Below are 57,671 nucleotides of genomic sequence, written 5' to 3'. Positions count from 1 at the left end.
GCGTTCTCCCTGACCCAACAGGCAGCCTTCTACCCGGTCAGCACCGGCTTTCATAGAAAGTTCTGCCGCGGCAATCCCCGTCCCCCGGTCATTATGGTTATGTACCGACAAGCATACGTGTTCGCGACGGCTCAGGTTACGGCTCATCCATTCGATTTGATCCGCATAGGAGTCCGGGGTGTAACGCTCTACGGTAGCCGGCAGGTTCAAAATAATTTCGCGGTCCTCATCGGGCTGCCAAATATCCATGACTGCTTCGCAGATTTCCAGGGCAAACTCGGCTTCGGTATCTACGAAAATTTCTGGAGAATATTGCAGCCCGAAAACCGTGGAATCATCTAGCTGCTTTTCTGCTTGCGCGATTACCTCGCGCACGCCGCTTACTGCCAGTTCCACGGTAGCGGCTTTATCGTTATGGAATACTACTTCCCGAAAAGTCGGTGAGGTGGCGTTATAGATATGCACATTGGCGCGTGGCGCTCCCACTAGGGATTCTACGGTGCGTCCGATTAGATCTTCGCGCGCCTGGGTGAGCACTGAAACGCACACGTCCTCGGGAATCGCGTCCTCTTCCACCAGCGAGCGAACAAAATCAAAATCTATCTGCGAAGCCGCCGGAAACCCAATCTCGATTTCTTTCAATCCAATCTGCACCAACAGATCAAACATTTTCCGTTTCCGCAGCGGATCCATGGGGTCAATCAAAGCCTGATTACCGTCCCGCAAATCTGTAGATAGCCAACGGGGAGCCTGGGTAACATGTTTATCTGGCCAGGTACGATCCGGCAGTTTCAGAGAAGTACCCCAAAAATGAGCATATTTTTGAAACGGCATTCCAGAAGGTTGCTGAAGAGGGGCTTTACCAGTAGTTTGCATTCTAAGATTTCTTTCTGCTTTTTAAGTGGCTGGCCGAAGACACCAAAGAATCCCGCGACGAGCCTCGACCAGTTTTACTGGACTTCGTCGCGGCAACCTAGCAGCAGAATAATCATGCGCACGGGACTACTCTAAACTGTTTTTCCACTTTCTGGTAACCACCGGCCCGCATATTGAGCAGACAAGTGTGGTCCTTGGGTGGATTCCCGAGGAATAAAGGCAGCTTCACCGGCTACTAAACGATCCCCAGCTTTCGGCAAATAGGAGGCACCGAAAATCTGTTTCATCAGTACGGTTACCCCCAGGTTGGCGAGTTTATCAACCGGTTGATCAATTACGGTGATCGCCGGAGACATTACTGAAAACCAGGGAATATCATCGATTGCTGCTAATCCCAAGTCGGTACCTAGCTGCATCCCCATACTTTTGGCTATCATCAATACCCCCAGGGCGATCTGGTTGGAGGCGCAGATAATAATATCGGGACGATACAGTGCCAATAGAGCCCGGGCGGCACTAGCCGCAGACACTGCCTCGTGGTGACAATATTCCACTTCTAGCTTCTCGAAACCACAGTTAGCTAAGGCTTCCTGGAGTTTTTCAGTGCGTCTTTGCCCCGATAAAGAAAACTCGGGGCCTGCAAGATAAGCGGGATGGCGATACCCAGCAGCGAGTAGATGCTCTCCCAGGTCTTGCATTGCTCTAGCAGAATCAATCACTACCGAGGGAATCTTGGCTCCCGGAGCTTCTCGATCTAGAGCCACCATTGCCATTGACTCGGGAGGATCTGGATGTTTCCATCCCGGTGACACCCGGGAGGGCGGTACCACTAGCAGCCCATCTACCCCTTGTTTTGCCAGGGCTCGAATCCCGTTTTCGTAGCTTTGCCCATCCTCATGCGCATTAGATAGTACGAGGGAAGCTTCATGGGAATGTACCGCCCGCTCCACGCAATGCGCCAGCATCGCATAGAACGGGTTCATCACGTCTCCAACCACTAACCCGATGGCTCCGGTACGCCCGGTGCGCATCGCCGCTGCTAATCGGTCTTTTTGATAACCTAGTTTCTCGGCAGCTACCAATACTTTCTGCCGGGTATCGCCAGCTAGATGTGGATTCCCATTCAAAGCACGCGAAACGGTAGCAATCGAGACTCCCGCTTCCCTAGCCACATCCCTGATGGTTGCCACGAATAAACGCCTCCTCGCGCTAGAACTTAATGTTAAAGATCCTAACAGGAAAACTTATCTATAGGGAAACGTTTACAATAATTCTTTTGTCCTCTATCAGCGAAGCACAGATAACTACCGGCTGCCTAATAAAGCGAGCTCAAAGCGCCTATCCCCTTGAGGTAGAGAGTTAGAATCCCAGACGCCCGAGCATTTTCGTGTCCGACTGCCAATTCTTTGCCACCCGTACATGCAGGTGCAACTGCACTGGACGCCCCAATAGTTTTTGAATCTGTCGTTTGGATTTTATCCGCACACGGCGAATATGGCTGCCACCTTTACCGATCAAAATTCCTTTTTGGGAATCGCGTTCCACGAACACGTTTACATGCACATCTAAGGGTTTAATTTCCTGCTGAGGGGACGCGGCCTCACCTTGATCCGCTGTATAGGACGGGGATTGGGCATCGCCCGAAGCAACTTCGACTTCTGCACCTTTGGCATTATCTTTATTATTTTCCGAGGCGCGGTGCGTACCGTACCCTAGGCTCGGCCCATTATCTTCCCCCTGGTAGAGAATCTCTTCTACCTGCACTGCAATCGAGTGCGGGAGTTCTTCGCGTACCCCTTCTAGTGCTGCCTCGCGCACAAATTCCGCAATCAGTTTTTCTACTGACTCGTCACTTACTTGGTCGCGTGGATATAGAGGTGGAGAAAATGGCAGGTATTTCGCGATCTGATCCGCCAGTACCGACACTTCGCCTTCTTTGGCACTCACGGGGACAATCTCTTTCCAATCTCCCAGTTCGCCCGCAGCTACCAGTGCTGATACCATCCGCTCTTTCGAAACCAGATCAGCTTTGGTAACCGCCAATATAACCGGAATATTGAGTTCTTTAAGTTCGGCAGCAATATAGCGATCGCCCGGACCAATCTTTTGATCCGCGGGCACGCAAAAAACCACCGCATCCACATCTACTAAGGCTTCGCGCACCATATCGTTTAGGCGTTTACCCAGCAGCGTGCGGGGGCGGTGCAGACCGGGAGTATCGACCAACACGATCTGATAATCCTCCCCCTGGACTACTCCTCGTACGTTATGTCGGGTAGTTTCCGGACGCGAAGAAGTGATTGCCACTTTCTGTCCTACCAGCGCATTCGTTAGGGTTGATTTGCCAACATTTGGGCGACCCACGATGGAAACAAATCCTGCGCGATGCTCGCTAGGCGCTTTTTTGTCTTGCTCACTCATTATTCGTCCGTTTCTGTGTCGAGACGTTTTATCAATAGAGTATCCATTTGCCGGCGCCGGCCAGCAACTTCTTTCACTGTAATCTCCAGTCCCTTTGCCTGGGCATGTGATCCCAGCAGAGGCACTTTTCCTAAAGCTTTGGCAAGCAACCCACCAGCAGTATCCACTTCGTCATCATCTATTTCCAGACGTACTAGTTCAGCGAGGTCATCTAAGCCTAAACGGGCAGGCACCAACCAGCTATTAGCACTGAGCTGCTCCGGTTCTTGCTCAGCGCGGTCATGTTCATCAGTTACCTCGCCGACCAGCTCTTCTAAAATATCTTCGATGGTCACCAGGCCAACGGTTCCTCCCCATTCGTCAACCACTATCGCGATATGGGGAGCGTCAACTTGCATCTGACGCATTAAGTCGTCGGCGAGCATTACTTCGGGGACAAAGAAGGCTTCGCGCATCATTTCAGGAACCGGATGATCCATTAGTTCGGGGCGAGAAAAACAGCGCGAAATCAGATCTTTCAGATAGAGCATACCCCGCACATCATCAGCATCTTCACCGAGCACCGGGATCCGCGAAAAACCAGATTGAATGAAAACTTCAAAAGCTTCTCTGGCTACGGTTGTGGTTTCTACCGCCACCATATCGGTACGAGGAACGATAATTTCGCGAACCAGAGTAGTCCCCAGTTCCAAGGCAGACCGCACGATCTGGCGATCTTCATCCTCAAAAGCTAGATTCTCTTCCTCGGCCATTTCATCAACCATTTCCCGGAAATCTTCCGCGATTTCGGCACGGGAAGCGGCCTCATCTGCCGGACCGAGGGGCGCGATCTTTCGCACAATCCATTCTACCGGGCGAGAAAGAACCGATATTTTTAGCCCGAAATTAACCATTTTGCTCAGCCACAAAGCGGTAGCTTCGGGGCGATAACGCCCTACGCGCATACCAACAAAAGTGGCAAAAATCAGCAGCAGCGCCCCCAATACCAGTAGCGATACTAGAAGCGCCACCCACCAGGTTAGGCCAAAACCTACCATAGCCAAAGTCATACAGGTGGCCGCTAATACCTGCGCAAATAGACGCCATGACTGACAGATAGCCACGGTATGAACCCTATCTTCTAATAGGGAGCGTACTAACGGCGCGTGGCGGCGCCCTGCTTCAACCAGGTCTTGAGCCCGCGCATGGGAAAGAGTTTGGAAGGCTCCCAGAGCCGCTGCCCAGGCGGCATCTACCCCCACTAATGCAATCGTTAAGGCGAGGAGCCCTCCCGCAGGTATCTGGGAGATCAACTTCAGCTCCGCTCCGCTAAGAAGGTCAGCAAGAGTTTGCGTTGCAAAGCAAACATTTCTTTTTCTTCATCCTTTTCGGAGTGGTCATACCCTAAAAGATGTAAGATTCCGTGCACTGTAAGCAGCAACATTTCTTCGGTGGAAGAATGCCCAGCCTTAGCTGCCTGTGCCTTTGCAACCTGGGGGCAAATCACAATATCCCCCAAGATACCTGGCTCGGTCGGGGAATCCGCGTTTCCAGGGCGCAGTTCGTCCATCGGAAAACTCATTACATCGGTCGGGCCTTCTAGGTCTAACCAACGCTCATGCAGGGCAGCAATCGCATCCGGTTCCACGAAAATCAGCGACATTTCAGCTGCTGGAGACACATGCATTGCCTCCAGCACATAGGCGGCAAGCTCTTGGAATTCTTCCCCGTCGATTTGGTATTCAGTTTCGTTTAATACCTCTACGCTCACCGGTATTTCTCCCCCTCATCTAACGTGTTCGCATGTCGTTCATAGGCGTCAATAATCAGCCCCACCAGCTTATCGCGCACCACGTCCTCGCTGGTTAAATAACAAAACTCGATATCTTTAACTCCGGTAAGGACATTGCGCGCATCTTTAAGTCCCGACAGTTTTCCGCGGGGCAAGTCAATTTGGGTAATATCGCCGGTCACTACCATAGTTGACCCCTCCCCTAAGCGGGTGAGGAACATTTTCATCTGTTGGGTGGTAGTGTTTTGGGCTTCATCCAGCACGATAAAGGCATGAGAAATCGTGCGCCCGCGCATATAGGCTAAGGGAGCTACTTCGATAGTTCCCGACTCTAGCAGCTGGGCAAGTTCTGCTGGTTCCAGCATTTCCCGTAAGGCATCATAAAGAGGACGCAGATAGGGATCGATCTTTTCGGTGAGCGTACCGGGCAAAAAACCGAGTGATTCCCCGGCCTCTACCGCGGGACGGGTCAAAACTATCCGGGACACCGCCCCAGATTCTAAAGCTTCCACCGCTTTTGCCATCGCCAGATAGGTTTTTCCGGTCCCGGCTGGCCCTACTCCAAAGACGATCCGATTATTGCTGATCGCTTCGATATAACTTTGTTGACCGGGGGTTTTTGCCCTAACCTGCCGGTGTTTAGTACGTAATACCGGCAAGGTTTCTTGGGATGACATGAGGGTTAGGGCCTGCTGAACTGCCGTGGCAGATAAGGGATTACCGTGACGGGCAGCTGCAATCAACTCGCCTAGCAGATCGGCACCCATCCGCGCCTCGCCCGGGTTTCCTTGAAAAGTTACGATATTGCCGCGCGAATTAATCCGCACCCCCGGCAAGTTATCTTGCATTGCCCGCAGTACCTGGTCTCCCGGGCCAAACACCAGCACCGGATCCAAGTCTTCGGGCATTAGCACCTGGGTTAGCTCATCGGTCATCTCAGAGTGCTTCCTTCCGTCCCCACAAGCCGCTGCAAAGTCCTAACGCCGCCAAGGCAGCCGGTCCCGCACTGGAGGAGCGTAAAACGGTAGGCCCCAGCCGCGCCGTAATCGCGCCAGCAGCACAAAACTTAGCAGTTTCCTCCGGACTCACCCCGCCCTCCGGGCCGACTATCAGGTGTATCATTTTCGCCTCGCTTACCTGCTCCCAGGCTTCGACAAGAGGTAGGGAGGAATCCGGATCCAGCAACACAAACTTTTCTTCGCTACTTCCGGCAGCGATTATTTCTTGCAGCCTCCGCGAATCCGCTAAGGGATCTAGGAGAGGCCAGTTGGCACGGCGGGACTGTTTTGCTGCCGCTTGCAGTAGCGACTCCCACTTCTTCGCGCCTCGCTGCACTTTCGATCCCTTCCACTGCACAATAGAGCGCCCTGCCGCCCAGGGGCGCACTCGGCTGACCCCTAACTCGACTGCCGACTCTACCGCCTGTTCATCACGCCCACCCTTTGAAAGCGCCTGAATCAGCCCAAACTGCGTTTGTGGTAAAGATAGGTGCATTACCTGAAGTACTTCAAACTCTAAAGAGTTTTTATCGGTTGCCAGTATCTGGCAGCGCAGGCGCAACCCTTTACCATCAACCAGGTCGAGGGGGTCACCTACTCCAAGACGTAGCGAACCGCCTGCGTGAGCAGCTTCTGCCCCTTTAAGGGATCCGCGTTCTCCTTCCTGCAGGCTAGAAAGCGGTGGGCAGGATTCGTCACCTAAAAATACCGGAAGAAACATTAGTGACCTGCAAATCGTTCCCGCAGGCGAGAGAACACTCCACTATCCGCTAGCGGTTCTGGTTCTACCCGATCTTCTTGTCTAAGCTGTGCCAATTGCGAGATTAGCTCCCGCTGAGCAGCATCTAGGTTAGTGGGCACCTGAACCATAATATTCACAATCAGGTCACCGCGCCCTTCTCGCTGTAAACGTCCTACCCCCAAGCCGGCAAGCCGAATCTGTTGGCCAGGCTGGGTGCCAGGTGCGATAGTAATCTCTTGAGTCCCATCAAAAGTTTCCAAGTCAACTTTGGTTCCCAAAATAGCGGCCGTCATCGGCACCCGCAAGGTGGTCTCCAGATTATCCCCGTGGCGGGAAAACACCCGATGGGCACTAACTTTGATCTCTAAATACAAATCCCCGCTGGGGCCGCCTCCCGGCCCTACTGCGCCTTTACCACGCAGCTGCACTTTATGTCCGGTTTGCACCCCGGGAGGAATCTCTACCTGCAAAGTGGAAGTGGTACGTACTCGTCCTTCGCCGGAACACTCGGGGCAGGGATCAGGAATAGTGGTACCGTGACCGGCACAGGCGCTACAGGGAACGGTGGATTGCATTTGCCCCAAGAAGGTGCGGGTAGAGCGGGTGACCGAGCCGCGGCCATTACAAACCTGACAGGTACGCGGGGAAGTTCCCGGGGCGCAACAGCTTCCATCACAGGTAGGACACACTACTGCGGTACGCACCTGTACCTGCTTCTTTACCCCAAAAACCGCTTCCTCTAAAGCGATTTCCAGGCGCTGACGCAGATCCTCACCTCTTCTCCCTCTCGGAGTCGGGCCAGCGCCCGTTTCCCCTCCGAAAAAGCTCTCGAAAATATCGGAGAACATGGAAAAGTCGCCCATACCTGAGTTGGCAAAACCAGACTCACCGCCCATATCGTAGCGGCGCCGCTTTTCCGGATCAGACAGGACTTCGTGCGCCATCGAAACCTCTTTGAAAGCCTCTTCTGACTGCGGTCCGGCTACGTCCGGATGTAACTTGCGGGCTTTACGGCGGTACGCACGTCTAATCTCCGCCTCCGTAGCGTCCCGGGAAACCCCTAGAATCTCATAGTAATCAGCCAAGGATCCGTATTCCTCTTTCCTAATCTACCTGGTCATCATCCGCGATAAATACCGCGAAACCGCACGCACGATACTCATTGCGCGCGGATAGTCCATTCTTTGCGGGCCTACTATTCCGACATGGGCGACCCCGCTTTCTTTATCCCCGTAAGCCCCTGCCACAATGGAAGTTTCCGACAGGGAATGCTCTCCTGATTCCGAGCCAATCGTGACCGTAACTGGCGAATCTTGTTGATCAAACTCTGAAAATAGCCGCAGCAAGGTTACTTGCTCTTCCAGGGCATCTAAAATGGAGCCGATCGAACTAGAAAACTCGGGGCTAGAGCGCACCAGATTTCCCGCCCCTACCATCACGATCCTCTCGGTGCGTTCCCCGGTAAGTGCCTCGCGAATAATCGGCAATACCTGAGAGATCACTTCCAGGTGTTCCGGGGCGGCTCCTGCCATTAATACTGGCTCCACCTGGGATATTTGCGATGCTTCCATTCCCTCTAAGGTGGAGTTTAGTAGCAGAGCCAAAGAGTGGGCGCTCGCAGAGTCAACCTCATAACGCGTCTCGATAGTAGCCTGCTGCACCCGGGCGCTATTGGTAATCACGATTACTAACAGTTTGAACTCTGCAACTGGGATTAGCTCGATATGGCGCAGGCCGCTGCGCTCAAAATGCGGGTACTGCACCACCGCTAATTGCCGGGTCAACTGGGCTAAAACCCGAACGGTACGGGCTACTACTTCATCAAAATCAGCGGATCCTAAAACGAAAGTCTCAATTGCGCGCCGTTGAGCACTGGTAATCGGGCTGAGCTCTGATATCCGGTCCACGAAGGCGCGATACCCTTTTTCGGTGGGTACTCGCCCAGCAGAGGTATGGGGCTGATAAAGGTAGCCTTTCTCTTCCAGCACCGACATATCATTGCGAACCGTAGCCGGGGATACCCGCAAATCATGCCGATCTACCAACGCCTTAGAGCCTACGGGTTCACCGGTTTCCACATAATCGGTGACGATGGCGCGCAACACATCGTCCCGCCGGATACTTGCCTGGCTCATATCTCCTCACTGTCCTTAGAAACCGTAGCGCTCAATCTCAGCAAAACCTTTGTCAGCACTCGGCCGCCTCGACTGCTAACTCTACCTTGATTGGCCGCTACTTATTAACCTCTAACCTGTGATTCGCGCAAAGCTAAAGACAAAACCGATTACTTTTCAGCCTCCGTCAAAACTTGCACCATGGCTAACGCTGCCTGTACGGCCTCGTAGCCTTTATCTTCACTAGAGGATTCCAACCCGGCGCGATCCAAGGCTTGCTCTTCGTTATCACAGGTCAGCAAGCCAAAGCCTAGAGGAATCCGGGATTCAACCGACACTTTGGTAAGACCATAGGTCGCGGCATCGCAAACATAGTCAAAATGAGGAGTACCCCCACGAATCACTACTCCCAGACAAACCAGGGCATCCGCTTTCCCGCTTTCGGCATAGGCTTTTGCAGCAAGCGGAAGCTCAAAGGATCCCGGAACCCGCACTACTTCAAAGTCCGCCTTCGCGTCCTGACAGGCGCGTTTAGCTTCTGCTACCAGCCCTTCCATGACCTGCTCATGCCATTGAGTAGCGATAATCACCACTTTCTTGCCCGCTCCGGCAATATGTAAGTCGGGAACTCCTGCTCCAGCCATTTTTCCTCCTCAGTACCAATCGATTATTCCATAGGGCGCTGCGACTATTTCTTAGCCACGAAATCGTCGAGATTGTGGAAGGTATGTCCCAGCCGCTGTTTGGTACGTAAATACTCGATATTGTGAGGATCGATCCCGACTTCTAAGGGTACGGTTTCCTCCACTTCAATCCCATCTTGACTAAGCAGCGCCTTTTGCGGATTGTTTGTCAACAAACGGATCTTAAGTAGCTGCAGATCCCGTAAAATAGCGGCCGCCGCCCCATATTCACGCAGGTCAACTGGCCATCCCAAATCAAGATTAGCCTGCGCGGTGTCCCGTCCTTGATCCTGTAGGGCATAGGCTTTAATTTTTTCACTAAGCCCAATCCCGCGTCCTTCTTGACCGCGCAGATAAACAATCACGCCGCCCTCGTCCGCTACCTGCCTCATCGCTTGCTGTAGTTGCGGCCCGCAATCGCAGCGCAGCGAGCCGAAAGATTCCCCGGTCAGGCATTCGGAATGAATCCGCACCAACGCGGTCGACTCTGCAGTCTTTTCGGAGATCAGAGCCATATGTACTGTCCCCAATTCGGAATCCTGATAAGCACGCACTGTAAAATCCCCAAATTGTGTGGGAAGTTTGGCGCTGGCGATCTCGCTAACTCGGGTGATCTTAGCTGGCTCTACCGGTGTTTTTCCCTGAGATAAGAATTCTTTCAGCTCTGCGACTGTAATTAGTTCCAGGTCAAACTTTTCGGCAATTGCCGGGCAGTGACGGTAACGAACCATAGAACCGTCATCGTGAACCATTTCCCCGATAGCGGCTACCGGAACCAAGTCAGCTAGCTCCATTAAATCAACTGCCGCCTCAGTGTGCCCTGCCCGGGTAAAACCCCCGCCACTGCGCGCCCTCAGCGGCAAAATATGTCCGGGACGCACCAAATCTTCGCTGCTGGAGAGAGGATTGGCTAAAGCCCGTAAAGTAGTACGGCGATCCGAAGCTGAAATCCCGGTGGTCACTCCCCTTGCAGCATCACAGGAAACGGTGTAACAGGTGCGCAGCTGATCCTGATTAGCTGGCCATTGAATCGGCAATCCCAGCAAATCTGCACGTTCAGCTGTCATGGGGGCGCAAATATAACCGGAGGTATAACGCACCATCCACCCCATCCACTCGGGGGTAACTTCTTGAGCACTGACAATCGCGTCTACTTCGTTTTCCCGGTCTTTCGAATCCGCTACCAAAACGGGTTTTCCTGCCCGCAGAGCCACGCTGACCCGCGCGAATAACTTGTCCAAGTCACTCATTAGTTTTTATTCCCCTCAAGTAGACGTTCCACATATTTCGCTATCTGGTCAGTCTCCAAATTGACTAAAGAGCCGACTGAAAGCGTTCCTAAAGTAGTGTTATCTCGGGTGACGGGGATTATTGCGACCCGGAAATAGTCCTCACCCACCGCGGTTACGGTTAAAGATACCCCGTCGATCGCAATCGATCCTTTCTTAGCTATCTGGCGCATTAATGAGGGCGGAGCCGAAATCTGTAGCTCCCGCCAACGCTGCCCTTCCGCTAGGGAAGTTACCGAGCCAGTGCCATCAATATGCCCGGCAACCAGGTGTCCCCCTAAGCGATCCGTCGGGAGGAGGGCGCGCTCCAGGTTAACCCCCTCACCCAGGCTTTTTTGTCCCAGGGTGGTGAGTCTGACGGTTTCCGGCATGGCGTAGGCATAGAAAGTATCGCCTTCTATCCGGGTCACGGTCAGGCAAATCCCGGAGGTAGCCACCGATTCTCCCGAGGATAGCTCGGAGGCAAAAGCGCAAGAAATCCCAATTTCTAGGTCTGCTTCTCGCTTATTTAGCGAGCTAATTGTCCCGACCTCTGCTATTAGTCCGGTAAACATGACGCCCCTTCCTTTATTAACGCCAAGAAAACATCTCCGCCTAACTCTTTAACCTGTTGCAATTGGAAATCCAAGGAACTGGTCAAAGCGCTAATCCCCAAGTCGCCTATTCCTTTGTGCCCCGCGCCCAACAGGCGAGGAGCCAGGTAAATATGCAGTTCATCTACGAGATCCGTCTGCAAAGCCGCAGTTACCAAGGTAGGCCCGCCCTCCAGGAGCGCAAAAATCTCGCCGCGCTGATAGCAGCTTTCTAGTACCGCCTTAAGGTCGTGGGTACGTGCCGGTTCTGCTTTGCCGGCCAGGTAATAATCTGTGGGAATATCGCGCTTGCCCACCACCAGGGGGCGCGGCTGGTGCGGGAGATCACGCCCATCGGCTAGACGCGCCGACAGCTGCGGGTTATCAGCGAGGACGGTACCGGTACCGGCAATAATCACATCCACGCTGGAACGAATCCGGTGCGCATAGGCACGCGAGAGCCGATTGGTAATCCATTGGCTAGATCCGTCCTTAGCGGCGCAATACCCGTCCAGGGTTTGCGCTACTTTTGCGATAGTCCACGGCCGGCCGCGCCGGGTGGCCTGCACCCAGTGGGCACTAACTTCCCGCGCCTTCGCGAGGACGTTTTCGTCAATCCCCGCTTCGCTAGCGGGCATAGCGTTAATCCCCTGGCTTCTTAAATACTCTCCGCCACCACTGGCCCTAGGATTAGGGTCATCGACTGCCCAGATAACATTTTTAATCCCCGCTTCAATCAGAGCGCGGCTACAGGGAGGAGTTTTACCGGTATGGTTACACGGCTCCAGGGTGACTACTGCCGTCAGTGGAGCAGATCCGGTATCCTCTTTCAAGTTGGTTAGCGCATCTACTTCCGCGTGAGCGCTTCCCGCTCCCCGGTGATACCCCATTGACAATATCCTGCCTGCAGGAGAAAGAATAGCGCATCCCACCTGGGGATTTCCTCCAGTTCTAGGGCCTTGGAGAGCAGCTTTGCTGGCGGCAGCGAGACCGTGAGTAAGCGCAGCTTTAGAGGGCATTGAAAGCGCCAATAAAAAAATCCTCCTCGTCAATAGCGTGTTCCGAGGAGGCGTGGGCGCGCGCAGACGCCATGAAGGCATAACTGCCCGTGCTGCCTCTCATCCGGACTATAACCGTCGGTACCGGAATTTCACCGGTTCAGCCGCCCATAGTGAGCGGGTCGCGGACTTTACCGCCGGTTCGGATTTTCACCGACCCCGGAGCACCCGTTTATTATGCCACATTTTCTCTCGGTTTGCTCAGCGCGCGAGGGAGTCTCGCATTTGCGATAATGGAGCTAGCCTCGAGAACAGGAGTTGTCCATGATCCCGAATTATCGTTTTGGTAGCGAAGAGTTACCGGTACAGGCCGGCCGCTACCTGCTAGTTGTTTCTCCTACCTGCCCCTATTGCCGCCGGGTCACGATTGCGCGGCGACTTTTAGGTTTAGAGGCCGCGATCGGGGTACGCTATGCTACCGGATCAGGCCCGGATGGTTTCGAGTTTATTCGGGACGGCTATTCCTATGACCCGGCGCTGATGGTGCGTTCAGCGCGCGAGCTTTATCGCCGCCAACCCAATTTTGAGCCTGATGACCCGCAAACCGTGCCGGTGATACTAGATTCCCAGCGCGATAACCAGATCGTGGCTACCGAGTCCGCCGATATGCTGCTCGATTTTTGCACCGCTTGGAAACCTTTTAGTCATTTTGAAGCCCCTGACCTATATCCGGCAGCTGAGCAGACAAAACTAGATACCCTCGATGCTTGGCTAAATAAGCAGCTGGTGGCACCTTCCTGGGCGGTTTCTCACGGAGAAGCGGATGCCCAAAGCAGTCGGAATTTTTCGCTGGCTTTGGAACGCCTGGAAGAAATGTTGCGGGAAAGTCCATTCCTTACTGGTGAGCAACCCGTCGAAAGCGATATTCGCGCCTTTGTGGTTTTCCAAGTGCTTTCCGTGTCTTCTCCCGAAATCTTGCGTGATTTCGAGGCCATTAGCGAATATCTTTCTCGCTTGAGCAAATTGCCAGCTTGGGTCAGTCCCGAAGAGGCGGCGGCTTTGGATCCTAACTATTCCGGCAGTGGCGAATCTGAAGACTCTGCCGGGGCGATCGCCTGTAGCGCCTAAAGTTTCCCCTATAGTTAGGGCGTGTTCGATCGCTACGGAAAAGACGTCCTCGCTAACGATAATTGGCGCAAGCTCCCTGCTTCCCGCCCGGTTGCTGCTACCCGCGGTCTGGTAGTTGAGGACGTGATGACCGGTTTTGTAGGCGCCGTGTTGCGCTGTTATAAAGCCGGCGGCATGTATCTGGTGGAGCTGGAGGATCGCCGCGGCAAAGTGCGAGCTTTCCCGCTAGGAGCCGGTTTTTGGATTGACGGAAAACCGGTAGAGCTGCGAGCTCCCGCACCTAAAGTCAAAAACGACAACTCTCCTAAGTTGGCAACTGGTCGCGCCGCCACTAATTCGGGTTCTCGTCGCGACCCTTGCCAGGACAAGCAGTGGGCGCGGGTAGCGCGGGCTTCCCGGATTTGGGTAGAAGGACGCCACGACGCGGAGCTAGTAGAACACGTTTGGGGCGATGACCTGCGAGAGCTGGGAGTGGTGGTAGAGATCCTGGACGGGGTGGATCATCTTCAGGAGCGGTTAGCTCAGTTCGCTCCTACCTCGCAGACAAGAATCGGCGCCTTAGTAGATCACCTGGTAGCCGGCTCTAAAGAGTCGCGTATCGCCCAGCACTGTATAGAAACTTTTGGCGAGGACGCAGTCGCGATTGCCGGGCACCCCTTTGTGGATGTGTGGCAGGCAGTAAAGCCTCAACGCTTGGGGTTATCCGCTTGGCCGCAGGTACCGCGCGGCACCGATATTAAAGTGAGCAGCCTGCAGGCGCTAGGCCTGCCAGCAGCAAGCCAGACGGATATTGCTCAAGGTTGGAAACACATTTTGCGCCAAGTGCGCGACTGGCGCGACCTGGAACCCGGGCTGTTAGGGCCGGTAGAATCACTAATCGATTTCGTTACCGCCACCGGCACCCGCTAACTTACCAGCCCAGAAGTTCGCGGGTAACATAGTCAGCCATTAAACGCCCCCGCAAAGTTAATATCGCCTCGCCCCGGCGCGCCGCCGCTTCTTCAAGATATCCCGCCGCCACCAGCGCCGGTAACTGGGATCGTTCTTCTGCCCGCAAACTTTTTACTCCCGCAGCGGTACGCAGCCCCAACATAATCCGTTCCAATTCCCGACTGGCCACCGCGACCACCTCCCCATCTTGAACTGGAAGGTCACCCGCGGCTACGCGACTAGCGTAGCCGCGGGGATGTTTCCAGTTCCACCAACGCACCTGACCGAGATGAGAATGCGCGCCCGGCCCGATCCCCCACCAATTCCAGTCCCGCCAATAAGCCAGGTTGTGCCGCGATACATTCGTTAAATAAGTAGCATCCGGAATCTGCGGGCTAGGAAGTTTTTCGGCCTCTAGCCGCTTTGCCCAGTTGGAGATCTCGTACCATTCGAAACCGGCTGCTTTTAGCAGCGAGTCCGCCATTTCATATTTTTCCGCCTGGCCATCGGGATCAATCGGAGACAGTTGTCCCCGCTCCACCTGGGCATGCATTTTCGTGCCCGGCTCAATCACCAAAGAATAGGCGCTAATATGGTCAACTTCTAAGGCCAAGGCTGCCTGCAGCGAAGCTTCCCAATCAGCTAAAGACTCCCCCGGAGTCCCGTAAATCAAATCCAAAGATACCGCGAGGCCGGCGCCGCGCAGCGCCGCTACTGCCTGGGGAAGATTTTCCGGACGATGAGTCCGCTCCAAAGTGGCCAATACCTGCGGCAGTGCCGATTGCATTCCCAGGGACACGCGAGTAAATCCACTGGCGGCTAGCTCCCGCGCCACCTGGTCAGTTATCGTGTCCGGGTTAGCTTCAATCGAAACCTCGGCGCCCGGAGCTATTCCCCAGGTACTTACCACTTCCTCCAGGATTTCCCGAAGCGCCCGTACGCTTAGCAGGGTGGGGGTACCGCCTCCAAAATAAACCGAGGACGCCGGGGGTGGAACCAGCTTATGCTCGCGCAAAAACTGGGCTGCCAGCGCCAGCTCTTTACGCGCCGAATCATGGTAGCTTGCCCGGTCAGCACCCGCTCCAAAATCTTTCACATAGGTGTTGAAGTCGCAGTACCCGCAGCGCACCCGGCAAAAAGGCACATGTATATAGACCGCGAAGTCGGTCGCCTGCCGCCCCACATCGAGCCGCGTCGCGTTCTCTCTCGCTACTGCAGGGAGCTGTGAGCATCCGCCCTCATAAGCAGCCGAAAAAAGCTCTTTTAGCTTGGAGGTGCCACTCACGAAAGCCGCTGTGCCACCAAGTCGAACACTTCCCGTCCCGCATCGATTGCGCGCCGCTCAAACTTAGTCATCACGCGCCCTTCCCAACGCGGCGCAAAACCGCCGCGACCCGGATCCGGGTCTTCCTCATGGGGATTAACCCCCGCATATGGGTTCTCAAAATAGGGGGAATCCTCAATAACATCCCGCATCTGGAAGGCATAATCCGACCAGTCAGTGGCCAGGCGCCATACTCCCCCGGGACGCAGTACTCGCGCCACCGTTCGCGCAAATTCGGCCTGCACGAGACGCCGTTTATGATGTTTGGTTTTGCGCCACGGATCCGGGAAGAAAGTCCACACCTCATCCAAGGAGGCTTCTTCAAATAGAATCGGTAAAGCTTGAGCCGCGTCAGCCTCAATAATCCGCAGGTTATCCACCCCGGCTTTAACCGCTTTCGACACGGTTTGCGCTACTCCCGGACGGTAAACTTCGAACCCGATATAGTCCCGATCAGGATGCGATACCGCCGCCGACACAATCTGATCGCCGTTACCCGTCCCAATTTCCAGGCGCACCAGCGCTTTGCGATCAAAGAGACGTTTAAACGATAAGGGTTTCGCATCCTCGGCCACCGCGGTATGTCCGGCACCGACGGGTACCGTTACTACATAGTCACCGGCATGGGCGTCCCAAGTATGTTGTAAAGAATCGCTAAGCTGGCGCGCCCGGGAGACAAAAGACTTCGACCTGGCCAGATAGCGCCCTTCCGGAGATGACAGGTCAAAATCGGAGGTCTGGCCTCCGGCTTCACCCACCGTCAGTTCCGCCTGAGAACCTGGTACCGCTGCAGCTTCCTCGCGTTCAGATAGTTCTTCACTCATGACTTACCCCTTTCCCGTGGGAGCATCTTGGGTTATGGCATCGATGAAAGCCGAGTTCGGGATTTCCACCGCGCCCACTGCTTTCATTCGTTTCTTTCCTGCCTTTTGTTTTTCTAAAAGTTTGCGCTTGCGGGAAATATCCCCGCCATAGCATTTCGCCAACATATCTTTGCGTAGCGCTCGAATAGTTTGCCGGGCAATAATCCGCGAACCCACTGCCGCTTGCACTGGAATCTCGAATTGCTGGCGGGGAATCAACTCTTTTAGCCGCCGCGTCATTTTATCCCCATACGCATAGGCCGCATCCCGATGCACAATGGCGCTAAAGGCATCCACGCCCTCGCCGTTTAATAAAATATCTACCTTCACCAGGTCAGCAGATTGGGTACCTGCCTCGTGATAATCCAAGGAAGCAAAGCCCCGCGTCCGGGATTTCAGCTGGTCAAAGAAGTCAAACACGATCTCCGCTAAAGGCAGACGATAATGCATTTCTACCCGGTCAGAGGATAGATACTCCATCTTCCCTAAGGTGCCCCGCCGGCCCTGGCAAAGCTCCATGATGCGTCCTACATAGTCATTTGGAGTCAAAACCGTAGCTTCCACTACCGGTTCTTGCACGTCCATGACTTTCCCATCCGGATATTCGGAAGGATTGGTCACTTCTAGTTCCGTACCGTCCTCTTGAGTGACGCGATAAACCACCGAGGGGGCAGTAGCGATAATCGATAGTCCAGCCTCCCGCTCCAGGCGCTCTTTCACGATCTCTAGGTGCAGCAACCCCAAAAACCCGCAGCGAAATCCAAACCCCAAGGCCACAGAGGTTTCGGGTTCAAAAGTAATCGCCGCATCGTTTAACTGCAGCCGATCCAACGCCTCTCGCAGATCCGGGAAATCATCACCATCTACCGGATAGATCCCCGAATAAACCATCGGTTTAGGTTCTTGATAGCCGGGAAGAATCTCACTGGCCGGATCCTTGGCACTGGTTACCGTGTCACCAACTTTAGATAGCCGCACATCCTTAGCGCCAGTAATCAAATAACCCACTTCGCCCGGCCCTAACCCAGCAGCCGGGGTAGGCTCCGGAGAAATAGCCCCAATCTCTAAAAGCTCATGCTCAGAACCAGTGGACATCATTTTTACCCGCTGACCCTTTTTAAGGCTGCCATCCATCATCCGCACATAGGTCACTACTCCGCGGTAAGTGTCGTAGACGGAATCAAAAATTAGGGCACGCGGTTCCTTACTGCTGGACTTAGGGGATGGAACCTCCGCTACAATCCGATCCAGGAGCTCCGGCACCCCTTCACCGGTCTTGGCTGATACCCGCAGGCATTCCTCGGGGGATCCTCCCAACAGTCCCGCGATTTCCTCCGCACAACGATCTGGTTGCGCCGCCGGAAGATCAATCTTATTAAGTACCGGAATAATTACCAGGTCATGTTCCATCGCCAGATAGAGATTCGCTAGGGTTTGCGCTTCAATCCCCTGCGAAGAATCGATTAGTAAGATCGCCCCTTCGCAAGCAGCTAGTGAACGAGACACCTCATAAGAAAAGTCCACGTGACCGGGGGTATCAATCATATTCAGCACATAGTGAGTGTCCCCCACCTGCCAGGGCATGCGCACTGCCTGGGATTTAATCGTGATTCCGCGTTCGCGTTCAATATCCATCCGATCCAGATATTGCTCGCGCATATCTCGTTCCGAGACCACCCCGGTGTCCCCCAACATCCGATCAGCCAGCGTAGACTTGCCATGATCGATATGGGCGATGATACAAAAATTACGAATCTGCTGGGGATCCGTATTACCGGGGGAAATCCCTAAATCCCGCTCGCTACTAGCCAATACTATTATCTTCCTATTAAAATCCCGCTGTCTTCTCGCGTTATCCTATTGCCTTAAGTCGCAAACCCCTAACTACGAGGACGCGGCTTACGCCGGGTACGGGTGCGAGCAGTTGGTTTTGCTGCGGGAGTCGCTTGCTCACTAGCAACATCGGACTTCGCTGCCGGCTTTGCTGCCGGTTTAGGTTTAGCGGCTGCTTTCGTGGAGGTCTTTGCCGCAGTTTTCCTAGCGGCAGGTTTCTTAGTCGCGGCAGGTTTCTTGGCCGCAGGCTTTTTAACAGGCGCTGCTTTAGAAGCATTAGCCTTTGCTGACGCATCCTCACTATCGGAAGAGGCTGCCACAGAGCTTGTCGCACCAGAGTTCTTTAATGCCGGCTTTTTCCTGTCACTGCGGTGCACCGGCCCATAGACTGCCGAGCGATTACGCGACGCTCCAGGCCTAGGCGCTACCTTTTCCTCCGGTTCTTCCTCCGCAATTTCTACCACTTCTGGTTCCGGGGTGGGAGGTGTTTGCTCCGCTTCTTCAGCTTCCCCCTCGGCTGGCAGTATCGGCAAGCCCCAGGCTTTAGCTACCAGTTCTAGAGAATGAATGCGTACTTGGGGATCGTAAGCGTGAGTAACGGTGATGATCTCATCTACCATGTACTTACGGGAAACCCAATCCATCTTCTCTACTACTTGCTCCGGGGTGCCGACCGCGTGGATAGAGGGCAATGCCCGCACCCGATCGGCGAGCTTTTCACCCAAAGTCGCATCCAGATCATCCGTGGGCGGGGTGAGCGTTCCCGGCCGCCCGGAAAGCACATTACCCTGAACCTGTTGGGTCGTAGTGAACTGGTACTTTGCTTCCGCTTCGTCCTCGTTACACATCACGTTCATCCCCATCATCACTACCGGATGATCCACCATGGCAGTCGGGGATTTCGCGTTGAACTCGCGCCGATATATCTCGATAGCCTCATCAACATTGTAAGGAGCGAAGTGACCAGCAAACACATAGGGCATTCCCAGGTCAGCGGCAACCTTGGCGCCCGCAGAGGACGAAGACAACATCCACATCGGGATGCAAGTACCCTCGCCAGGAATCGCGCGTACCCGAGTGTAAGGGCGATCCACCCCGATAACTTCAATCCCGAGAATCGAGGCTTCCGCACCTGAAACCACCCCGGAGTGCACCACTGATTTTTGATCTGACAGGTAGCTGGCGAGCTCCTCGAGATCCTCCTCGAAATAAGCTGGCTCACTAGAGCCGCGATGTAGCGCCCGAGCCGTAGCTGGATCAGTTCCGGGAGCCCTGCCTAATCCTAGATCAACCCGCCCCTCGTAAATGGTGTAAAGAGTTCCGTAGGTTTCCGCTACCGTAAGTGGAGCCCAGTTAGGCAACATCACCCCGCCGGCACCTACCCGCAGACGAGTAGTGTTTTCCAAGGCGCGGGTGATTATCACCGATGAAGCCGAACACATGAAAACTTGCGAACCGTGATGTTCTGCTACCCACAGGCGGGTGTAGCCCAAACGGTCAGCATTCTTCGCCAGATTTAGCGAAGTGTCCAGGGCTTCTTTCCGGGTCATCCCGGTAGAAAGCGGCGCCAACTCCAAAATGTTCAAAGGAACCCGCCCGTTGGATAATTTGGCAGCGGGAATTGGATTAGGTACCAATTTATTCCTTTCCTCAACACCCCTCACGGGGGCAATAATCATCTTCTCTTAGGTTACGCTAATTACGCCCGCTGAGGGGACTAGAAGCGCTAACCTTTAGAATGAAAAATAAAAAACCGCGCTAAAAATCGGAATATGTAGGACTTAGTGACTTTAGGAGCGGCTGAAACTAGATGGGGATGGAAGATAATAACGAGGGCGCAGCAGGCGCCGCCGCTAGCATCACCTCGGTGCGTGCCGACATTTGGGTGTGGGCGGTACGCAAGTATAAAACCCGTTCGGCAGCGGCTAAAGCCTGCAAAGCTGGTCACGTAAAGATCAATGGCAAGAGTGCTAAGGCGTCGTCTCCGGTTCGTCTCGGCGACCAAGTAGTGGTGCGGATCGGAGGCTTCGACCACATATTACAGGTCAAGCAGCTACTCGAGCGGCGAGTAAGTTATCCCCTAGCTCGCCTAGCCTATGAAGATTTAACTCCCGAGCGCCTACCAAAGCTGTCTCTACCCTCGCTACCGCGTCGGGAACCAGGATCCGGCCGGCCAACCAAAAAAGAACGTCGCCAATTAGACCGCCTGAGAGGTCGCCGCTCTAACCAGGGACGTCGCTAGCGGTAACCTTTGGGCGTTAGCCGGGAAATCTTGTAGCTGAGGCTCACACTTTAGCGAGATCCTCACTGGGTGCCGGCTTTGTCAAGGATGGCAGGAGAGTCTCCACCGAAGCGCTCGAGGTAGCCCTGACCTTTCCGGAGACGAAACGCAGAAGTGAACTTGATTACCACCCCCGAATTATTTAGCGTCTTAAGGCTCGCGCCTGCTAGACTGATTCGCGGACTTTAGCCCCGGTCGGCTTTAGTCTTGCCGGTTTCTTGCCAGCGTGCCCCACACGCCAGTCCGAATCCGGCTCAGCCCTCTAGACCGCATATTGGATACTCATAGAGAGTGAAAAATTGGCAAATATTAAGTCTCAGAAGAAGCGTATTCGTACGAATGAAAAGCGCCGCTTGCGCAACCGCTCGGTAAAGTCCGAGCTCAAGACGCTGGTACGTCGTACCCGCGAAGCGGTGGCTGCTGGCGATGCCCAGCTAGCCGAATCTGAATTGCGCCTCGCCAGCCAGAAGCTGGATCGCGCCGCGCAAAAGAAGATTATTCACCGCAACCAGGCGGCTAACCGCAAGTCGAAGCTGGCGAAGCTAGTTAACTCTATGGAGAAGTAACTCTTCGAGGGCATTTGGCACCAGGTAAGATCCCGATAGAGTCTTACCTGAAAAATATCTCACCGCATGCGGTGAGATATTTTTATTTTCCGCGCCCTGCCAGCCTCTCATCCATTGTGGATACTATTTCCGGCGCTTAGGGTGGATTCGGGAAGCATCCGTGGGCTAAGTCCCGTAGAACTCCACTGCTGAGGACGCTCCTCCGAGAATGGTCACAGTCCCAAATATCCGCAGTTAATTCCGGTCACTGACGCTTTCTTGGAGTAACTGGCGTCCTGCTACCGGGAGTAATATCTTATCGCCCTCTATACTGAAACCATGAGAAATACCGAAACCGCTTATTTTGCAATGGGCTGCTTTTGGGGAGCAGAACGCCTTTTTTCCAAACTAGACGGGGTGAAGCAAACCGAAGTCGGCTACATGGGAGGACACCTAGAAAACCCAAGTTACCAGCAGGTTTGCACTGACACTACCGGTCACGCGGAAACGGTACGAGTGGTTTTTGATCCTGCACAGATCAGTTACCGCCAGCTGCTAGAGGTATTTTTCTCCCACCACAACCCCACTACCCTTAACCGTCAGGGCGGCGATGTGGGTTCGCAATACCGCTCCCAAATTTTCCCCACTACGGCGGATCAAGAGCATACAGCGCAGACAGTACTTTTGGATCTTAGAAACCAAATCCGCGACCTTTATGGAGCCGAGCCAGTCACCGAAATCGCTAGCGCTTCCCTACTTCCCGCCTTTTACCCGGCACAGGAGTACCATCAACGCTACTTAGAAAAGAATCCCTTCGGCTACTGCTCGATCAAAGATAACGGATTAATGAAATGCAATTAGGAACACTGCAGGTAGAAGTAGTTTTAGCGGATATCACTACGCTGGATGTTGACGCGATTGTCAACGCGGCAAACACTTCCCTACTGGGAGGAGGCGGTGTAGACGGGGCTATTCACCGCGCAGCCGGTTCCGGTCTGCTCCAAGAATGCCGCACCCTAGGCGGAGCCCGAACCGGGGAAGCTAAGGTCACCGGGGGCTATAACCTACCTGCCAAGTACGTGATACATACTCCTGGGCCGGTTTGGCATGGTGGAGGCAGTCGGGAAGCCGAGCTCTTGGCGACTTGTTGGCGCAATTGCTTACACCTGGCTGCGCAGAACCATTGTCGTTCAATAGCATTCCCCTCGATTTCAACCGGGGTCTACCGCTTCCCCATAGCGCAGGCAGCCGCGATTGCCATAGAGCAAATCAAAGATTTTTCCGTCTCTCCCTCTACCCTAAACTCCATAATTATCTGTTGTTTTAGCCCCGAGGATCAGCAGGTTTACCAGCAGACACTATCGGCTTTCGAGGGATAGTTGTGGCGCTTTGGATACTATTGGGAGTTATCGTCGGGATTGTCGCGGGATGGACGATTTTACGTTACCGGCGTAGCCATAATAGCGAGGCCTCACGGCAGGCTCTACAAGCAGCATTTTATGAATGCATACCCCAAGATCAGCGCCCCTTGTACGAGTGTGAGGACGATTTTTCCTCGATAGCGGTTGCCGGGATTGGCAAAACCGCAAGTTTCAAAACTTTTTCGGCCTTGCTACGTAAACTAGGGGCTTCCGATATGGTGATTGCCCGCTTGCTTGCCCCGGTGGCTGACCCCACCCAGCTACGCAGCGCTACTTTCGGACAGTTTGACCTCTACTGGCTGGCGGTCTCTGGCGAAGGACTGCAAGCCATGGTGCGTCCGCGTTCCAAGAAAGGTTCGGTTCCCAACCCCACTCCCCCCAAGAAAAAGTGAAGGTCGAACTAGCTACTAAATGCGCGAAGGAGAGATTTTTCCTCCCGCCCAAGAATTTGGAAAACGTAGCGCCGTTTTCCAAATTCTTATGCCCACCGCACCCACTCGGATAAAATCTCTCCTCCGCGCTTATTACGGATCATTCTCGCCGTCCGCTTCTTCCTATTGGTAATACCGGTCTGCAGGTTAACTCGGATAAATCTTTTCTTCGCGCTACAAAGGTAAACGCAACCGTAACTATTGGACTATACAGGCTTGTATTCCGTGGTTATTCCCACTTCACTAGGCTCAGGAAACTGCAGTAAAATCCCGGGTGGCATGCAGGCGTGCGAGGGCGGATTTATGCCGAGCAGGCTAGGCGGGCGTAAAACTCGTGAAAGACCTCGGTCTTTCACGAGTTTTTGGGCGGGGAGGCAAAATCCGCCCCCGCACGTGCGGGTCTAAGTGGGTAGGGGCGGGAGGAAAATCTCTCCCCCGCATGTACCCCGCGAGTAACCACCTCGCGCAAAGTACGAGAACTAGCCGTTGATTTGCTTGAGGATCATTTCCCGAGCTTCACCGGCATCTGCCTGCCCCTTGGTGGCACGCATGACCCCACCCATGAGGGCGCCAATCGCCTTAACTTTTCCGCCTTTGATTTGCTCCACCACTTTCGGGTTATCCGCAATCACCTGGGCGACTGCGGCCTCTAGGGCAGCGGTGTCTCGTACGATTTCTAGTCCGCGCGCCTGCATAACTTCGGCGGGGGTACCTTCACCTTCCAGTACCCCGGCGATCACCTTTCGAGCCAACTTATCATTAAGTTTACCCTGGTCAACCAAGTCTTGTAGCTGCGCCACATCGGCGGGCTTGGCCGCTACCTGCTCAAGACCCAGGTTCTTTTCTTTGGCAATCCGGGAGATTTCCCCCATCCACCATTTCCGCGCAGCCTGGGGCGCTGCTCCTGCCGCGACCGTGGCCTCGATAATATCCAAGGCGTCCGCGTTTACCACGTCTCGCATTTCCATATCGGAGAAACCGTATTCTTCGCGCAGGCGGCGGCGCCGGGCTACCGGCAGTTCCGGCAGGTTGGCTCGTAGCTCTTCCACCCATTCTTTCGCAGGAGCTACCGGCACCAAATCTGGTTCCGGGAAATAGCGGTAATCTTCAGCGTCAGATTTTTCCCGCCCCGAAGAAGTGGTAGCAGTATCTTCATGCCAGTGACGAGTTTCTTGGATAACTTTGCCACCTTCAGAAAGAATCTTGGCTTGGCGGCGAATCTCGAAAGTAACCGTTTTTTCAATGGCTTTAAACGAGTTCACGTTCTTAGTTTCCGTGCGGGTTCCCAAGGGCGCATCCGGGCTGGGCCGCAAAGACACGTTCACATCCGCGCGCACGTTTCCCCGTTCCATCCGGGCCTCGGAAACCTCCAGGGCTCGGAAAATATCGCGCAAAGTACGCACATATGCGGCAGCTACCTCGGGAGCGCGATCCCCCGCGCCCTCAATAGGGCGAGTAACAATCTCAACTAGCGGCACCCCGGCGCGGTTATAGTCCACCAGGGAATAGGCGGCACCTTGGATACGACCGGCATCGCCTCCGATATGGGTGTTTTTACCAGCGTCCTCTTCCATATGGGCACGTTCAATATTGACCCGGAAGATTTCCCCATCATCGAGTTCAACATCTACATAACCGTCATGGGCGATAGGTTCATCGAATTGGGAAATCTGGTAGGCCTTCGCCAGGTCGGGATAGAAATAGTTTTTACGGGCGAAGCGGCAGAAGGGGGCAATCTCGCAATTGAGTGCCAGCCCAATCTTGATCGCGTATTCCACTGCCCGCTCGTTAGCTACCGGTAGGGATCCGGGTAACCCTACAGAGACCGGGGTTACCCGAGTGTTGGGTTCCCCCAGTGAAGAGTTCGGGGCGCTATCAAACATTTTGGTTTCAGTGCCCAGCTCAACATGGACTTCTAACCCCAATACCGGATCGAATTCGGCTACTGCATCTTCGTATTTCATTAAATCGCTCATTGCTTCTCCTCTACTTCACCGGGCAAGCAGCCGGAACATCGGTGCCGCAGGCGTCAACTGCGGCCTGGGCTACCTGATACATAAGGGCGTCGGCACGCTGAGGCGCCATTACCTGGAAACCAATCGGCAGTCCTTGATGATCTAACCCGATCGGCACGCTGATCGCCGGAATACCTGCCAGGTTCGCGGGGATAGTGGCAATATCGCAGTTGTACATGGTCAGCGGGTCGCCAATCTTTTCCCCGAGTTTGAAGGCTACAGTCGGCGAAGTAGGCAGCACTAGCGCATCTACCTGCGAGAACGCCTTGGCATAGTCTTCTTGCACCAAGGTGCGTACCTTTTGGGCGCTACCGTAATAGGCATCAAAGTACCCGGCAGATAACACGTGGGTACCCAGAATAATCCGGCGTTTAACTTCTGCCCCAAAACCGGCTTCGCGGGTAGCCGCCATTACGGTTTCGGCAGTTACCGGCCCGGAGGTCGACTCTACCCGGATTCCGAAACGGATACCGTCAAAGCGTGCCATGTTAGAAGAAACTTCTGCCGGCATAATCAAGTAGTAGGCGGCGAGGGCGTCTTTAAAGGAAGGCATATCGATTTCAGTAACCGTAGCTCCCCGCTCTTTCAAAGCCGCCACCGTATCGTTAAAGGTGCGGGTTACGTCCTCTTCGTAGCCATCTCCGCTGCCCTGTTTAACTACCCCCAGGCGCAGCCCTGAGAGGTCAGTTTTACCTTGGTATTCCTGCACTGCCTCCAGCAATGCCGGAACCGGTTCATCTAGGGAAGTGGAGTCAAAGGGGTCATGCCCGCCCACTAACTCTTGTAACGCCGCCGCGTCCGCCACCGTGCGGGTCACCGGACCGATCTGATCTAGCGAGGAAGCCATAGCTACCAGACCGTATCGGGAAACCGCCCCGTAGGTGGGTTTGGCGCCCACGGTGCCAGTTACTGCACCGGGCTGACGAATCGAGCCACCGGTGTCGGAACCTAAAGCTAAAGGCACCATGAAGGAGGCGACTGCCGCAGCCGACCCCCCGCCCGAGCCACCGGGAATCCGAGAAAGATCCCAAGGATTGTGGGTGGGCCCAAAGGCAGAATGCTCAGTAGACGAGCCCATCGCGAACTCGTCCATATTGGTTTTACCGATAATCGGGAGCCCCGCATCTTTGATTTTGCTAACTACCGTGGCATCGTAGGGAGGCTTCCAACCAGCCAAAATCTTGGAGCAGCAAGTAGTTTCCTGCCCGCGGGTAACCATATTGTCTTTCAAGGCAATCGGCAGACCGGCTAAGGGATGTAGTTCTTCTCCGCTCTGGCGAGCCTTGTCTACGCGCCGGGCAGTCTCTAAGGCGCCCTCGGAATCTAAATGCACGAACACATTTAGGCTCGGGTTTAACTGTTCAATCCGATCTAGGCAAGCCTGAGTCAGCTGTTCGGAAGTCAGCTCCCCAGCGCGCAGCTTCTCCGCTAGCTGCAGGGCTGAAAGTTTCAAAAAGTCTTCCACGGTTACTCCTCCCCAATGATTTGCGGTACCCGGAACTGGCCATCTTCAGCCAAAGGCGCTCCGGACAATAGTTCCTCCCGGTCAAGGCACTGTCCTACCTCGTCTGGTCGGAGTACATTGCTCATCTCAATCGGGTGGGAGGTGGCTTTAGTATCAGGTCCTACGGCCTCAGAGACGGTAGCAACCGCCGCCGCGATCTGCCCCAGCTCCCCCGCGAACTGGTCTATTTCTTCATCGGTGAGTGCGATCCGCGCCAAAGCGGCCACGCGCACTACTTCATCCCTATCAATTGTCGACATAGCCCCAGTCTAATGCCCGCGGCTCTCCCGGTCATATTACGCCTCTAAACCCCCCATCGGGCTCGAGGCGACAGCAGCGGTCGATTGAGCTTAGACCAGGAAGGCGAAGGGACGTAATAGTCGCTCTGCTATCCGGGCAATAAAGGGACGCTGATTCCATTCGTGGCGGCTAATAGAGCGCGCATTTAACAGGTCAGTAAAGAAAATATTCTCCATATTCGCCGCTAGCGGCCGGGAGGTAATCGACATATTTATTTCATGGTTGCCGGTCATTGATAGCCGGTCGATATTGGCGGTGCCGATTGTTGACCAGTATCCATCGATAACCGCGGTTTTGGCGTGGATCATGACATTGTCATACAGCCACAGTTCCACCTGGTTATCGAGCAGGTCAGTTAGGTAGGATCGGGAAATCCAATCCGCGAGAATATGGTTTGATTTGGCTGGTACCAGTACCTTCACGTCCACTCCCCGGCGGGCAGCATCAATGAGGGAACGCTGGATTACCCGATCGGGAACGAAATAAGCCGAAGTGATATAGGCGGATTCTTGTGCTTTATCCAGGGCGTTCACATACATTCCGCGTATTGGAAATAACAGTCGTTTCGGGTCATTAACGCAGGCTTGAATTTTCGAATTCCAGGATTTGGCACGCGGATCCCGCACTTTCTTTAAACGCAAATGCCATTTTTGCGCGTAATTCCAAAAGTCCAAGAAAGCGCTTTCCAGCTCCCACACGTTGGAGCCGCTAATGCGCAAATGGGTGTCTCGCCACTGGTTGTCCAAGTAATAGGAGCCGATGTTGTAGCCCCCCACAAAACCCACCTTGGAGTCCACTACCAAGATTTTACGGTGATCACGCGCCGTATGTTTTAAGGAATATCCCAGGACATGCAGGTTTTTTAACCTGGGGAAATGGAAGAACCGGGGATCGACCACCATATTTCCAAAACGATCCCAGATGATATAGACCTCGGCGCCGCGCTCTGCTGCCCGAATCAGGGCGTCTTTGAATTCTTGTCCGATTTCATCTGATTTCCAGATGAAAGTTTCAAAGAATACCCGCTCTTTCGCGCCCTCGATAACCGCAAGCATATCGCGATAGAGAGTTTCTCCATCCATATAGGTTTTCAGGCAGGAGCGATCCACCCGGATCGGTTGAGGTTTAATCTGGGGATAACCACCCGGTTTACCGGTTTGTCGCAACTTACGTAACTGGTCAATCGCCACGATAACCGTAACCGTCACGGCTTGCAGGGTCGCAATCACCGCAGCCACAATTTTTAACCCGCGCAGTAACGGTGGGATCGTTTTCTTCGGGATCCTCAACATAGTTACCACTTTAACGCCTTACCTGAGGACTTTGTTGCATACACGCTAAAACAAGCTATCAGAAGCGCTCCCGGATGTCTGTGGTGTTGGAGGGGGCGTTTTCTTGGGTGAGGACGCAGGTGGGGTAGCTATTGTTTGCCCACTTCCTTGCGCTACTGCTTGCTCATTTCTTGTCCCAACTCCCCGTCCAACGGCTGCTAGGGTTGCTTCCATTCCCTGTGCTAAAAGCTGCGAAAAATACTGCTCAGGCAGGCAAGCCACCCCGAGTTCGCGGGCTTTCTTTAGTTTTGATCCGGCCTTTTCTCCGTAAACTAGCAGGTCGGTATTTTTTGAAACCGAGGATGCAGATTTTCCCCCTGCCCGCATTAGGGCTTCTTTGGCTTCGTCGCGAGTGTAACCCTCTACCTTGCCGGAGACCACTACGTTTAATCCAGATAGGGTTTGCTGAGAGTCAGCGGCGGCCTCTTCGCGCATCACTACCCCCGCTTTTTCCCAGGCAGACACGATTTCCTGGTGCCAGTCAACAGCGAACCACCCCTTTATAGAGGAGGCTATTTCCGCCCCAATATCATCCACGCTGGTGAGTTCACTTTCGCTGGCATTGGCGATTGCCCGCAGGCTCCCAAAACGTGCAGCTAGTGTCCGGGATGCCTGGGGACCTAGATGCCTAATAGATAATGCCACTAAGATCCGCCACAGTGGCTGAGTTTTCGCTTTTTCCAGCTCCTCAAGCAGCAACTTTCCCCGCGCCGCCAGGGCGGGTGCCTGGGGGTTTCCGCCTGCAAAATAGGGGGTGTAGCTCCAGATTTCTCCACTGCTCAGCAGCTTTTTGCTTAGGTCTGCGGCTTCTTTATCGCTTTTTCCTGCTGATATTAACTGGGCTTTTAGTTTGGCTCGGTCGCTTTTGTTTACCTGTTTTCGGTTCCAGGTTTTTACCTGGAGGAGCTGTTCAGCATCTAAATCAAATAGCCCAGATTCGCAGGGAAGAACCGGGGACGTTGGCGGGGGCAGTAACGACTCCGCGTCCTCAGCCGGGATGCTAGCTGCTGGATCGGCCTCGGAAAAATAGATAAAGCTACCCGCTGCTGCTATCGCTTCTCCTCGGGTGAGGGCGAGAGCCGCCTGGGGACGCTCTGCCTCCGGCATAGTTAATGCTGCCGCCGATTGTTCTCCTAACCCTTCGATATCGAGGGCGCCGCGCGAAGCTAAGAAAATAACTCGTTCTTTAATCTGCTCGGGGCAATGGCGCTGGTTGGGGCATCTTAGATCCTTATCGCCTTCTTTTTCCGGCCGAATTTCGCTGCCACAGGAAGGACAATGCTGAGGCATTTGCCAATCCTGTTCACTACCGTCTCGTAAATCCACTACCGGGCAGACAATCTCGGGAATCACGTCCCCGGCTTTGCGTAGCACCACCGTGTCCCCAATTTTCACGCCCTTCCGGCGTACCTCGAAAGGATTATGGAGGGTAGCTCGCTCCACATTAGAGCCATCTACCAGCACTTTTTCCATTACCCCGTAGGGGGTTATCCTGCCGGTGCGCCCTACCCCCACCCGGATATCCACTAGTTTGGTGTGAACTTCTTGTGGCGGGAATTTATAGGCAACCGCCCAGCGCGGAGCGCGCGCGGTAAATCCCAGTTGCCCCTGAGTTTTCAGGTCATCGATCTTGAGGACGACCCCGTCGATTTCGTGACTAATCTCGGGTCGGATTTTACCGATATGGGTGATAAATTCTTGGATTTTATCCAGGCCTCGCAGGGGGCGAGTATATTTGCTGACCGGCAGTCCCCACTGACGAAGCTGGTGGTACCACTGCAATTGGCTGGCGGGCGGGGTGAAACCGGCAATTAGATCAGTTGCTTTCCACTGCACTTTCCCTATGCCGTGGGCAATCAAAGCTAGTGGGCGTGCCGCCGTTACCCGGGGATCTTTTTGTCGCAGCGATCCGGCAGCCGCATTGCGGGGATTCACAAAGGGGGGCTCCACTTTGCTGGGAAGCCCTGCCTTTTGCCGCTGCGCGCGCCAAGCGGCAAGATTACCGGCTTTTTTGGCGGATCTGTATTCCTCCCATTGGGCGCTGCGCTGCTCATTTAACTTATTAAAAGCGGAGAGCGGAAAATAGATCTCCCCCCGGATCTCACAAATTTCGGGCACTACGGTGCCGGTAAGCTGGGAGGGAATATTAGCGATAGTGCGAATATTGGCGCTCACGTCCTCACCTACGCTGCCATCTCCGCGGGTAGCTCCCAAGACCAGCTTCCCGTTCCGATAGGTGAGGTTAACCGCTAAACCGTCAATTTTTACTTCTGCACTCACCTGGGGTTTTTCTTTTCCGGTGGCCTGTGCCATTCGCTGGTACCAACTAGAGACTTCTTCGGTGTCAAACACGTCATCTAGGGAGGCCATTCGCTCTAGATGGGTTACGGAAGAAAAAGTTTTTTGTGCGTTCCCCCCTACGGTTTGGGTAGGCGAATCGGGGTTTATTAGCTGCGGAAAACGTCCCTCTAGCTCTTCTAGCTGACGAAATAACCGGTCATATTCCGCATCCGAAAGCGTGGGGCGATCCCGGTCATAATAGAGAACTCGCGCCTGGTTAATCCGGTCTACCAGGTCTTCCCACTGCTTTTGCGCCTGCGTCAATGCCTGCTCGTATTCACTCCCCATGGCTTCATTTTCCCTTTTTTATTCCGAAAAGAAAAAGATTCCTTTTCCTTTAGGAGTTATCCACAGCCTACAAAACCAATCTGGCAGAGCAGTCTTAGCGGCAGTTAGATTGGCCAAATGGAGTTGGAATCAGTGCGGCGAGCGTTAGCTGCTCCCTGTCATTTGCAGATAGAGCGCGGCCCAGCCGCCGGCTTAGTGTTACCCTTCGTGGGCAACTATTGCGCGCTGGGAAGACTTCAACTGCACGACCGGGCAGTATCACGCGAACACCTATTGTTTATCTCTCAGCCAGACAAACTGCGGGTGCGGGATCTCGGTTCAGCTAATGGCACTTTTCGAGGCGCAACTGCTTCCTGCTTTTCGCGGATCCGCCAGGAGCAAGAGATCGGGGCATCTTCTAGGATTCGCGCCGGAAACACGGTATTAAAGGTTTCCCCGCGTCCGCGCAACCTGCGAGTTCCCCGTCCTCGCCCGCAGATGCAACTGGGGTCTTGGCGGCAATGGCTGTTCTTGCCCATGCTGGTGTTCTTACCGCTCTCACTTATTTCCCTCCTCCGGATTCCTGTTCTAGTGGGAATACTGATTTTTACCGGCATCGCGATCTTGGGATTTGGGGTTTGGTTTTATCGCCGCCCCCGCCCGGTAAGTCCCGCGCAGTTGCTGCTGGTTGCTAGCCAATCAGAACGCCCCTCCTGCCCGCCTGCCTCCTGTAATGGCTCCGGCGAAGTGGGCGCCTGGATAAGTCCACATCGGGTTATCCGCGCTAAAGGAGGGGATAAAGTCTGCTTTACCGGCAGCTATGCCCGCGAACGCGCCCTGTGGTGGGCAGCGCAACTATCCTGGCAAGAAGGAGCCCGCTACCGGCTGGATTTAGCCGTCACCGCGGCAGATTTTACCGGTGGCAACCCAGACCATCCCCCAGATGGCTATGGGGATAGCGAAAAAGCTCCTGGCGAGGACGTGCTAGCTGCCCGAGATTATCCGGACACGCTTGCAGGGCACTCGGAACGCTCACTTCCGCGAGTAGTACTGGTTTCTCCTTCCCAAAAACCTGTAGGTTGCAAAGATAGTATTTGGGTTACCTGGGCGAAAACTCCCGGTCGGGCTCCGGTGTGGGCGAATCGGATTGTGCCGGTACCACACCACCGGCGCACTACTGCTCATGCTGATTTACCGAGCCTGTTCTGGTGCGAATTGCTTTGGCGGGATCACGCTGATGAATCTGTAAGCAAACTCGCTGATAATGTTCCTTTTGAGCAGCTGTGGCCGCAGATTATCGGTGCCGGTGCACCTTTGGCGACGATTACCGACAATTGGAAACATTCCCAGGGTTTGCAGGCTCCAGTGGCTCTTGATGCCCAGGGAGTCAGCTACTTGGATTTGGTTAAAGACGGACCCCACGCCCTCTTGGCTGGAACCACCGGGGCGGGCAAATCGGCAGCCTTGACCACCTGGCTGCTTTCCATGGCGTTATCTCATCCCCCCAGCAAACTGCAATATGTGCTGGTGGATTATAAAGGAGGGGATGCTTTTAAAAAATTGCAGTCCCTACCGCACGTTTTGGGTATTTTAACGGATCTGGAATCTGCGCTGACCAGACGGGCTATCTTATCCTTGAACGCCGAGATTAAATACCGAGAACAACACCAAAGCCGGCAGCATCCGCGGATTGTGGTAGTGGTGGACGAGTTTCGAGTACTAGCTACCGACCATCCGGATTTACTTGATTCTTTAATCCGGTTAGCGACTTTGGGGCGCAGTCTGGGGATTCATTTAATTTTGGCTACCCAACGTCCGGCGGGGATCGTGGATGGACAAATCAAGTCGAATATGGGACTGCGGATTTGTTTACGGGTGTTAGAACCTGCAGATTCTACAGATATATTGGGAGACAGTCGCGGCGCTAAGTTACCGGCGATTGCCGGGCGTGCTTGGATAACCTCTGCCAGCGATGCTTCCGGAAAGCTGGTGCAATTTGCTTGGATCCCGCGTGCTGAGCAGGCCGTGCAACTAGCGCAGCTGTGTCGCGTGGCTTGGCACCCTCCCTGTCCGCCCCGGCTTCCCTGGGCTGCTCCCCTGCCTCGCCGCATCACTTTGCCGCAGCTACCACCAGCGGGTGACGAAGTAGTTTTGGGGTTGGGTGATTATCCGCACCGGCAATGTACTTCCTCTTTAACGCTGCCGGAGAAGTTTTCTGTGCAGGTGGTAGGTTCGGCTGGTTCTGGTAGAACCACTCTAGCTTTGATGGTGGCTTTACAACTGGCCAATCGAGGAAGGGAAGTCCACGTTATTTGCACCTCACCGCCACAATTCTTTGGACCATCGTTTAACGAAACTCATCAGGAAACTTGGCCGGGAACTATTGCCACTACCCCGCAGGTTAGCTTGCAGCTATTAAAACTGGCCAGTCGGGGACAGCTTTCAGGGACACTAATTATCGATGACTGTGAAGATCTGCTGGATTCACTCGAGCGCACCTACGGTCCGCTAAGCGGAAATGATTTGTTGACCTCTATTTGCCGCCAAAGCGAAGCGCTGGGGATTTCGCTGCTAGTAGTCTCCGGGCCGTCTATGGCTTCTTCACGGCTATTTCACGGACTAAAAACCCAAATAGTGGGGGGAATTCGTGATGGAGTGCAGGCTGCCCAAGCCGGTTTTACCCCCCAAGTTTTAGAACAGATCAGCGAAGCGGGGATCTTTGTATTTTCCCCGAGCCAGGAAGCGACCCCCTTTAGGGCGGCGGTGCCCCCGATTCCCGAGGACGAAAACTACTTAAACTGCCCCCAAACGCGTCTGCGAGCTCTGCCTGCTCTCTTTCACCTGCCGAACTTGGAAAACCACCAAGAATCGGAAAATATTCTTGCTTTAGGATTATCCGGATCGCTGCCGGTAGGAAGAGACGATTCTGAGCAAGATTGGTTGATAATCGGCGACAATGGTAGCGGGAAAACCACTACTGTTAACCTGCTCGCCAGTTTCTTGCCTGATCACGAAATAGTTGAGGATTTAAACGCTCATGATCCCCGGCTTACCTCGTCTGCAGAGGTGAGCGTGTCCCCTCCTCGGGAAACAGGAAAGGTCTCAGCGTCCTCCTCGCGAGATCCGGATGGCCGTTCCAGGAGGAAGCCAATGATTGCCTCGGTCAGTCCCGAGGTTCTGCAAACTTCTTTTTCAGGGCCGCTTTCTGAGCTACGCCAGCGGGCGATTCTGGTAGTTTTAGGCAGTGCCGCGCAATGTCGTCCTTTTCTAAAGGGAATAGATTCCCAGGCTCTTCCGGACCAAATTGGGTTAGTTCCGGGACGCGGGATGATGATCAAAAAAGGTAAAGGTTTCGCCATCCAAGTGGCTATTTCTTCTAAACTTCACTAAAATCTGCTTCTTTTGTGAGCGGTTACACGCAAAAAAACGGCTCCGAACTGTTAAAACCCTTGATTTATCTGTTTGTAACTAAAAAAATAGTAAGTAGCAAAGCAGCTGCCCGCCAAGATAGTGATCTATAAGGGCAGTTACCCGCAAAATCGTTACCTATCGTTAACCTTAAAAGGAGACGCAGATGGATTGGCGTTCACGCGCAGCCTGTCTAGAAGAGGATCCGGAACTTTTCTTCCCGATCGGAAATACCGGCCCCGCTATCGCCCAGGCGGAGCGCGCAAAAATGGTCTGTGCGCGCTGCGAAGTAGAGTCAACCTGCCTGGCTTGGGCACTTGATAACAACCAGGATGCCGGAGTCTGGGGTGGAAAGAGCGAAGATGAGCGGCGCAGCATGCGCCGTCGCAAGGCTCGTGCCCGCCGCGCCTGCTAACTGAAATACCAAATAATAGCTCTCTGTTAACCTTGCCTGATGGCAAGTTAGCAGAGAGTTTTTGTTTTATGCTTCCAGCGCTCTTGAAACGCTCCTCCCCAGATTTGCAGTAAGGCAAACGAGGATCGGCTACTTAAACCGGGAGCTAGCCCACCGGCGCGCGCCGATTCCAATCTTTCATAGCTCGTTGAGCTTCACGTTCATCCTGCTGCTCGCGCAAGGTTTGCCGCTTATCCCACTCTTGTTTACCGCGGGCGAGCGCGATTTTCACTTTCACCCGACCGCTGGAAAAATAGAGCTCCAAAGGAACAATGGTATGTCCCTTAGCCGCCACTTGACCGCTCAACTTATCTATTTCTCTACGATGTAGTAGCAGTTTGCGTTTACGTAACGGGGCATGATTCGACCAGGTACCGTTAATGTACATGGGAATGTGAGCATGCTGCAGCCAGGCTTCCCCACGGTCAATCTCCACCCAAGATTCGGTTAAAGAGGCTCTGCCCATGCGCAAGGATTTTACCTCGGTACCGGTAAGTACCAAACCTGCCTCATAGGTTTCTTCAATAAAAAAGTCATGCAGCGCCTTTTTATTGCGCGCAATCATCTGCACGCCCTCCTTGGAAGCAGCGGGCGCGCCCTGACCCTTGTTTTTCTTACTCATAGCGTTCCTACGCTATCGCATAATTGCTAGGGAAGCGGTATGGGATTTATTACCGAACCGTTCTTCCACAGCTCAAAATGCACGTGACAGCCGGTTACCCTGCCGGTAGCACCGGTATAGCCAATCAGTTGTCCCTTAGCCACCCGCGCTCCCGGGCTAGTAGCAAAGTGAGTCATATGGCGATAAACACTGATCCAGGAATTGCCTCCCAGCATCCCATGGTTAATCGTCACTGTATTCCCCCCAGTACCTTCATAACGGGTAGAAACCACGGTGCCATTGGCGGATGCATACTGCGGCACCCCACAGGCAGCGTGAATATCCGCTCCCATATGCAAGCGCCGCTGTCCGGTCACCGGGTGAATTCGGTATCCAAAGGGAGAAGTTAGATACATTCCCCCCTTAATCGGGGCTTGGAAAATCCCTCCGGAGCCAAAACCGGCAATGCTGCTACCGGCATTTCCTCTGGGGGCATTGCGACCCTTATTAGCGCTCCGGGCATTTTGGGCTTTCCGATTTTGGGCATCAATTTGCCTAATCCGTTCCTGTGCCTGTTGCTGCTCCTTTTCGGCTTGCGCTAGCTGTTTCGAGATCTCACCTTTCTTAGCTGCTAGCTCGCCTTCGCGCTGTTTCTTTTGTTCCAGAGTCTGATTTAGCTGCGCAAGTTTTGTCTGCTTGATGTTTTTAGCGCTCTGGGCAACCTGCAAAGCCGCATCGGCCTCTTCCTTTAACTTGCGAACTTGAGCAGTCAGTTCGCGCTGCTCCATTTGCGCGTTTTTTTGCCCCACAATTTGGTTTTGCACATTTTTCAAAGAATCAGATTGTAGCTGGGCAGCCAATTGTGCATTACGGGCATAGGTACTTAAATCCCCGCTGTCCTTATCGGAAATGAAAAACTCGAAAGATCCCCCAACAGTCGGGTTGGTGTAGGTTTCTCGCGCCACCCGCCCGATATTGCTCAAGTTTTCACTCTCCTTTTCTTGCGAGGCAGCCAGGGCTTGTTCCACCCGTTTCAGTTGCGCACTAGCCACATCCAAATGGTCTTGCGCCTGGGCTTGCTCGCGTGCCGCGTTAGATTGCACTCGCACGGCCTCGTCATATGCACCCTGGGCAGTTTTTTGCGCTTCCTTGGTATTTTCCAGGGCGATCACTGACTCAGCTAAATCCGCGCTGACATCTTCCAAAGAAGCCCGTAGCTGCGCCGCCTTACTGGAAGCGGCTTTTTCTTTATCCGCTGCTTTTGAGCGATCGGAAGCCAGAGCAGTACTGGAGGCGCCAGCCAGCACCAAGGATCCAGTTATTAACGTGGCACTAAGGATTTTTCCTAAACGTGTTCTAAAAACCATAGCTACACCTTCGCGTATTTAGCTAAGGAAGCAAGGGAAGCAATAATCGAAAGCACCAAGGCCGCCACCACGATAATGCCCGACAAAATGGCTACCTCGCGCACATTTACGAATTGAATGAAAGGAATGGTCTTCTGCAACCACCCTTGCACCAGGTATTTCACGCCCGCGTATAGCGCCCCGCAAGCCAGCAAGGCGCCCAAAAGTGCACACAGCGCGCCCTCGATCATAAAGGGTAGTTGGATAAACAACCCGGAGGCACCTTCCATCCTCATAATCTCGGTTTCTTTTTGCCGCGACATGGCCGACAGCCGGATAGTGGTTACAATCAGGAGGATCGCCGCAATCGCCATCACCGCCGCCAATCCCCAGGAAATCCGACTAGCCTGGCTAAACAGATTCATTAGCGGTTTAACCAACTGGGATTGGTCTTGAACCTGTTCTACCCCCGGCTGCCCCTCTAGTTGGGCTGAGACAATCTCATATTGGGACGGATCCTTCATTTTTATCCGAAAAGCCTGGGGTAACATTTCCGGTTTAGTGGCTTGCCCTAAAGTGGTATCCCCATATTGCTTCTGGAAATCCGCATACACCTGATCGTGATCCTGGAAATCGTAATGGTCAATATAGGCCGCTAAAGTTCCGTGTTCTAACTCGTCGCGGACATCCTGAATCTGCTGCTTAGTAGCTTGCTGACCGTTACAGTTGCCCACCTGGTCGTCTTGAGCGCACATATAGACGCTGACTTCCACCTTGGCGTACCATTCCTTTTGCATAGCAGAAATCTGCATCTGGGAAAGGCCACCTACCCCCACAAATAGCAGGGAAATAAAGGTCACCAACACCACCGAAATGGTCATCGCCATATTATGTCCTAGTCCGGAAAAAACCCGGCCAAGGATAAACCGCAAACGCATTTCTTCTCCTAGCCTCGACTCGATCCGTACACGCCGCGATCCTGGTCGCGCACAATTTCCCCATCTACAAGTTCAATCACTCGTTTGCGTAACTGATTGACAATTTCATCGTCGTGAGTTGCCATCACTACCGTGGTGCCCGTGCGGTTAATCCGATCCAGCAGACGCATAATCCCCAGCGAGGTTTTCGGATCCAGATTTCCGGTCGGCTCATCCGCCAGTAAAATCTCCGGGCGATTAACCATCGCGCGGGCGATCGCTACTCGCTGCTGTTCCCCTCCCGATAGCTCATAGGGCATCCGTTTTTCTTTGCCCTCTAATCCCACCAGCGATAACACTTGGGGTACTTCCGTTTTTATAGCGTGCCGAGGGCGCCCAATCACCTGCATCGCTAAGGCCACATTTGCTTCCACGGATTTGTTATCTAGCAGGCGGAAATCTTGAAAAACTGTACCGATTTGACGACGTAATTTCGGAACTTTCCACCGTGAGAGCCTGCCAACATCCTTTCCCAACACCGTCACGGTGCCTGCAGTGGGACTGTTTTCGCGGTAAATCATAGTTAGAAAAGTAGACTTCCCCGAACCTGATTTACCCACGAGGAAAACGAATTCTCCCCGCTCTATATTGGTGCTCACGTGGTTTAAAGCAGGGCGTGCCCCCCGCTTATAAACCATTGAGACATCGTCAAAAGTAATCATGCATCCCCCACTAGCTGTTGAAAGCCTCCGGCACTGACCAACTTAGCGCCTGGGGAAGCAGCATTGGTGCTTACACGCCGATTAGGGGACGCTTAGTGCTTTGACGTGCTAGTTCTCACTTTCTTCCTGGGCTTTACGCCACCGGATCCCCGCATCTAAGAAACTATCAATATCCCCATCTAACACCGAATCTACCTGCGATGATTCCTCTAGAGTACGCAGGTCTTTCACCATCTTATACGGGTGCATAACATAGGAGCGCATCTGGTCTCCCCAAGAGGCTTTTACCTCTCCGGCCAGTTCCTTCTTCTTGGCTTGTTCTTCCTCGTGTCGCAACTGCAAAAGCCGCGATTGTAATACTCGCAGCGCCGCCGCCCGGTTTTGGATCTGGGACTTTTCGTTTTGCATACTCACTACGATCCCGGTGGGAATGTGCGTCATTCGTACCGCCGAGTCGGTAGTATTTACCGATTGCCCGCCCGGGCCAGAAGAGCGGAATACATCTATCCGCAAATCGGATTCGGGAATCTCGATCTGGTCATCGGATTCAATCAGGGGGATCACTTCTACCGCGGCAAAAGAAGTTTGCCGGCGGGACTGATTATCGAAAGGACTTTGTCGCACCAGGCGGTGGGTTCCAGCCTCCACTGATAAAGTCCCATAGGCATAAGGCGCGTCAATCTGGAAAGTAGCGGACTTGATTCCAGCTTCCTCCGCATAAGAAGTATCCATCACCTGAGTGGGATAGCCATGGCGCTCCGCCCAACGTAAATACATTCGCAACAGCATTTCCGCAAAATCTGCGGCGTCTACTCCCCCAACCCCAGAACGGATAGTAACCACTGCCCGGCGTTCATCGTATTCACCGGAAAGTAGGGTTTGAACCTCGAGTTCAGCGAGCTCTTTATTTAGTTTTTCAAGCAGGGTGCGCAGCTCAGATAAGATTTCTTCGCGCTCTTCCCCCAGCTCTTCGCCCGCCATAGTTTGCAGGGTTAGGGCATCCTCTACGCTTTGATCTAAGCGTTCTACCTGGTCAAGACGAGATTTTAGGTGAGAGAGCTGCGAAGTTACTTGCTGAGCATGATCAGGGTCATCCCATAGATTGGGGTCTACGCTGGCTTGTTCCAGTTCTTTTATCTGGACGCCCAACTTTTCAGGATCAGTAACTGCCCGAATCTTCTCTAGAGTAGTTTGCGCCTTAGCCAGTTGCTCTTCGTAATCGTATGCCACGCTTCTAGGTTACCCGAGGAATCCGCACCGCCCACAAGCGCTTAGCTTAAAGCCTCAATCGCCAGCTGGAGGACGGCAGCAACCGTTTGCAGGCGAATCTGGTTGCGATCTCCGGATAAAGATAGCTCCGTGGTTGCTCCTCCAGCGGGAGTTGCAACCGCAATGAACACCGTACCGGCACTATGTCCGTCTTGCCTACCCGGCCCGGCCACTCCTGTAGTAGCCAGAGCCACGTCAGCAGAAAACAGTTTCGCCGCTCCCAACGCCATTCCTTCGGCCACCACCGGATCTACCGCTCCAGTTTCTTGTAGACGAGAACGCGAAACCCCCAAGACTTCGCTTTTCGTGCGGGTCTGGTAGGTGGTAACTCCCCCGGCGACCACATCGGAGGCTCCGGCAATATCACACAGAGTTGCGCATACCAGCCCGGCAGTCAGAGACTCGGCGCAGGCGATCGTGTAGCTCTTTTCGCGCAGCATCTCTTGTAAGCGGCGCGCTAGCGTATCTAGTTCTTGGTTCATAGTTCCATCATGGCACGAGCCGGCTGTGTCTATTCGGTTTCGAAATCTCTATCTGCCAATACTTCGCGGGTAGCTTGGCGGCACTGGCTGGGCGAGTATCCTTTGCGAGCTAAAAATGAACCTATCCGGCGCATTGCCTGCGGATAAGAAACATTATGCAAAGAGCGCGCCTTTTTTTCCGCTAGCATCCGAGCACTTTGCACCTCTTGTTCCGGGCAAATCTGCGCTAAGGCTTCTTGCTGCAGGTCAGGAGCAATACCTTTCCGATTTAATTCCTGAATCAAAGCTCTGCCTACCAGGCCGCGTTCTTGAAAGCGGGTACGCACCAGCATGGCAGCATATTCACGGTCATCTAGCAGTCCCACTTCACTAAAGCGAGTGACGATTTCATCAGCTATCTCCGGAAGGAAACCCGCCTTAGTGAGTTTTTGGCGAATCTGGGAACTGGAGGCAGCGGTGCGATCTAGCACTCGCAGCGCTGCCTCCCTGGCCGCAGCTAATGCATCCGCTCTAGGAAGCTCAGCATTCTTTTGCCGCCGCGCCGCCAGATTGGGACTTTTCTTCCGCCGACGGGGAAGGCCAAAATCACTTTCCGGATCTAAATACTTAACCATGAAGATAGAGTCAAATCGCCCTTACTTGTCGCTACCGGCATCCGCAGCCGCGCTATCTTCGCCAGTATCTTCCCCAATAATGCCGACGGCTTTCAAAATCTTTTCTTCGATTTCATCCGCTAATTCGGCATTATCCTTCAGATACTGCCGTACGTTTTCTTTCCCTTGCCCCAATTGGTCGCCCTCATAGGTGTACCAGGCTCCTGATTTACGCACGATTGCCAGATCGGTCGCCAAGTCGATAATCGAGGCTTCGCGAGAGATCCCTTCCCCGTACATCAGGTCAAACTCAGCGGTCTTGAAAGGCGGCGCCATCTTGTTCTTTACCACTTTCGCGCGGGTACGAGAACCAATCGGCCCCGAGGAGTCCTTTAAGGTTTCGATACGGCGCACATCAATGCGCACCGAGGCATAGAACTTCAGGGCTTTACCGCCGGTAGTGGTTTCGGGCGAGCCGAAGAAAACCCCGATCTTTTCCCGCAACTGGTTAATGAAAATCGCGGTGGTACCGGTGGCAGATAGCGCCCCGGTCATTTTCCGCAGAGCCTGGCTCATTAAGCGAGCCTGCAAGCCTACATGGGAATCGCCCATTTCCCCATCGATTTCCGCTTTGGGAACCAGCGCTGCTACCGAGTCGATGACTAAAATATCAATGCCCCCCGAACGCACCAGCATATCGGCGATTTCTAAAGCCTGCTCCCCGGTATCAGGCTGGGCAACCAAGAGTTCATCCGTATTAACCCCTAGTTTCTTGGCGTATTCGGGGTCGAGGGCGTGCTCGGCATCAATAAAAGCGGCATTCCCGCCGGCTTTTTGGGCGGCCGCTACCGCATGCAGGGCTACGGTGGTTTTACCGGAAGATTCCGGACCGTAAATCTCGATAATTCGTCCCCGCGGTAATCCGCCCACCCCCAGGGCGATATCTAAGGCCACAGAACCAGTTGAGATGACTTCTACTTGGCGATGGGTGTTTTCCCCTAGGCGCATCACTGAGCCTTTACCGAATTGCTTATCTATTGCCGCTAGCGCCATATCTAGGGCTTGTTCCCGGTTTCCACCTGCATTTACTTGCCGTTTTGCGGTCTTTTTTGCCATGGTGCTTATCCTTCCTGGTTCTCTCCGAACTATTACTGGGCTGGCCTGGGTTTTGCCTTGGGGTACCCCTCTCCGAGGCTCCAAGCTAACGCTACGTACGGCCAATTACGTTTAACAGCTTGGCGATAATCCGCAAAGGAAAAATCACCGAGTGCGCGTCTGAGTACAACTGTACCTAGCGAACAGATGTTCGACAAAATGAAATGCGGAAGAAAGATAATATAAGCCGACTAAAAACTATTAACTCGGCACAAATGACCCTATTTTCCCGTTAGTTTCTTAACAGTCCTTTACCCGCGAGCTCATTTAAAGTTCTCCGATCAGCGCGATGGATAAAACGCAGCTGCGGATCACTATCGGTTTGCGTCAATAGACAGTCCCAAATCTGCTGGGGATCTTTTCCTGAGGCTAAAGCCTGCGCGGCAGTAGAGTGCATTTCAGGTAAATATAAATCTGAAAGTAAAGATGCCCCGAAAGCCGATCCGAAAACGGCTTTCAGGGCAAAGTCAAACTCTGAGCGTTTCACCTGGCTAGACTACCGAATGCACCGGAACTTCTGGTACCTGGCGGCGCACAGAGAGTCCCTCTGCTACCGCTACTCTTAAAGAAACTTCCCGCAGTACCATTGCCATCGGTACCTCGAGAGCATTACAAATCGCGGCTAGTAGTTCCGAAGAAGCTTCTTTTTGTCCGCGCTCTACTTCCGAAAGATATCCCAAAGACACCTGGGCATTGGTGGAAACTTCCCGCAAGGTGCGACCCTGGGAACGGCGTACCATCCGTAGAACTAGTCCAATCTCTTCGCGCAGCAACGGAGTCTTATTCCCCGAATCTTTGCTTGTCATATCCATAGCATATCCCCCTATCTGCTGCCCGTGCCCGGATTTACTATCCTGATGAAACCCGGCAGGTGTCTTTTGATACTCTCTTGCGTTCTCACCGGTTCCAACACCATCTTCGCGGGATTCATTCCATATATGGACGAATAGTGCCAGTGTTCACAGCTAAGTGACCTACGTGACTATAAATTATTTCTTCTTTTGCCGGCGCAGCTGCGAACGGGTCATGGCAAACCGGGGTGTTTCCTCGGGAGCTGGATCAGATGCTTCTGACCCGAGGCTTTCGCCCGCAGGCTCTGACTCGCTGCTAGGTGTGGGGCTAGCGCTAGCTGCCGACAAATCTGGGATTCTTCCTGGAGCCGGAAACTGCTGGTTAGCCTCCGAACTTCCTTGCTGCTCATCGTGGGGCTCGGCTTGTCCCCCAGCCTCTTGCGCCTGCCGGGACCGGCGGGTACGCCGCGAAGGAAACTTGGTGGCATGATCTCCCCCGCTCTCGGGCTCGCCTTCCCTAGCTTCCTTTGAGGAGGCAACGTTGGGCGTGTCCTCAGGGGAGACCGAGGCTTCTTCGCCCTTGTCTTTCGGATCGCTTACTTCTGCTTCCGGTGCCGTTGCAGCTGCCGCCCGATCCTCTGTGGTTCCCTGCACTTGGGGGTCTTTGCGCCGGGCCGCACGCTTTGCCCGCGGTTCCCAGGTTTTCTTAGCTTCTAAAGCATCGTCATCTAGAACCTGTTCACTATCAGTTGCTTGCCCACCTTCGCCGAGCTCTGCAGTATCCGTGTCGGGCTTAGCTAGCGAAGTATTCTCCTCACCCTTATCGTCACTACCCGCTGCTTTAGTTTGTTCTTTTTGATTGTCGTGAGCATCCAGGAAGTAGACCAGTCCCGAAAGTACCGTGGCCACGAAAGCGGCAATCAAAACCGCAATCGCCAAATACATAACCACCACACCCACCTGGGTGTTAAACGGGTAGCAAATCCCGGCTAGCATCCACAAGAACACCATTAGGATCTGCAAGCTGGTCTTGATTTTCCCGCCTTTAGAGGCCGGCAAAACTACTCCCGAACGCAGCAGATACATGCGCAGGAGAGTTACCGCCACCTCACGTAAAATCACGACTGCAGTGAACCACCACCACAGGTTCTGGAATAGGGAAAGTAAAACGAAAGCCGAAATCATTAGCGCTTTATCCGCGATCGGGTCAACTAGCTTCCCAAAATCACTAACCACCTGCCAGCGACGCGCCAGTTTACCGTCTAGATGATCGGTATAGGAAGCTATACAAAAGACCACCAAAGACACGATTAATAGGGATACTGACCCCCGCATATGCTGCATAATCATCAAGGCAATAAAAACTGGCACCAAGATAATTCGCGCAATTGTTAGGGCATTCGGAATTATTTGCCGCCACTTTTCCGATGAAGCTGCGGGTTTTTCTTTACTATCCATCAACTACTACTCTAATAGATTTTTACGCTCTAAAAACGCATTATAGGTGCTTAGCGTCCGGTAAGTTCCCATGCGTCCTCGCTACTTTCAGCTTCCACTTCCTCTAACGGGACTTCTTCCGCGCTGTCGGCCATACCTTCCGAGGACGTGTCCGCAGGTGGAACCGCTGGCTTTTCTCCGCGCAACATGGCTAACACCTCGGGAAGTTGCTCTGGAGAAACTAACACTTCCCGAGCTTTGGAGCCACGAGAAGGCCCTACAATTTCTCGCGATTCGAGCAGATCCATTAGCCTGCCCGCCCGGGCGAACCCCACCCGCAGTTTGCGTTGCAGCATGGAAGTCGAACCTAACTGGGTGTTAATCACCAGTTGCGCGGCCTCTAGTAGGTCATCCAAATCGTCGCCGATATCTTCGGCAACTTTTGGTTTGTCCTCTTCTTTGACGATTACATCCTCGCGATATTCCGGACTCATCTGGGATTTGACCGAATCGACTACCCGTTGAATCTCGTCCTCACCTACCCAGGCTCCTTGAATACGCATCGGCTTAGCGGTTCCTGCCGGCAGATAGAGGGAGTCACCCTGACCGATTAGAGCTTCGGCGCCCCCTTGATCCAAAATAGTGCGCGAATCCGTAATCGAGGAGGTGGCGAAAGCTAAGCGGGAAGGGATATTAGCTTTGATAATACCGGTCACTACATCTACCGATGGACGCTGGGTGGCTACTACCAAGTGAATCCCGGCGGCGCGTCCTAACTGAGTAATCCGCTGGATAGAGGCTTCTACGTCCCGAGGAGCGACCATCATCATATCGGCTAACTCGTCTACCACGATCAACAGATAGGGGTAGGGACTGATTTCCCGCTCAGACCCGGGCGGGGGCACTACCTCGCCTTCCCGCACTGCCTGGTTGAAAGAATCAATATGTTTATGCCCAAAATTGGCCATATCGTTATAGCGGTGATCCATCTCTTTAACCGCCCATTCCAGGGCTTCCGCCGCCTTCTTGGGATCGGTAATAATCGGGGTAATCAGATGGGGAATCCCCTGATAGATGGTGAGCTCCACCCGCTTGGGGTCAACTAGAATCAACCGCACCTGCTCGGGGGTAGCCCGCATCAACAGGGAAGTAATCATCGAGTTTACAAAAGAAGATTTACCCGAACCGGTGGCTCCCGCTACCAGCAGGTGAGGAGTCTTTGCCAGGTTAGTGACTACGTATCCGCCCTCAACGTCTTTGCCCACTCCGACCATGAGCGGATGAGCCGAGCGGTGGGCAGCAGCCGAACGTAACACGTCGCCCAATGCCACAATCTCGCGATCGGTGTTCGGAATTTCGATCCCGATCGCACTTTTACCCGGAATCGGGGACAGTATTCGCACATCCGCACTGGCTACCGCGTAAGCGATATTGTTTTTCAGGTTGGTAATCTTCTCAACTTTTACCCCCGGTCCCAGCTCCAGTTCATAACGAGTAACCGTAGGGCCGCGGGAGAATCCGGTAACTTTTACGTCCACTCCGAACTCGGTGAATACTTCTTCCAAAGCTGCAACTACCCGATCATTGGCTTCCGAGCGGATCTTATGCGGCTTACCTTTAACTAGCAGCTCCTCCCCGGGCAGTTCATAGGTTTGCCCATCGGCAAGCTCCATCCCGGTTTCTCCGGTTCCAGGCAGCAACAGCTGGGTTTTTTCTCCCCCATCGGCGTTTTCTGGCATCGGGACGGCTCCCGCACTGCTGAGAACTTTGGTTTCTTCCGCATCTTGAGGCAGCCGCATACGCGAAGTACGCGGTTTAGGTTCCGTTTTCGAGGCTGGCGTTTGCGGCATTTCTGGCTCTAACACCTGGGTGCCACTATCAGCTTCCTCCGCCGAGTCAGCTGCCGCCGCCATCCGTTCCCAGCGTTTTAACCTGCGGGTGCGAGGAGACGGAGACTCCTTATCGGTGTCCTCTGCCACCCTGGTTTCGGTCTCGCCGTCTGTTTCCTCGGCTTCAGGTGACTTTGCGAAGCTAGCTTTAACTCGCGTGGTGAGGGAGCGCATAACCTCTAACACTTGGGAAATAGAAGTGTCAGTGGCGATTAGCAGTGAATACAAACCTAAGAGCACCAGTAAAATTACCGCGCCCGGTGCAGAGACTAGGATTTGCAGGGGATGCCCAAAAAGCCATCCCAGAATTCCCCCGGAGTGTTCAATTGCCGCAAAATCGCTGATTCCCGGACTAGCACATGCCACGTGGGTAATCCCGGTTGTCGCTGCCGCTATCCCGATCGCCCCCAGTAAGATATGGAGGTGGGATTCTTCCGGGGAGCGGTTACGAAAGAGGCTAATGGCTGCCCCTACCAAGATTATCGGGGCAAGGATGCTGTAAATGCCCAGCAGACCCGCCGCTAGGTGGTGCAGAGCTCGGGTTGCTAACGCGTCCATGGCGAACCATTCCGTTAACGCCGACATCGTAGCTAAAGCAATAAGTAAGAACGCCACCCCATCCCGCATCCGGGAGCTATCTTTAACGGAAGAGGATGACCCACGTTTCTTATTATTCTTTTTCGCAACCATAACACTGGCACTCTACCCTTACAGACTCTTCTGGCGCTGATTGCCACGCCGCCGGCAACTAGCTTCCCAGTTCAAGGCGGATTAGCTTTTAGAAGATCAATTCCTAGCGGTAGTCAGGAACTTCGCTAAGTCGCTGCTCTATTTCTGATTCATGGGGGCAGGTGTCGTTTCCGTGTTTTTCTGCCGCCATGGCTCCGGCAACATTGGCTCGTTCTATAGCCTCAAATGGATCGAGTCCTTTTACCAATCCCGCCAGCAACACCCCGGTATGGGCTGATCCGACTCCCAAGGTATCGGCCACTTTGATACTCAGTGAGGGCACCATGGTTTGCCGGTTCGCATCGATTAACTTTGCCCCATAGGATCCAATTCGTTCCACCACCCAAGCTGATTCGGGTAGCTTTTCCACAACGTAACCACAGGTCAAGTGACCAACTGATCCAGGTAAGAACTGGGATTCGTATTCGTTACAAGTAAGCACATCAACGTAAGGCAATACCTCGGAAACGTATTGCGGTTCGATCTGGGAAATCTGGGGAGTAGCGGCCATAACCACTTTTACCTGCTCCGGCAAGGAAGGAAGCCATTGAGAAAGCGCTGCTCGATAAGAGGTGTGGGCGAGATCGCCGGCTGAAATATAAACCACGTCTCCCGGATGCATCGAAGCTTTATCTAGCTCGCGAGCAGAAATATCTATTTCCACCCCGGTGGTAAGCACCGAAGCATAGTATCCGCCCTCCTCTATCATCTGAATTTTCATCCCGATATCGCCCACCACTTCTACCGTGCGGGTCTCGATATTTGCCTCTCTGAGTACTTGTCTTGCCTGGGTAGAGTTAGGGCCAGTGCCCAGGCAAGACATGTTGACCACTTTTACTCCTTGCCGAGCAGCGGCCATCATCACTTCCGCCGACTCCCCCACTCCCGGGCGCTCCGCGCTACCAAGAACGGTGGTTCCCCGTTCGGGCAGTCGCGACACTTTCAACGGTAGGGTCAAAACCACCGCCGCTATCGACACCAGTTTGTTTTTTTCTTCCGTCATTTCGCCGCCCAATCTTTTTCTCTTAGCACCAAAATCTGGTTATTAATTCTTAGGTTTAACAAACGGGAAGGCCAATACCTGCCGAATATCACAGCCCATCAGCATCATTACCATCCGATCCATTCCCAGTCCGAGACCGCCTAGGGGGGTCATCCCCAGTTCCAAACAGTTTAAGAAATCTTCGTCCAGACTCATGGCTTCCGGATCTCCGGCCGCTGCCGCGAGCGACTGCTGAGTAAAGCGTTCCCGCTGGTCACGCGGGTCAGTTAGTTCACTGTAGGCAGTTCCCAGTTCCATCCCGAACGCCACCAGATCCCAACGTTCGGCCAGGCGGGGATCGGCCCGGTGCCTGCGGGTAAGCGGAGAGGACTCCACCGGGAAATCACAGTAGAAGGTAGGTTTTACCGTGCGTGCCTCTACGAGGTCGTCATATAGCGTCCCCAGCAAGGTGCCGCTATTGGCGCCCGGCGGCGGAGTTAGCTGGTGCCTCAGGCACAGGCTACGCAGCTCCTCTTCCCCGGTGTCGGGGGTAACCGTGGTTCCCACGGCCTCAGATACCGCGTCAAAAACCGAGATTACCCGCCAATCGCCAGAGATATCGACCTCAACGAAATCTACTTCGCCGCTTTCATTGTCACTTTCGGGCGATTTTACCGGGCGTAGAGCGATTTCTTTTCCATGAATCGCGCGGGCGGCTGCCTGGTAAAGCTGACGGGTAAGGGTCATCATTTCGCGGTAGTCAGAGCCGGCCTTATAGACCTCTAAGGAGGTGAACTCGGGGTTGTGAGTTGCGTCCGCGCCCTCGTTCCTAAAGGAGCGTCCCATCTCGAAGATTGCCCCCATCCCCGCTATTGCCAGGCGTTTTAGATACAGTTCCGGGGCGATCCGCAAGAACATATTCACCTGGTAGGCATTGGAGTGAGTAACGAAGGGACGGGCATTGGCGCCACCTTGCACCGCCTGCAGCATGGGGGTTTCCACCTCCAGATAGCCACGGTCTATCAGTTCTTTACGTACCGCGCTTAATGCCCGCGAACGCGCCTGCAGCCGCTGCATTGCGGTAGCGTCATTGAGCAAAGTCATGGTGCGTTCCCGAGTGCGGGTAGCAATGTCTAGCCGCGCAGCGGGATGGGGAATTGGACGCAAGGCTTTAGCGGCCAGCGTCCAGTTTTCTGCTATCAAAGAGGGCGTACCGTTTCGGGAGGCTCCGTAGTGGCCGCTAACAACTAGCAGGTCCCCTAAGTCCAGCAGTCGTAGATGGGCGAACTGTTCCGCTGTGAGGTTGCCTCGTTCTAGTACTACCTGCAGATAGGTGCCTTGGCAGTGCAAATCCCAAAACACCACGCCTCCATGGTTCCGGCGAGCCACAATTCGACCGAGACTGCGAACCGCCTTCCCGGTTTCACCCGCATCAAGGCGGGCTTTCGCTGCAGATAAGGGAATCCCTAAATCGAAACCTGCCGGGAAGGATTCTATTCCCGCCGCACTGAGTTTTTCTGCTTTCGCGCGCCGAGATCTTTGTTGTTCACTCAGTTTTACCTGCAGTTTAGCGGCGGTATGCTCGGTGCGCATCGCTTCTAGTTCCCGCAGATACTGGCTATCAACTTCCCATTCAAAGGGTTCCCCGCGTACGGCGGCCTCCGGTGCGGGCACGAATCCTTCTAAGATTCCCGCTGCTATCAGCGATAACGGCACTAACGGATCGGAAGAAAAACAAAAATATCGGGGTAACCATTTCGGGTTATACCGGGCGTTGGATTCATATAGTGACTCTAGTTGCCAAAAACGGGAGGCTTTAACAAAGAGGGCGCGCTTGGCGCGATCATTGATAGTGGCGTCAACGGCTTCGCCTTCCACAAAAACTTCTCTGAACATCGCAAAGTTCAACGAGAACCGGTCTATCCCTTTTTCCGGTCCTTGCTGCAGCAAGGTGAGCACCATGGCTTCTACTACCCCGTTAACCGCCGATTCTGCTCGGCGCATTAAGTTGAGGGAAACGGCGCGTTGTCCCCAGGGAACGAAGGTGAGCAGGCACTGTAATTGCCCATCTTTGCCCCGCGCGGTTACGATGATTTGCTCGCCCTCTTGAGGAGCAAACATTCTATCGAGGCTCATCGAGAAACCACGTTCGTTCCCGCGCCGGAAAAGTTCGGCCACCATCGCTACTTCCTGCAGCTGCGCGGGAGAAAGTTCGCTTTGTCTGCAAATCTCGATCTCCACCCCAGCTCGAGCAACTCTTCTTTGAGCAGCTAACGAGGCTCGGCCGGCACTGGAGTTACGTTCAAAACGTTCGGGAGTAATAATAGCTTCATCACCCATTTTGCGTACCCGAAGTCCCTGGTGGCGATAGACACGCGCCCCCTGGGCACTAGCGGAGATTACCGCCGGGATCCATCCTTGACGGTAACAGTGTGCCTTCCACCTTTGTACTGCATTTTCCCAGGAAGAAGGATCCCCTATGGGATCCCCGGCCGCTAGAGCTACTCCCAGAGCTACCCCGTAGGAAACCACTGCTTGCCCATCAGCACTGAAAACTACTGCCCGATTATCACGGGTGGCGTAATAGCTTAAGGAATCAGCTTTCCCCCATTTGAACAGGAGGGCACGCAAGGCGAGATCTTCGCTGCGCGTGCGAGCTTGCGCCCGTTGACCGAGAATAAAGCGCATGGCGGCAATCATCATTACCAGGCCGGAAAGCACCATAATGAAGAAGCCAAGACCACGAAAACCGCTTAGGTGGGCTAGGTGCAAACGAATAGCATTACCGTGGGGTAGTCGCCATCCCGACATTCGGGAAAAGACCCAAAACGCCAAGGTTCCACTGTCCCACGTGCGCGGCGCCAGAACCCGAGCCATGATGAACCCCATGCCAAATACCAGCAATTGGCCACTTAGCAGCACAAAGAGGGCTTTCCAGGCGGATCGCGCATTGATTCTTCCCCAAAAGCTACGGGCGGCAGCGAATAAAATTACTACCACAAATGTGGAAAAGAGCAGACGAAACCCAAGGAATAAGCAGACAGCCAGGGTAACTTCTGGATTCGAGAAAGAGAATAACAGGGCAGTCAGGCTCAGCAAGGCGTGCAGGGTATGTAAGGCAATGAGGACGATAACCCCGATCCGCTTGCGGGAAAAACACAGCAGAGCCAAGAACGCCAATATTACTGCCGCCCCTAAGGTAGCAGTCGATGGCACCCCGAGCATGGTTAGTACCAGGTAGCTAAAGCGCCCGAACCCGCGACTGCCACTGTAGCGCAACGGAATCATTACCAGGCAAAATAGCGCGGCAATGGTATAAACCCAACCTAGCCAGGCGGGGACGCGCTGACGCCAAGAAATATCCGATTTTTCATTTCCAGTTACCCGCATCTAGATCTCCACAACTACCGGTACGATCATGGGACGTCGGCGTAAGCGGCGCGCCACCCAACGTCCTAACGCCCGGCGCATCGCCTGTTGCAGGCGATAAGGATCGCTATCTCCTTGATTTAATGCTCTTTGCAATGCTTCGGTCACATCCGGTAGCACTTCCCTAAACACCCCCTCATCCTCGGCCATTCCCCGAGCAGTGATATGCGGACCGGCAGCAATAATTTTGGTGGGCACGTCTACCGCGGCAAATACGGACACAAAACCTTCTTCCCCCAAAGTCATGCGGTCTTTTAGCTGATCTTCATCGATTTCTCCAATGGATCCGCCGTCAACATAGACGTATTCGCAATCGACTTGCCCCACTACGCGCGCTTGCCCATCTTTGAGGTCGACTACTACCCCGTCCTCGGCTAAAGCCACATTTTCTTCCGGCACCCCGGTGGATTGGGCGATCCGTCCATTGGCAATCAAATGTCGGATTTCTCCGTGAATCGGCATCACGTTCTTGGGTTGGACAATGTTGTAGGTGTAGAGCAGTTCCCCTTCCGCGGCGTGTCCGGAAACGTGAACCGCGCGGTTACCTTTATGTACTACATTGGCGCCTTGGCGCATCAGTGCGTTAATGACCCGGTACACCGAGTTTTCATTTCCCGGGATCAGCGAGGAGGCCAGCAGCACGGTATCTTCTGGCTCCAGGGACACTAGGCGATGTTCACCTTGTGCAATCCGCGAGAGCGCGGCCATGGGTTCACCTTGGGAACCGGTGACCATCCACACTCGTTTTTCCGGGGGTAGCCGCTTGAGCTCATCCGCGCGCGCTACCACTTCCGGATCTAGATCCAGGTAGCCAGCCTGCGCCGCAATGTTCATATTACGTTCCATTGAGCGCCCTGACAGGCACACTTTGCGCCCGACTGCGCGGGCAGCGTCCAGCACCTGTTGCACGCGGTGCACATGGGAGGCGAAGGAAGCTACGATTACTTGCCCAGTAGATTCGGACAGTACCTGGCGGATTACCGGACCGATTTTTCTTTCCGGGGCAATAAAACCGGGCACTTCCGCATTGGTGGAGTCCACTAGGAACAGGTCAACGCCCTCTTCTCCCATGCGCGCAAAGGCACGCAGGTCGGTGATTCGTTTATCGAGCGGAAGTTGATCCATTTTGTAGTCGCCGGTAACCAGCAGGTTTCCAGCTTTGGTACGGACCATTACCGCTAGGGCATCGGGTATCGAGTGGGTGACCGCCAAAAACTCGCAAGAAAAAATATCTAGCTCAATGCGCTCCCGCTCGCGTACCTGGTGCAGATGCGTTGCCGGGAGTCGATGCTCTTCCAATTTGGGACGCAGAAAATCTAAGGTGAGTTGGGAGCCATAAATGGGAATATCTTCGCGTAGACGCATCAGATAGGGTACCGCCCCAATATGGTCTTCATGACCATGGGTGAGTACCAATCCTACGACCTGATCCATACGTCCGTGTAAATATGAAAAGTCGGGGAGAATCAGATCCACTCCCGGTTGGATTTCTTCGGGGAAGAGCACCCCACAATCGACAATCAGGATTTTGCCGTTAAGCTCGATTACGGTCATGTTCCGTCCGACTTCCCCCAGGCCTCCCAGGGGAACTACCCGGATGGTGTCGGATTTTAGCTTCGGCGGAAAAGAAAGTTCAGGATAAAGCGGATTCACGTGTCTAATTGTTCCGATTTTACCCGTCTATAGCAAACTTCCGCGCTCACGGGGGCGCGATTAGTTCTTCTAGGCAGGTCTTTAAGGCCAATCTCCACTGGCAGGCGCCCTTGGTGCTCTAGGCCGATTAATAGAGCCGGTTTCACGATCAAAACCGCCAGTACACCGCGAGCCTTTCTAAAGCAGTTCGAAACGTTCCAGGGCGGCGCGCAGCTGGGCGATCTCCTCTTCGCTGGCGGGAGCTAATGGCAGGCGCAAAGTAGCGGTAGGAATAGCTTTCTGTTCGGCGAGGGCGTGCTTGGCCATTACGGCGCCTTGCCCCCCTCCCATTAATGCTTTCACCAAGGGTTCTAGCTCTAGGGATATCTGCAGAGCCCCCTGGTAGTCTCCGTTTTCTACCAGCTGCACCATTTTGCGGTAGCTGGGAGCGGCGACGTGAGCGACCACGCTGATTACCCCCACCGCGCCATGGGTGAGCCAGGAATAATTGAGGCCATCGTCGCCGGAATAGAAAGCCAAACCGGTTTCATTAATGCGCCGCGCCCCGACTTCCACTTTGCCGGTAGCATCTTTTACCGCCACGATGTTGTCGATCTGCGCTAGGCGCATCAGTAGCTCATCGCCGATGGCTACCCCGGTACGTCCGGGAATATCGTAAAGCATAACTGGCAGGTCTGTTTGACCAGCCACTTTAGCAAAGTGTTGATACATTCCCTCTTGGGAGGGACGGGAATAGTAGGGGCTTACCACTAGGATCGCGTCAGCCCCGGCCTCCTGGGCGCTGCGTGCCATCCGCACCGAATGTTCAGTGTCGTTTGATCCCGCGCCGGCAGTAATGTAGAGGTCTTCGCCTACCGCTTGGCGAACTACCTTTATTAACTGTTCTTTTTCATCCAGGTGAGTAGTAGGCGATTCCCCGGTGGTACCCGAAAGTACCAGGTGATCGATTCCTTGATCTACCAGGTGTTTAGCTAGGTTGGCGGCGGCGTCATAGTCTACGGAGCCGTCTGGTTGGAAGGGGGTCACCATTGCTACCCCAACCGGTGCGGGAAGCCGATAAGTACACTCTGCGTTGCTCATGTCCCCACTCTACCCACCCCCCTTGGCGATTTTTCTTTCGTCCAAAAAGCGGGCGCAAGGGGTCTAGAGGTCAGTAAACCACAGATGCTGCACCATGGATTCGTGCCCTACTTTTAGGCCTTGGCGCAACCCAGCAGGGGCGAACCCACATTCGTTGAAGAACCGGATTTTTTCGGTAGCTCCGGCCGCGAGCCAGATCTGCAGCCGGCTCGCCCCTGACATTCGCAATATATCGCCAACCGCATTTACCAGGCGAGAGGCAGCGTTCAGGTTATTCTCCCAATCGGTGACCTCGAGAGCCACGATTTCGGCATCAGCATTTTTTTCGGCGAGCGGGGATTGTTTGGGTTGCACCAGCATTTGCGGCGCCGGGGCAATCGCCGCCATCCCCACTACCTGTCCTTTATTTATCGCGGTGAGCAGGTGATGTTTTGGCGAGGGCGGGCTAAATAACGCCTGCTGCCAGGCTCGCGTGATCTGCTCCGGGTCGATAAGTGCTAGGGTTTGCGGACCGATTTGTCCCAGATGGGACTGTAGATCGGCTTGCATGGCCTGTGCCTGAATCCGTCCCCAGTCAGGTAAATCTTCACTTTTCGCTAAGCGGACTGTTTCTTCGGCAGGAGGAGTATTCACTTTAGATCCCTAAATCCATGAGCTTATCCAGCCCCACTGTCAGGGGAGCCGCGGTGGCAACTTTACGGACGGCCAACAGCACTCCCGGCATAAAGGAGGAGCGATCAAAACAGTCAGTGCGCAGTCGTAGCTGTTCCCCCAGGTTAGAAAGGAGCACTTCTTGGTGCGCGTTAGCCCCTAGCATCCGCAGCGAGTGGATCCCCACATCCCCCACTTTCATACCGCGTGCACCCTCGGGATCGGTGGTGGTGGCATCGGGGGCTGGTGGAATATCGGCTTGCTTGCGAGCCGCCGCCATTTGCTGGGCGGTTGCTAGCGCTGTCCCGCTCGGGGCATCCAATTTTTTCGGATGATGAGTCTCCACGATTTCGGCGGAAGTGAAGAAAGGCGCTGCCAAGCGAGAAAAAGCCATCACCAGTACTGCGGAAAGCGCAAAGTTAGGTGCAATCAATACGTTACGCCCAGTTTCGCGCGCCACTTCCTGGATTTTTGCCTGTGCGTCCTCGTCCCACCCCGAGGTACCGACTACCGCATGGGCGCCGGAGCGCAAAATCGCGGAAGTATTGGCAAAACTGGCGCTCGGAATAGTGAACTCTACTGCGACCTCAGCCCCGGCCAAAGTCTGCGAGGTGATCGCATCTTTACTGCCCAAACGGGCAACTAGCTGCAAGTCTGCAGAGTCTGCGATCGCTTGACAAGCGGACTGCCCCATACGCCCCTGGGCTCCGACCACGGCGACTTTCAGTTTTTCGCTCACTTTAACTCACACCCTCGGGTTTATTAGCGTTAATGATTTGCGCTTTATCTGGACACAGGGTTTGCCCAGCTATCTGCAGATTGTTGTACCATTCTTGCCGTAACTCGGCAGAATCAACTTTGTTATAAATATCGGACAGAGTTTGTTTATTTGCCACCGAATCTGGCTGTTTGGTATCGAGCAGTCCGCACAGAGATTGTACTGGCCCCAAAACTATCTCCGCGGTACGCTGATCATAGTGGTTCTTTTCCATCACCTGTTTGATAAAGGAGTTTTGCGTTTCCGACAGGTGATCTTTGGGAGTGAAGGTCACTTCTGGGGTTTGCGAAACTGTCGGGGTAGCAGGCGTAGTCGAAACCGAACTGGTCACTTTGGGGTTAGTGTTAGTCGTAGTTTTTTCGGGACCAGGCGACTGCGCGGCGGGACTGCAGGCGACAAGCAGCGCCGCGGCGGCAATAACTGGAAAAAGTTTCTTTATTCTCACTCGTTCAGCTTATGCCACCGCCGGGCGTACCACGACTTTCACCTGTGGTAAGCCGAGAAATTGCGCTGCCAGCTCACTAATTTGGGCGCTGCTGACAATTTGCAGGGCAGTGTTTAACTGTTCGATGGTGCGCAAGCGGCCTCCGTTTACTTCTGCGCGTCCCAGGCGCGCCATCCGGGCGCGGTTATCGTCCATTCCCAGTAGCACTCCCCCGCTGAGCTGCCCTAACGCTTCGGATAGTTCACCTTCGGGTACTCCGTGCTCGGCTAGTTTTTCTAGTTCTGCCACCAGCAGGTCTCCAACTTGCTCCAAATTATTGGGGGCACACCCGGCGTAGAGGCCGAAGGATCCACTATCGCTATAGGCGGAGTCAAAGGCATAGGTAGAGTAGGCCAGGCCTCGTTTTTCCCGAATTTCTTGGAATAACCGGGAAGACATCCCTCCGGAAAGTACCGTGAGCAGCAGACTAAGCGTGTCCCGCTGGGGGTCATTAGCGGGTAGCGACCGGGTTCCGATAAATATTTGCCCCTGTTCCACCGTTTTTTCTACTACGGCGCTGGCCGGCACTGCCGGATCTGGCTGGGTGCGCTGGGGAACTTGCGGATCGGTGCCCGCAGGCAGGGGCCAACCGTTCTTACTGGCTGCGTCCAATATTAGTTGTGCCAGGTGGTCATGCTTAATATCTCCGGCGGCCGCAACTACCAGGTGGCGGGGCTGATACCAGCGCTGATGATGGGCTTTCACTGCTTCTAAGGGGGTGTCCGCCACGGTTTGGGCGGTGCCTCCCACCGGCAGACCCAGCGGAGAGCTGGGGAATAGTTCGCCCAAGAACTTTTCGTAGCCAACATCTTGGGGATCATCTTGGGACATGGCCAGTTCGTCCAGGATAACTGCCCGTTCCAGTTCGAAATCTGGGGCCGCTAAGGTGGGGCGCGCCAGCATTTCGGTGAGTACTGCTACCGCCATTGGTAGATCACGGGAGAGTACTCGGCAGTAATAGTGGGTGGATTCTTTAGCGGTGGCAGCGTTTAGTTCTCCCCCCACAGCATCGAATGCCCGCGAGATTTGCTTCGCGGTGCGGGTGGCCGAGCCTTTGAACAGCAGGTGTTCTAAGTAATGAGTAGATCCCAAATGCTGCGGGTCTTCATCGCGCGAACCTGCCGGAATCCAAAGTCCGAGCACTACCGAGGGCGAGGCGGGTACCTGTTGGGTAATCAAGCGGATACCGCCGGGCAGTATGGATCTTTCAATTAGGGTTTCGCCTTCGCTAATACTCAGGCGAGGCGCTTGGGCTGAAAGCGGCAGTTTGTAATCGTATTTTTCAGGCATTTTCTCTTTATAGGGTTTGCTTGTTTCTTTACAGTGTCCCGCCTTGCTACTGGCTGGTGGGGTTTTTAGGGAGCGGTTGTCTTGTTCGGGAGTTGCTTAGCGCCCAGGCGCAGGCGCATTGCACCGCGCCCAGGACTGTGAATATCCCGAGGGCGAAGGTCAGTAGTCCCGTTTCGGCACTGCCGGCGATAGCGGCATAAATGAGGGAAAAGACGGTGAAAACCAGGGCGATTAGGCTAGCGCGAGCCCAAAAACGCCGGGCATCTAATTTAAAAATCAGACGCAAGGTAGCAAGAATCAGTTGAAATCCGCCAGCTACAGCAACGAATATCAGAGCCAGAAACCCGGTAAACATGCTTAATAATCCGGAGTCGGAAGTGGCAGAAACCGACAGTAGTATCAGAGCAAAAAATAGGCACAGGAAAAGCAGACTTCCCGCCACTACCAGGTCGAAGTATCTACGCATCTGGGGTCTCTTTTCTGAAATTAAAGGAGGCGAGGGCGAGATTATCTCGCCCTCGCCAACTTAGTTATCGATTATTCGTCGTCACCAT

General features: G+C 54.1%; 52 protein-coding genes and 1 riboswitch (1 of these 53 running past the window's edge). Of the genes, 9 read left to right on the top strand and 43 right to left on the bottom strand.

What is annotated here, in order from left to right:
• The 13 genes from leuA to ribD form a co-directional block, all read right to left on the bottom strand.
• Nucleotides 1-876, bottom strand: partial view of a 2-isopropylmalate synthase gene (gene leuA, locus RDM26_RS03665; RefSeq protein WP_307737683.1) — the beginning only. The gene continues 876 nt to the left of window position 1, outside the view; 876 of the gene's 1,752 nt are visible here — the first part of the coding sequence; the start codon lies at nucleotides 874-876; its stop codon lies off the left edge, out of view.
• 131 nt (nucleotides 877-1,007) lie between these two features.
• Nucleotides 1,008-2,066, bottom strand: a complete 1,059-nt coding sequence (locus tag RDM26_RS03660; RefSeq protein WP_307737682.1) for a substrate-binding domain-containing protein — start codon at nucleotides 2,064-2,066, stop codon at nucleotides 1,008-1,010.
• Nucleotides 2,067-2,235: 169 nt separating this feature from the next.
• Entirely contained in the window at nucleotides 2,236-3,297 is a 1,062-nt protein-coding gene (gene era, locus RDM26_RS03655) for a GTPase Era (RefSeq protein ID WP_307737681.1), read from the bottom strand.
• Nucleotides 3,297-4,589: a CNNM domain-containing protein gene (locus RDM26_RS03650; protein WP_307737680.1), complete on the bottom strand. Its 1,293-nt coding sequence runs from the start codon at nucleotides 4,587-4,589 to the stop codon at nucleotides 3,297-3,299. Before RDM26_RS03650 ends, era begins: the two co-directional genes overlap by 1 nt.
• Before the next feature lie 2 nt (nucleotides 4,590-4,591).
• Complete coding sequence (gene ybeY, locus RDM26_RS03645; RefSeq protein WP_307737679.1) at nucleotides 4,592-5,047, bottom strand: rRNA maturation RNase YbeY; 456 nt, start codon at nucleotides 5,045-5,047, stop codon at nucleotides 4,592-4,594.
• Nucleotides 5,044-6,003, bottom strand: a complete 960-nt coding sequence (locus tag RDM26_RS03640) for a PhoH family protein (protein WP_307737678.1) — start codon at nucleotides 6,001-6,003, stop codon at nucleotides 5,044-5,046. The genes ybeY and RDM26_RS03640 overlap by 4 nt, the downstream gene beginning before the upstream one ends.
• A 1-nt stretch (nucleotide 6,004) precedes the next feature.
• Nucleotides 6,005-6,787 carry a 16S rRNA (uracil(1498)-N(3))-methyltransferase gene (locus tag RDM26_RS03635; protein ID WP_307737677.1) on the bottom strand — a complete coding sequence of 261 codons (783 nt, stop codon included), beginning with the start codon at nucleotides 6,785-6,787 and terminating at the stop codon, nucleotides 6,005-6,007.
• Nucleotides 6,787-7,893, bottom strand: a complete 1,107-nt coding sequence (dnaJ, locus tag RDM26_RS03630; RefSeq protein WP_307737676.1) for a molecular chaperone DnaJ — start codon at nucleotides 7,891-7,893, stop codon at nucleotides 6,787-6,789. The genes RDM26_RS03635 and dnaJ overlap by 1 nt, the downstream gene beginning before the upstream one ends.
• Nucleotides 7,894-7,917: 24 nt before the next feature.
• Entirely contained in the window at nucleotides 7,918-8,943 is a 1,026-nt protein-coding gene (gene hrcA, locus RDM26_RS03625; protein WP_307737675.1) for a heat-inducible transcriptional repressor HrcA, read from the bottom strand.
• A gap of 149 nt (nucleotides 8,944-9,092) precedes the next feature.
• Nucleotides 9,093-9,566 (bottom strand): 6,7-dimethyl-8-ribityllumazine synthase, encoded by a 474-nt coding sequence (gene ribH / locus RDM26_RS03620; protein ID WP_307737674.1) that lies wholly within the window; start codon nucleotides 9,564-9,566, stop codon nucleotides 9,093-9,095.
• Between the two features lie 44 nt (nucleotides 9,567-9,610).
• Nucleotides 9,611-10,855, bottom strand: a complete 1,245-nt coding sequence (gene ribA, locus RDM26_RS03615) for a GTP cyclohydrolase II (RefSeq protein ID WP_307737673.1) — start codon at nucleotides 10,853-10,855, stop codon at nucleotides 9,611-9,613.
• Nucleotides 10,855-11,448: a riboflavin synthase gene (locus RDM26_RS03610; protein ID WP_307737672.1), complete on the bottom strand. Its 594-nt coding sequence runs from the start codon at nucleotides 11,446-11,448 to the stop codon at nucleotides 10,855-10,857. The genes ribA and RDM26_RS03610 overlap by 1 nt, the downstream gene beginning before the upstream one ends.
• Nucleotides 11,433-12,497, bottom strand: a complete 1,065-nt coding sequence (gene ribD, locus RDM26_RS03605) for a bifunctional diaminohydroxyphosphoribosylaminopyrimidine deaminase/5-amino-6-(5-phosphoribosylamino)uracil reductase RibD (RefSeq protein ID WP_307737671.1) — start codon at nucleotides 12,495-12,497, stop codon at nucleotides 11,433-11,435. The genes RDM26_RS03610 and ribD overlap by 16 nt, the downstream gene beginning before the upstream one ends.
• Nucleotides 12,498-12,572: 75 nt before the next feature.
• A riboswitch (FMN riboswitch) is annotated at nucleotides 12,573-12,694 on the bottom strand.
• Nucleotides 12,695-12,788: 94 nt separating this feature from the next.
• On the opposite strand from ribD, the gene RDM26_RS03600 reads away from it, so the two are divergent.
• Nucleotides 12,789-13,592 (top strand): hypothetical protein, encoded by an 804-nt coding sequence (locus tag RDM26_RS03600; RefSeq protein WP_307737670.1) that lies wholly within the window; start codon nucleotides 12,789-12,791, stop codon nucleotides 13,590-13,592.
• A 21-nt stretch (nucleotides 13,593-13,613) separates the two neighbouring features.
• Nucleotides 13,614-14,501, top strand: a complete 888-nt coding sequence (locus RDM26_RS03595) for a DUF3097 family protein (RefSeq protein ID WP_307737669.1) — start codon at nucleotides 13,614-13,616, stop codon at nucleotides 14,499-14,501.
• A gap of 1 nt (nucleotide 14,502) precedes the next feature.
• Here the strand turns inward: RDM26_RS03595 and hemW are convergent, their stop codons facing one another.
• The 4 genes from hemW to RDM26_RS03575 form a co-directional block, all read right to left on the bottom strand.
• Nucleotides 14,503-15,807: a radical SAM family heme chaperone HemW gene (gene hemW / locus RDM26_RS03590; protein ID WP_307737668.1), complete on the bottom strand. Its 1,305-nt coding sequence runs from the start codon at nucleotides 15,805-15,807 to the stop codon at nucleotides 14,503-14,505.
• Complete coding sequence (gene trmB, locus RDM26_RS03585) at nucleotides 15,804-16,670, bottom strand: tRNA (guanosine(46)-N7)-methyltransferase TrmB (protein ID WP_307737667.1); 867 nt, start codon at nucleotides 16,668-16,670, stop codon at nucleotides 15,804-15,806. The genes hemW and trmB overlap by 4 nt, the downstream gene beginning before the upstream one ends.
• A 3-nt stretch (nucleotides 16,671-16,673) precedes the next feature.
• Nucleotides 16,674-18,521: a translation elongation factor 4 gene (gene lepA / locus RDM26_RS03580; protein WP_307737666.1), complete on the bottom strand. Its 1,848-nt coding sequence runs from the start codon at nucleotides 18,519-18,521 to the stop codon at nucleotides 16,674-16,676.
• A 68-nt stretch (nucleotides 18,522-18,589) separates the two neighbouring features.
• Nucleotides 18,590-20,128 carry an MsnO8 family LLM class oxidoreductase gene (locus tag RDM26_RS03575; protein WP_307737665.1) on the bottom strand — a complete coding sequence of 513 codons (1,539 nt, stop codon included), beginning with the start codon at nucleotides 20,126-20,128 and terminating at the stop codon, nucleotides 18,590-18,592.
• Nucleotides 20,129-20,352: 224 nt separating this feature from the next.
• Here RDM26_RS03575 and RDM26_RS03570 point away from each other — a divergent pair, with 224 nt between their 5' ends.
• From RDM26_RS03570 to RDM26_RS03550, 5 genes are all read left to right on the top strand, one after another.
• Complete coding sequence (locus RDM26_RS03570; protein ID WP_307737664.1) at nucleotides 20,353-20,784, top strand: S4 domain-containing protein; 432 nt, start codon at nucleotides 20,353-20,355, stop codon at nucleotides 20,782-20,784.
• Nucleotides 20,785-21,122: 338 nt separating this feature from the next.
• Nucleotides 21,123-21,389 (top strand): 30S ribosomal protein S20, encoded by a 267-nt coding sequence (gene rpsT / locus RDM26_RS03565; RefSeq protein ID WP_024058548.1) that lies wholly within the window; start codon nucleotides 21,123-21,125, stop codon nucleotides 21,387-21,389.
• Nucleotides 21,390-21,707: 318 nt separating this feature from the next.
• Nucleotides 21,708-22,229, top strand: coding sequence for a peptide-methionine (S)-S-oxide reductase MsrA (msrA, locus tag RDM26_RS03560; protein WP_307737663.1), 522 nt, complete (start codon nucleotides 21,708-21,710; stop codon nucleotides 22,227-22,229).
• Nucleotides 22,220-22,747, top strand: a complete 528-nt coding sequence (locus RDM26_RS03555) for an O-acetyl-ADP-ribose deacetylase (protein ID WP_307737662.1) — start codon at nucleotides 22,220-22,222, stop codon at nucleotides 22,745-22,747. The genes msrA and RDM26_RS03555 overlap by 10 nt, the downstream gene beginning before the upstream one ends.
• Nucleotides 22,748-22,749: 2 nt before the next feature.
• The gene (locus RDM26_RS03550) at nucleotides 22,750-23,181 is read left to right on the top strand and encodes a hypothetical protein (protein ID WP_307737661.1); all 432 of its coding nucleotides are present in this window, start codon (nucleotides 22,750-22,752) and stop codon (nucleotides 23,179-23,181) included.
• A 518-nt stretch (nucleotides 23,182-23,699) separates the two neighbouring features.
• On the opposite strand, the gene gatB is transcribed toward RDM26_RS03550, so the two are convergent.
• The 5 genes from gatB to RDM26_RS03525 all read right to left on the bottom strand — a co-directional run bounded on the left by gatB (nucleotide 23,700) and on the right by RDM26_RS03525 (nucleotide 30,998).
• Nucleotides 23,700-25,196 (bottom strand): Asp-tRNA(Asn)/Glu-tRNA(Gln) amidotransferase subunit GatB, encoded by a 1,497-nt coding sequence (gene gatB, locus RDM26_RS03545; protein WP_307737660.1) that lies wholly within the window; start codon nucleotides 25,194-25,196, stop codon nucleotides 23,700-23,702.
• A 10-nt stretch (nucleotides 25,197-25,206) separates the two neighbouring features.
• Complete coding sequence (gatA, locus tag RDM26_RS03540) at nucleotides 25,207-26,700, bottom strand: Asp-tRNA(Asn)/Glu-tRNA(Gln) amidotransferase subunit GatA (protein WP_307737659.1); 1,494 nt, start codon at nucleotides 26,698-26,700, stop codon at nucleotides 25,207-25,209.
• 2 nt (nucleotides 26,701-26,702) lie between these two features.
• Nucleotides 26,703-26,999, bottom strand: a complete 297-nt coding sequence (gene gatC / locus RDM26_RS03535) for an Asp-tRNA(Asn)/Glu-tRNA(Gln) amidotransferase subunit GatC (RefSeq protein WP_307737658.1) — start codon at nucleotides 26,997-26,999, stop codon at nucleotides 26,703-26,705.
• 90 nt (nucleotides 27,000-27,089) lie between these two features.
• The gene (locus tag RDM26_RS03530; RefSeq protein WP_307737657.1) at nucleotides 27,090-28,331 is read right to left on the bottom strand and encodes a phospholipase D-like domain-containing protein; all 1,242 of its coding nucleotides are present in this window, start codon (nucleotides 28,329-28,331) and stop codon (nucleotides 27,090-27,092) included.
• Nucleotides 28,332-28,376: 45 nt separating this feature from the next.
• Nucleotides 28,377-30,998 (bottom strand): helix-hairpin-helix domain-containing protein, encoded by a 2,622-nt coding sequence (locus RDM26_RS03525; RefSeq protein ID WP_307737656.1) that lies wholly within the window; start codon nucleotides 30,996-30,998, stop codon nucleotides 28,377-28,379.
• Nucleotides 30,999-31,115: 117 nt separating this feature from the next.
• Between RDM26_RS03525 and RDM26_RS03520 the strand changes: the two genes are divergently transcribed.
• The gene (locus tag RDM26_RS03520) at nucleotides 31,116-34,367 is read left to right on the top strand and encodes an FtsK/SpoIIIE domain-containing protein (protein ID WP_307737655.1); all 3,252 of its coding nucleotides are present in this window, start codon (nucleotides 31,116-31,118) and stop codon (nucleotides 34,365-34,367) included.
• 184 nt (nucleotides 34,368-34,551) lie between these two features.
• Nucleotides 34,552-34,800: a WhiB family transcriptional regulator gene (locus RDM26_RS03515; protein WP_022865014.1), complete on the top strand. Its 249-nt coding sequence runs from the start codon at nucleotides 34,552-34,554 to the stop codon at nucleotides 34,798-34,800.
• A 145-nt stretch (nucleotides 34,801-34,945) separates the two neighbouring features.
• Here the strand turns inward: RDM26_RS03515 and smpB are convergent, their stop codons facing one another.
• The 21 genes from smpB to RDM26_RS03410 form a co-directional block, all read right to left on the bottom strand.
• Nucleotides 34,946-35,461 carry an SsrA-binding protein SmpB gene (gene smpB / locus RDM26_RS03510; protein ID WP_307737654.1) on the bottom strand — a complete coding sequence of 172 codons (516 nt, stop codon included), beginning with the start codon at nucleotides 35,459-35,461 and terminating at the stop codon, nucleotides 34,946-34,948.
• 26 nt (nucleotides 35,462-35,487) lie between these two features.
• A complete protein-coding gene (locus RDM26_RS03505) occupies nucleotides 35,488-36,807 on the bottom strand; it encodes a peptidoglycan DD-metalloendopeptidase family protein (RefSeq protein ID WP_307737653.1) in 1,320 nt (439 codons plus the stop codon).
• A gap of 2 nt (nucleotides 36,808-36,809) precedes the next feature.
• The gene (gene ftsX / locus RDM26_RS03500; protein ID WP_307737652.1) at nucleotides 36,810-37,724 is read right to left on the bottom strand and encodes a permease-like cell division protein FtsX; all 915 of its coding nucleotides are present in this window, start codon (nucleotides 37,722-37,724) and stop codon (nucleotides 36,810-36,812) included.
• A gap of 8 nt (nucleotides 37,725-37,732) precedes the next feature.
• Nucleotides 37,733-38,425 (bottom strand): cell division ATP-binding protein FtsE, encoded by a 693-nt coding sequence (ftsE, locus tag RDM26_RS03495; RefSeq protein WP_307737651.1) that lies wholly within the window; start codon nucleotides 38,423-38,425, stop codon nucleotides 37,733-37,735.
• A gap of 108 nt (nucleotides 38,426-38,533) precedes the next feature.
• On the bottom strand, nucleotides 38,534-39,655 hold the full coding sequence (prfB, locus tag RDM26_RS03490; RefSeq protein WP_307737650.1) for a peptide chain release factor 2: 1,122 nt from the start codon (nucleotides 39,653-39,655) through the stop codon (nucleotides 38,534-38,536).
• 41 nt (nucleotides 39,656-39,696) lie between these two features.
• Nucleotides 39,697-40,176: a nicotinamide-nucleotide amidohydrolase family protein gene (locus RDM26_RS03485; protein WP_307737649.1), complete on the bottom strand. Its 480-nt coding sequence runs from the start codon at nucleotides 40,174-40,176 to the stop codon at nucleotides 39,697-39,699.
• Nucleotides 40,177-40,205: 29 nt separating this feature from the next.
• Nucleotides 40,206-40,790: a RecX family transcriptional regulator gene (locus tag RDM26_RS03480; RefSeq protein WP_307737648.1), complete on the bottom strand. Its 585-nt coding sequence runs from the start codon at nucleotides 40,788-40,790 to the stop codon at nucleotides 40,206-40,208.
• Between the two features lie 21 nt (nucleotides 40,791-40,811).
• A complete protein-coding gene (recA, locus tag RDM26_RS03475; RefSeq protein WP_307737647.1) occupies nucleotides 40,812-41,885 on the bottom strand; it encodes a recombinase RecA in 1,074 nt (357 codons plus the stop codon).
• A gap of 271 nt (nucleotides 41,886-42,156) precedes the next feature.
• Nucleotides 42,157-42,411, bottom strand: coding sequence for a DUF3046 domain-containing protein (locus RDM26_RS03470; RefSeq protein WP_307737646.1), 255 nt, complete (start codon nucleotides 42,409-42,411; stop codon nucleotides 42,157-42,159).
• Nucleotides 42,412-42,415: 4 nt separating this feature from the next.
• Nucleotides 42,416-42,736, bottom strand: coding sequence for a helix-turn-helix domain-containing protein (locus RDM26_RS03465; RefSeq protein WP_307737645.1), 321 nt, complete (start codon nucleotides 42,734-42,736; stop codon nucleotides 42,416-42,418).
• Nucleotides 42,737-42,913: 177 nt separating this feature from the next.
• Nucleotides 42,914-44,173 carry a CDP-diacylglycerol--glycerol-3-phosphate 3-phosphatidyltransferase gene (pgsA, locus tag RDM26_RS03460; RefSeq protein WP_307737644.1) on the bottom strand — a complete coding sequence of 420 codons (1,260 nt, stop codon included), beginning with the start codon at nucleotides 44,171-44,173 and terminating at the stop codon, nucleotides 42,914-42,916.
• A 50-nt stretch (nucleotides 44,174-44,223) separates the two neighbouring features.
• Nucleotides 44,224-46,731, bottom strand: a complete 2,508-nt coding sequence (locus RDM26_RS03455; RefSeq protein ID WP_374041812.1) for a DNA translocase FtsK 4TM domain-containing protein — start codon at nucleotides 46,729-46,731, stop codon at nucleotides 44,224-44,226.
• Nucleotides 46,732-46,834: 103 nt separating this feature from the next.
• Complete coding sequence (locus RDM26_RS03450; protein ID WP_307737643.1) at nucleotides 46,835-47,773, bottom strand: PfkB family carbohydrate kinase; 939 nt, start codon at nucleotides 47,771-47,773, stop codon at nucleotides 46,835-46,837.
• Between the two features lie 42 nt (nucleotides 47,774-47,815).
• On the bottom strand, nucleotides 47,816-51,142 hold the full coding sequence (gene lysX / locus RDM26_RS03445) for a bifunctional lysylphosphatidylglycerol synthetase/lysine--tRNA ligase LysX (protein ID WP_307737642.1): 3,327 nt from the start codon (nucleotides 51,140-51,142) through the stop codon (nucleotides 47,816-47,818).
• Nucleotides 51,143-52,834, bottom strand: a complete 1,692-nt coding sequence (locus tag RDM26_RS03440) for an RNase J family beta-CASP ribonuclease (RefSeq protein ID WP_307737641.1) — start codon at nucleotides 52,832-52,834, stop codon at nucleotides 51,143-51,145.
• Nucleotides 52,835-53,011: 177 nt separating this feature from the next.
• A complete protein-coding gene (gene dapA / locus RDM26_RS03435; RefSeq protein WP_307737640.1) occupies nucleotides 53,012-53,914 on the bottom strand; it encodes a 4-hydroxy-tetrahydrodipicolinate synthase in 903 nt (300 codons plus the stop codon).
• 63 nt (nucleotides 53,915-53,977) lie between these two features.
• On the bottom strand, nucleotides 53,978-54,547 hold the full coding sequence (locus RDM26_RS03430; protein ID WP_307737639.1) for a GNAT family N-acetyltransferase: 570 nt from the start codon (nucleotides 54,545-54,547) through the stop codon (nucleotides 53,978-53,980).
• Nucleotide 54,548: 1 nt separating this feature from the next.
• A complete protein-coding gene (gene dapB / locus RDM26_RS03425; RefSeq protein ID WP_307737638.1) occupies nucleotides 54,549-55,304 on the bottom strand; it encodes a 4-hydroxy-tetrahydrodipicolinate reductase in 756 nt (251 codons plus the stop codon).
• Between the two features lies 1 nt (nucleotide 55,305).
• Nucleotides 55,306-55,788 (bottom strand): hypothetical protein, encoded by a 483-nt coding sequence (locus RDM26_RS03420; protein WP_307737637.1) that lies wholly within the window; start codon nucleotides 55,786-55,788, stop codon nucleotides 55,306-55,308.
• A gap of 9 nt (nucleotides 55,789-55,797) precedes the next feature.
• Nucleotides 55,798-57,117, bottom strand: coding sequence for an insulinase family protein (locus tag RDM26_RS03415; RefSeq protein WP_307737636.1), 1,320 nt, complete (start codon nucleotides 57,115-57,117; stop codon nucleotides 55,798-55,800).
• A 46-nt stretch (nucleotides 57,118-57,163) separates the two neighbouring features.
• Nucleotides 57,164-57,583 (bottom strand): hypothetical protein, encoded by a 420-nt coding sequence (locus RDM26_RS03410; protein ID WP_307737635.1) that lies wholly within the window; start codon nucleotides 57,581-57,583, stop codon nucleotides 57,164-57,166.
• Nucleotides 57,584-57,671 lie beyond the last annotated feature (88 nt).

It is taken from the genome of uncultured Varibaculum sp. (assembly GCF_902489465.1).
Taxonomy (GTDB): domain Bacteria; phylum Actinomycetota; class Actinomycetes; order Actinomycetales; family Actinomycetaceae; genus Varibaculum.
The sequence above is the reverse complement of the archived record's forward strand: the minus strand, read 5'-3'. Positions and strand labels throughout refer to the sequence as shown.

What these genes read in the sequence shown, in the direction of transcription:
- RDM26_RS03525 (WP_307737656.1), bottom strand. Translation starts at nt 30,998, where the DNA reads ATGGGGAGTGAATACGAGCAGGCATTGACGCAGGCGCAAAAGCAGTGG.
- RDM26_RS03450 (WP_307737643.1), bottom strand. Translation starts at nt 47,773, where the DNA reads ATGACGGAAGAAAAAAACAAACTGGTGTCGATAGCGGCGGTGGTTTTG.
- dapA (WP_307737640.1), bottom strand. Translation starts at nt 53,914, where the DNA reads ATGAGCAACGCAGAGTGTACTTATCGGCTTCCCGCACCGGTTGGGGTA.
- gatB (WP_307737660.1), bottom strand. Translation starts at nt 25,196, where the DNA reads ATGAGCGATTTAATGAAATACGAAGATGCAGTAGCCGAATTCGATCCG.
- RDM26_RS03640 (WP_307737678.1), bottom strand. Translation starts at nt 6,003, where the DNA reads ATGACCGATGAGCTAACCCAGGTGCTAATGCCCGAAGACTTGGATCCG.
- RDM26_RS03555 (WP_307737662.1), top strand. Translation starts at nt 22,220, where the DNA reads ATGCAATTAGGAACACTGCAGGTAGAAGTAGTTTTAGCGGATATCACT.
- RDM26_RS03505 (WP_307737653.1), bottom strand. Translation starts at nt 36,807, where the DNA reads ATGGTTTTTAGAACACGTTTAGGAAAAATCCTTAGTGCCACGTTAATA.
- RDM26_RS03415 (WP_307737636.1), bottom strand. Translation starts at nt 57,117, where the DNA reads ATGCCTGAAAAATACGATTACAAACTGCCGCTTTCAGCCCAAGCGCCT.
- recA (WP_307737647.1), bottom strand. Translation starts at nt 41,885, where the DNA reads ATGGCAAAAAAGACCGCAAAACGGCAAGTAAATGCAGGTGGAAACCGG.
- hrcA (WP_307737675.1), bottom strand. Translation starts at nt 8,943, where the DNA reads ATGAGCCAGGCAAGTATCCGGCGGGACGATGTGTTGCGCGCCATCGTC.
- RDM26_RS03520 (WP_307737655.1), top strand. Translation starts at nt 31,116, where the DNA reads ATGGAGTTGGAATCAGTGCGGCGAGCGTTAGCTGCTCCCTGTCATTTG.
- RDM26_RS03530 (WP_307737657.1), bottom strand. Translation starts at nt 28,331, where the DNA reads ATGTTGAGGATCCCGAAGAAAACGATCCCACCGTTACTGCGCGGGTTA.
- lysX (WP_307737642.1), bottom strand. Translation starts at nt 51,142, where the DNA reads ATGCGGGTAACTGGAAATGAAAAATCGGATATTTCTTGGCGTCAGCGC.
- RDM26_RS03465 (WP_307737645.1), bottom strand. Translation starts at nt 42,736, where the DNA reads ATGGATATGACAAGCAAAGATTCGGGGAATAAGACTCCGTTGCTGCGC.
- RDM26_RS03600 (WP_307737670.1), top strand. Translation starts at nt 12,789, where the DNA reads ATGATCCCGAATTATCGTTTTGGTAGCGAAGAGTTACCGGTACAGGCC.
- ribA (WP_307737673.1), bottom strand. Translation starts at nt 10,855, where the DNA reads ATGAGTGACTTGGACAAGTTATTCGCGCGGGTCAGCGTGGCTCTGCGG.
- era (WP_307737681.1), bottom strand. Translation starts at nt 3,297, where the DNA reads ATGAGTGAGCAAGACAAAAAAGCGCCTAGCGAGCATCGCGCAGGATTT.
- RDM26_RS03455 (WP_374041812.1), bottom strand. Translation starts at nt 46,731, where the DNA reads ATGGTTGCGAAAAAGAATAATAAGAAACGTGGGTCATCCTCTTCCGTT.
- trmB (WP_307737667.1), bottom strand. Translation starts at nt 16,670, where the DNA reads ATGAGTGAAGAACTATCTGAACGCGAGGAAGCTGCAGCGGTACCAGGT.
- RDM26_RS03485 (WP_307737649.1), bottom strand. Translation starts at nt 40,176, where the DNA reads ATGAACCAAGAACTAGATACGCTAGCGCGCCGCTTACAAGAGATGCTG.
- ftsX (WP_307737652.1), bottom strand. Translation starts at nt 37,724, where the DNA reads ATGCGTTTGCGGTTTATCCTTGGCCGGGTTTTTTCCGGACTAGGACAT.
- RDM26_RS03570 (WP_307737664.1), top strand. Translation starts at nt 20,353, where the DNA reads ATGGGGATGGAAGATAATAACGAGGGCGCAGCAGGCGCCGCCGCTAGC.
- smpB (WP_307737654.1), bottom strand. Translation starts at nt 35,461, where the DNA reads ATGAGTAAGAAAAACAAGGGTCAGGGCGCGCCCGCTGCTTCCAAGGAG.
- ribH (WP_307737674.1), bottom strand. Translation starts at nt 9,566, where the DNA reads ATGGCTGGAGCAGGAGTTCCCGACTTACATATTGCCGGAGCGGGCAAG.
- pgsA (WP_307737644.1), bottom strand. Translation starts at nt 44,173, where the DNA reads ATGGATAGTAAAGAAAAACCCGCAGCTTCATCGGAAAAGTGGCGGCAA.
- ftsE (WP_307737651.1), bottom strand. Translation starts at nt 38,425, where the DNA reads ATGATTACTTTTGACGATGTCTCAATGGTTTATAAGCGGGGGGCACGC.
- RDM26_RS03480 (WP_307737648.1), bottom strand. Translation starts at nt 40,790, where the DNA reads ATGGTTAAGTATTTAGATCCGGAAAGTGATTTTGGCCTTCCCCGTCGG.
- RDM26_RS03515 (WP_022865014.1), top strand. Translation starts at nt 34,552, where the DNA reads ATGGATTGGCGTTCACGCGCAGCCTGTCTAGAAGAGGATCCGGAACTT.
- RDM26_RS03410 (WP_307737635.1), bottom strand. Translation starts at nt 57,583, where the DNA reads ATGCGTAGATACTTCGACCTGGTAGTGGCGGGAAGTCTGCTTTTCCTG.
- msrA (WP_307737663.1), top strand. Translation starts at nt 21,708, where the DNA reads ATGAGAAATACCGAAACCGCTTATTTTGCAATGGGCTGCTTTTGGGGA.
- RDM26_RS03610 (WP_307737672.1), bottom strand. Translation starts at nt 11,448, where the DNA reads ATGTTTACCGGACTAATAGCAGAGGTCGGGACAATTAGCTCGCTAAAT.
- RDM26_RS03635 (WP_307737677.1), bottom strand. Translation starts at nt 6,787, where the DNA reads ATGTTTCTTCCGGTATTTTTAGGTGACGAATCCTGCCCACCGCTTTCT.
- gatC (WP_307737658.1), bottom strand. Translation starts at nt 26,999, where the DNA reads ATGTCGACAATTGATAGGGATGAAGTAGTGCGCGTGGCCGCTTTGGCG.